53 protein-coding genes (2 of these 53 cut by a window edge) are annotated in these 56,612 nt (G+C 61.3%); 27 read left to right on the top strand and 26 right to left on the bottom strand.

Translation table 11 applies throughout. The features are described from left to right. Positions 1-443 carry the 5' portion of a GFA family protein gene (locus B0D71_RS04565; RefSeq protein ID WP_103393675.1) on the bottom strand. Its footprint begins 46 nt before the window's first position, so the window shows 443 of its 489 coding nt (coding positions 1-443); its start codon is at positions 441-443; the stop codon falls past the left edge of the window. Between the two features lie 51 nt (positions 444-494). Continuing rightward, a complete protein-coding gene (locus B0D71_RS04560; RefSeq protein WP_240635666.1) occupies positions 495-947 on the bottom strand; it encodes a PaaI family thioesterase in 453 nt (150 codons plus the stop codon). A gap of 218 nt (positions 948-1,165) precedes the next feature. On the opposite strand from B0D71_RS04560, the gene B0D71_RS04555 reads away from it, so the two are divergent. The 3 genes from B0D71_RS04555 (at position 1,166) to B0D71_RS04545 (ending at position 4,360) form a co-directional block, all read left to right on the top strand. Then, the gene (locus B0D71_RS04555; protein ID WP_103393673.1) at positions 1,166-2,050 is read left to right on the top strand and encodes a LysR substrate-binding domain-containing protein; all 885 of its coding nucleotides are present in this window, start codon (positions 1,166-1,168) and stop codon (positions 2,048-2,050) included. 100 nt (positions 2,051-2,150) lie between these two features. Next, positions 2,151-3,260, top strand: coding sequence for an agmatine deiminase (gene aguA / locus B0D71_RS04550; protein ID WP_103393672.1), 1,110 nt, complete (start codon positions 2,151-2,153; stop codon positions 3,258-3,260). A gap of 2 nt (positions 3,261-3,262) precedes the next feature. Beyond that, complete coding sequence (locus tag B0D71_RS04545; protein WP_103393671.1) at positions 3,263-4,360, top strand: extracellular solute-binding protein; 1,098 nt, start codon at positions 3,263-3,265, stop codon at positions 4,358-4,360. A gap of 83 nt (positions 4,361-4,443) precedes the next feature. Here B0D71_RS04545 and B0D71_RS04540 read toward each other — a convergent pair whose 3' ends face one another. The 5 genes from B0D71_RS04540 to B0D71_RS04520 form a co-directional block, all read right to left on the bottom strand. Continuing rightward, positions 4,444-5,061 (bottom strand): DNA-3-methyladenine glycosylase family protein, encoded by a 618-nt coding sequence (locus tag B0D71_RS04540; RefSeq protein WP_103393670.1) that lies wholly within the window; start codon positions 5,059-5,061, stop codon positions 4,444-4,446. A 4-nt stretch (positions 5,062-5,065) separates the two neighbouring features. Then, positions 5,066-5,878, bottom strand: a complete 813-nt coding sequence (locus tag B0D71_RS04535) for an isocitrate lyase/PEP mutase family protein (RefSeq protein ID WP_103393669.1) — start codon at positions 5,876-5,878, stop codon at positions 5,066-5,068. 32 nt (positions 5,879-5,910) lie between these two features. Next, positions 5,911-6,993 (bottom strand): bifunctional transcriptional activator/DNA repair enzyme AdaA, encoded by a 1,083-nt coding sequence (locus B0D71_RS04530; protein WP_103394022.1) that lies wholly within the window; start codon positions 6,991-6,993, stop codon positions 5,911-5,913. 189 nt (positions 6,994-7,182) lie between these two features. Continuing rightward, positions 7,183-7,803: a LysE family translocator gene (locus tag B0D71_RS04525; protein WP_103393668.1), complete on the bottom strand. Its 621-nt coding sequence runs from the start codon at positions 7,801-7,803 to the stop codon at positions 7,183-7,185. A gap of 91 nt (positions 7,804-7,894) precedes the next feature. Next, complete coding sequence (locus B0D71_RS04520; RefSeq protein ID WP_103393667.1) at positions 7,895-8,791, bottom strand: DMT family transporter; 897 nt, start codon at positions 8,789-8,791, stop codon at positions 7,895-7,897. 89 nt (positions 8,792-8,880) lie between these two features. Between B0D71_RS04520 and B0D71_RS04515 the strand changes: the two genes are divergently transcribed. After that, complete coding sequence (locus B0D71_RS04515; protein ID WP_103393666.1) at positions 8,881-10,212, top strand: aminotransferase-like domain-containing protein; 1,332 nt, start codon at positions 8,881-8,883, stop codon at positions 10,210-10,212. A 91-nt stretch (positions 10,213-10,303) separates the two neighbouring features. Then, positions 10,304-10,891: a LysE family translocator gene (locus tag B0D71_RS04510; protein ID WP_103393665.1), complete on the top strand. Its 588-nt coding sequence runs from the start codon at positions 10,304-10,306 to the stop codon at positions 10,889-10,891. Between the two features lie 213 nt (positions 10,892-11,104). On the opposite strand, the gene B0D71_RS04500 is transcribed toward B0D71_RS04510, so the two are convergent. The 5 genes from B0D71_RS04500 to B0D71_RS04480 all read right to left on the bottom strand — a co-directional run bounded on the left by B0D71_RS04500 (position 11,105) and on the right by B0D71_RS04480 (position 16,672). Next, the gene (locus B0D71_RS04500) at positions 11,105-11,938 is read right to left on the bottom strand and encodes an AraC family transcriptional regulator (RefSeq protein ID WP_103393664.1); all 834 of its coding nucleotides are present in this window, start codon (positions 11,936-11,938) and stop codon (positions 11,105-11,107) included. A 33-nt stretch (positions 11,939-11,971) separates the two neighbouring features. After that, positions 11,972-12,475 (bottom strand): VOC family protein, encoded by a 504-nt coding sequence (locus B0D71_RS04495; RefSeq protein WP_103393663.1) that lies wholly within the window; start codon positions 12,473-12,475, stop codon positions 11,972-11,974. Positions 12,476-12,578: 103 nt separating this feature from the next. After that, positions 12,579-15,068 (bottom strand): TonB-dependent siderophore receptor, encoded by a 2,490-nt coding sequence (locus tag B0D71_RS04490; RefSeq protein WP_103393662.1) that lies wholly within the window; start codon positions 15,066-15,068, stop codon positions 12,579-12,581. 99 nt (positions 15,069-15,167) lie between these two features. Beyond that, on the bottom strand, positions 15,168-16,151 hold the full coding sequence (locus B0D71_RS04485; RefSeq protein WP_103393661.1) for a FecR domain-containing protein: 984 nt from the start codon (positions 16,149-16,151) through the stop codon (positions 15,168-15,170). Further along, a complete protein-coding gene (locus B0D71_RS04480; protein ID WP_103393660.1) occupies positions 16,148-16,672 on the bottom strand; it encodes a sigma-70 family RNA polymerase sigma factor in 525 nt (174 codons plus the stop codon). Before B0D71_RS04480 ends, B0D71_RS04485 begins: the two co-directional genes overlap by 4 nt. Positions 16,673-16,963: 291 nt before the next feature. On the opposite strand from B0D71_RS04480, the gene B0D71_RS04475 reads away from it, so the two are divergent. From B0D71_RS04475 to B0D71_RS04450, 6 genes are all read left to right on the top strand, one after another. Then, on the top strand, positions 16,964-17,212 hold the full coding sequence (locus tag B0D71_RS04475) for a transmembrane sensor/regulator PpyR (RefSeq protein WP_103393659.1): 249 nt from the start codon (positions 16,964-16,966) through the stop codon (positions 17,210-17,212). Beyond that, positions 17,212-18,366: an NnrS family protein gene (locus tag B0D71_RS04470; RefSeq protein ID WP_103393658.1), complete on the top strand. Its 1,155-nt coding sequence runs from the start codon at positions 17,212-17,214 to the stop codon at positions 18,364-18,366. The genes B0D71_RS04475 and B0D71_RS04470 overlap by 1 nt, the downstream gene beginning before the upstream one ends. A 173-nt stretch (positions 18,367-18,539) precedes the next feature. After that, on the top strand, positions 18,540-18,995 hold the full coding sequence (locus tag B0D71_RS04465) for a (2Fe-2S)-binding protein (protein ID WP_103393657.1): 456 nt from the start codon (positions 18,540-18,542) through the stop codon (positions 18,993-18,995). A gap of 7 nt (positions 18,996-19,002) precedes the next feature. Continuing rightward, positions 19,003-21,171: a xanthine dehydrogenase family protein molybdopterin-binding subunit gene (locus B0D71_RS04460; RefSeq protein WP_103393656.1), complete on the top strand. Its 2,169-nt coding sequence runs from the start codon at positions 19,003-19,005 to the stop codon at positions 21,169-21,171. A gap of 1 nt (position 21,172) precedes the next feature. Beyond that, positions 21,173-21,754, top strand: coding sequence for a hypothetical protein (locus B0D71_RS04455; RefSeq protein WP_103393655.1), 582 nt, complete (start codon positions 21,173-21,175; stop codon positions 21,752-21,754). Positions 21,755-21,828: 74 nt separating this feature from the next. Further along, on the top strand, positions 21,829-22,410 hold the full coding sequence (locus tag B0D71_RS04450; protein ID WP_103393654.1) for a GGDEF domain-containing protein: 582 nt from the start codon (positions 21,829-21,831) through the stop codon (positions 22,408-22,410). Between the two features lie 117 nt (positions 22,411-22,527). Here the strand turns inward: B0D71_RS04450 and B0D71_RS04445 are convergent, their stop codons facing one another. After that, complete coding sequence (locus B0D71_RS04445; protein WP_103393653.1) at positions 22,528-22,953, bottom strand: VOC family protein; 426 nt, start codon at positions 22,951-22,953, stop codon at positions 22,528-22,530. Positions 22,954-23,065: 112 nt separating this feature from the next. Here B0D71_RS04445 and B0D71_RS04440 point away from each other — a divergent pair, with 112 nt between their 5' ends. Next, positions 23,066-23,926: a LysR family transcriptional regulator gene (locus tag B0D71_RS04440; RefSeq protein WP_103393652.1), complete on the top strand. Its 861-nt coding sequence runs from the start codon at positions 23,066-23,068 to the stop codon at positions 23,924-23,926. 186 nt (positions 23,927-24,112) lie between these two features. On the opposite strand, the gene fabI is transcribed toward B0D71_RS04440, so the two are convergent. The 8 genes from fabI to gloB form a co-directional block, all read right to left on the bottom strand. Then, on the bottom strand, positions 24,113-24,907 hold the full coding sequence (gene fabI / locus B0D71_RS04435) for an enoyl-ACP reductase FabI (protein ID WP_057715039.1): 795 nt from the start codon (positions 24,905-24,907) through the stop codon (positions 24,113-24,115). 19 nt (positions 24,908-24,926) lie between these two features. Continuing rightward, positions 24,927-26,537 carry an ABC transporter ATP-binding protein gene (locus tag B0D71_RS04430; protein WP_103393651.1) on the bottom strand — a complete coding sequence of 537 codons (1,611 nt, stop codon included), beginning with the start codon at positions 26,535-26,537 and terminating at the stop codon, positions 24,927-24,929. Position 26,538: 1 nt separating this feature from the next. Next, complete coding sequence (locus tag B0D71_RS04425; RefSeq protein ID WP_103393650.1) at positions 26,539-27,558, bottom strand: ABC transporter permease; 1,020 nt, start codon at positions 27,556-27,558, stop codon at positions 26,539-26,541. Position 27,559: 1 nt separating this feature from the next. Further along, the gene (locus B0D71_RS04420) at positions 27,560-28,633 is read right to left on the bottom strand and encodes a microcin C ABC transporter permease YejB (RefSeq protein WP_007979116.1); all 1,074 of its coding nucleotides are present in this window, start codon (positions 28,631-28,633) and stop codon (positions 27,560-27,562) included. Between the two features lie 4 nt (positions 28,634-28,637). Beyond that, positions 28,638-30,479 carry an extracellular solute-binding protein gene (locus B0D71_RS04415; protein WP_103393649.1) on the bottom strand — a complete coding sequence of 614 codons (1,842 nt, stop codon included), beginning with the start codon at positions 30,477-30,479 and terminating at the stop codon, positions 28,638-28,640. Further along, positions 30,476-32,296: an extracellular solute-binding protein gene (locus tag B0D71_RS04410; RefSeq protein WP_420825128.1), complete on the bottom strand. Its 1,821-nt coding sequence runs from the start codon at positions 32,294-32,296 to the stop codon at positions 30,476-30,478. The genes B0D71_RS04415 and B0D71_RS04410 overlap by 4 nt, the downstream gene beginning before the upstream one ends. Positions 32,297-32,484: 188 nt before the next feature. Further along, positions 32,485-33,915 carry a LysM peptidoglycan-binding domain-containing protein gene (locus B0D71_RS04405; RefSeq protein ID WP_103393648.1) on the bottom strand — a complete coding sequence of 477 codons (1,431 nt, stop codon included), beginning with the start codon at positions 33,913-33,915 and terminating at the stop codon, positions 32,485-32,487. A 99-nt stretch (positions 33,916-34,014) separates the two neighbouring features. Beyond that, a complete protein-coding gene (gene gloB / locus B0D71_RS04400) occupies positions 34,015-34,782 on the bottom strand; it encodes a hydroxyacylglutathione hydrolase (protein ID WP_103393647.1) in 768 nt (255 codons plus the stop codon). A gap of 65 nt (positions 34,783-34,847) precedes the next feature. On the opposite strand from gloB, the gene B0D71_RS04395 reads away from it, so the two are divergent. The 5 genes from B0D71_RS04395 to B0D71_RS04375 all read left to right on the top strand — a co-directional run bounded on the left by B0D71_RS04395 (position 34,848) and on the right by B0D71_RS04375 (position 40,233). Continuing rightward, positions 34,848-35,606 (top strand): class I SAM-dependent methyltransferase, encoded by a 759-nt coding sequence (locus B0D71_RS04395; protein WP_085725153.1) that lies wholly within the window; start codon positions 34,848-34,850, stop codon positions 35,604-35,606. 92 nt (positions 35,607-35,698) lie between these two features. Next, complete coding sequence (rnhA, locus tag B0D71_RS04390; RefSeq protein WP_007979123.1) at positions 35,699-36,151, top strand: ribonuclease HI; 453 nt, start codon at positions 35,699-35,701, stop codon at positions 36,149-36,151. 181 nt (positions 36,152-36,332) lie between these two features. Continuing rightward, the gene (dnaQ, locus tag B0D71_RS04385) at positions 36,333-37,091 is read left to right on the top strand and encodes a DNA polymerase III subunit epsilon (RefSeq protein WP_103393646.1); all 759 of its coding nucleotides are present in this window, start codon (positions 36,333-36,335) and stop codon (positions 37,089-37,091) included. Positions 37,092-37,348: 257 nt separating this feature from the next. Next, positions 37,349-39,604, top strand: a complete 2,256-nt coding sequence (locus B0D71_RS04380) for an Orn/Lys/Arg family decarboxylase (RefSeq protein WP_103393645.1) — start codon at positions 37,349-37,351, stop codon at positions 39,602-39,604. A 14-nt stretch (positions 39,605-39,618) separates the two neighbouring features. Next, complete coding sequence (locus B0D71_RS04375) at positions 39,619-40,233, top strand: GNAT family N-acetyltransferase (RefSeq protein WP_103393644.1); 615 nt, start codon at positions 39,619-39,621, stop codon at positions 40,231-40,233. Here B0D71_RS04375 and B0D71_RS04370 read toward each other — a convergent pair. Both B0D71_RS04370 and B0D71_RS04365 read right to left on the bottom strand, forming a co-directional pair. Then, positions 40,199-41,092 (bottom strand): LysR family transcriptional regulator, encoded by an 894-nt coding sequence (locus B0D71_RS04370; RefSeq protein ID WP_103393643.1) that lies wholly within the window; start codon positions 41,090-41,092, stop codon positions 40,199-40,201. The genes B0D71_RS04375 and B0D71_RS04370 overlap by 35 nt on opposite strands. Before the next feature lie 88 nt (positions 41,093-41,180). Next, on the bottom strand, positions 41,181-41,408 hold the full coding sequence (locus B0D71_RS04365) for a hypothetical protein (protein WP_103393642.1): 228 nt from the start codon (positions 41,406-41,408) through the stop codon (positions 41,181-41,183). A 175-nt stretch (positions 41,409-41,583) separates the two neighbouring features. Between B0D71_RS04365 and B0D71_RS04360 the strand changes: the two genes are divergently transcribed. After that, positions 41,584-42,144 carry an NADPH-dependent FMN reductase gene (locus tag B0D71_RS04360; protein ID WP_103393641.1) on the top strand — a complete coding sequence of 187 codons (561 nt, stop codon included), beginning with the start codon at positions 41,584-41,586 and terminating at the stop codon, positions 42,142-42,144. 227 nt (positions 42,145-42,371) lie between these two features. Continuing rightward, positions 42,372-43,214 (top strand): DUF2855 family protein, encoded by an 843-nt coding sequence (locus B0D71_RS04350; protein WP_240635665.1) that lies wholly within the window; start codon positions 42,372-42,374, stop codon positions 43,212-43,214. Positions 43,215-43,337: 123 nt separating this feature from the next. On the opposite strand, the gene B0D71_RS04345 is transcribed toward B0D71_RS04350, so the two are convergent. Continuing rightward, positions 43,338-44,288 carry a DUF1853 family protein gene (locus B0D71_RS04345; RefSeq protein ID WP_103393640.1) on the bottom strand — a complete coding sequence of 317 codons (951 nt, stop codon included), beginning with the start codon at positions 44,286-44,288 and terminating at the stop codon, positions 43,338-43,340. A gap of 117 nt (positions 44,289-44,405) precedes the next feature. Between B0D71_RS04345 and B0D71_RS04340 the strand changes: the two genes are divergently transcribed. The 8 genes from B0D71_RS04340 (at position 44,406) to B0D71_RS04305 (ending at position 55,502) form a co-directional block, all read left to right on the top strand. Beyond that, positions 44,406-45,296 carry an NAD(+) kinase gene (locus B0D71_RS04340; protein WP_057398469.1) on the top strand — a complete coding sequence of 297 codons (891 nt, stop codon included), beginning with the start codon at positions 44,406-44,408 and terminating at the stop codon, positions 45,294-45,296. After that, positions 45,296-46,267 (top strand): metallophosphoesterase, encoded by a 972-nt coding sequence (locus B0D71_RS04335; RefSeq protein WP_103393639.1) that lies wholly within the window; start codon positions 45,296-45,298, stop codon positions 46,265-46,267. The genes B0D71_RS04340 and B0D71_RS04335 overlap by 1 nt, the downstream gene beginning before the upstream one ends. Continuing rightward, entirely contained in the window at positions 46,264-47,133 is an 870-nt protein-coding gene (locus B0D71_RS04330) for a rhomboid family intramembrane serine protease (RefSeq protein ID WP_103393638.1), read from the top strand. The genes B0D71_RS04335 and B0D71_RS04330 overlap by 4 nt, the downstream gene beginning before the upstream one ends. 32 nt (positions 47,134-47,165) lie before the next feature. Further along, the gene (locus B0D71_RS04325; protein ID WP_053158810.1) at positions 47,166-47,426 is read left to right on the top strand and encodes a YeaC family protein; all 261 of its coding nucleotides are present in this window, start codon (positions 47,166-47,168) and stop codon (positions 47,424-47,426) included. Beyond that, a complete protein-coding gene (locus B0D71_RS04320; RefSeq protein ID WP_103393637.1) occupies positions 47,423-48,253 on the top strand; it encodes a DUF2797 domain-containing protein in 831 nt (276 codons plus the stop codon). The genes B0D71_RS04325 and B0D71_RS04320 overlap by 4 nt, the downstream gene beginning before the upstream one ends. 10 nt (positions 48,254-48,263) lie before the next feature. Next, positions 48,264-50,921, top strand: a complete 2,658-nt coding sequence (pepN, locus tag B0D71_RS04315) for an aminopeptidase N (RefSeq protein WP_103393636.1) — start codon at positions 48,264-48,266, stop codon at positions 50,919-50,921. Positions 50,922-52,036: 1,115 nt separating this feature from the next. After that, a complete protein-coding gene (locus B0D71_RS04310) occupies positions 52,037-53,089 on the top strand; it encodes a WD40/YVTN/BNR-like repeat-containing protein (protein ID WP_103393635.1) in 1,053 nt (350 codons plus the stop codon). A gap of 28 nt (positions 53,090-53,117) precedes the next feature. Further along, on the top strand, positions 53,118-55,502 hold the full coding sequence (locus B0D71_RS04305; protein ID WP_103393634.1) for an efflux RND transporter permease subunit: 2,385 nt from the start codon (positions 53,118-53,120) through the stop codon (positions 55,500-55,502). A gap of 109 nt (positions 55,503-55,611) precedes the next feature. Here the strand turns inward: B0D71_RS04305 and B0D71_RS04300 are convergent, their stop codons facing one another. Beyond that, positions 55,612-56,331 (bottom strand): FadR/GntR family transcriptional regulator, encoded by a 720-nt coding sequence (locus B0D71_RS04300; protein ID WP_057398087.1) that lies wholly within the window; start codon positions 56,329-56,331, stop codon positions 55,612-55,614. A 247-nt stretch (positions 56,332-56,578) separates the two neighbouring features. Beyond that, positions 56,579-56,612: the end of an IlvD/Edd family dehydratase gene (locus B0D71_RS04295; RefSeq protein WP_103393633.1), read on the bottom strand. Its footprint extends 1,703 nt past the window's final position; the window shows 34 of its 1,737 coding nt (coding positions 1,704-1,737); its start codon lies beyond the right edge, outside the window; the stop codon is at positions 56,579-56,581.

Raw genomic sequence — 56,612 nt, 5'->3', positions numbered from 1 at the left:
TCGGGGTACAGATCGAACCGCTGATCCCCGGGCTGCACCTCGACCTCTACCCACGGCGCTTTCGAGCCGAGCATCAGGTGCGTGTGCTCCGGTGGTACCGGCAGCGGCGTGTCGATGGCCGAGGCGAAGGGGTGAACCAACTCCGGCCATTCGGGGCTGAACAGCCACAGGCCCGAGCCACATACCGAGCAGAAATGCCGCTCGGCGGTGCTGCTGTGGGCGCGCTTGTCACCTTCTTCCTTGAGTCGCGCATGATAGATCGCGATGTGCTTGCGCCCGCGTACCTTGAGGCTGGCGGCATCGCCCCCGAGGTTGATCGCATAGCCGCCGCCACCCTGGGTCTTGCGACAGATCGAACAGTAGCAACGCTGGTAAGGGTAGGGGTGGGCGCAGGTCAGGCTGAACGACACCGCGCCACAATGGCAGGAACCTTCGAGTTGCATGAGAGCCTCCGGCTGTCTTGGACGTACCCGGGACAGCCTAGACCGTCGCCGCTATTGGACAGGCACCAGAATCGCGTCGCCGGTAGCCACCAGTTTCAGTTGATCGCCGGTTTGCGCGAACAACTCGGCGCGGGCGAATACCTGCTTCTTGCCGGCCTTCACCACGCGCCCCCGGGCGATGAACACTTCGCCCACCGCAGGCGCAAGGCAATTGACCGCGAAGTGCGAGGCCAACACGTTGCCAGCGACCGTCCCGGCGGCAAAACCGCAGGCGGTATCGAGCATCGCGCCAATCAGGCCGGCATGCAGGAAGCCGGCGTATTGCGCCATGTCGGCTTCGCGAAAAGCCAGGGTGAGTTCGGCTTCGCCGCTGTCGGCGTGGGTCACTTCGAAGCCGGCCCAGCGGTTGAAAGCCGAGGTCGAGTTGATCTGTTTGAGTGTGTTGAGCATGGCGAATCCCTCCGGTTGAGCGTTCAACATGCGCCGGGTTTTGAGGCGTGTCATCGTTGATCAGTCAGCGTGATAGCCCGTTGGATGGGTGGTGAATGGACTGACCCCATCGCGAGCAAGCTCGCTCCCACAGGATTTGTGGTCGAACATAAGACTGTGTTCACCACGGTCCCCTGTGGGAGCTGGCTGCGATGAACGATAACGCGGTCCCACTGGACGCCCGCCAAAGGCCAAGTCAGCATGGCCCTCTAAAAAACCGGGATCAAAACCCAATGCGACGACTACCTTCCCTGGCGGCCCTGCGAACCTTCGAATGCGCCGCCCGCCATGCCCATTTCGGCCGGGCGGCGGCAGAGCTGTGTGTCACCGACAGCGCGGTCAGCCACCAGATTCGCCAACTCGAAGAGCAGCTCGGTGTGTCGCTGTTTGTGCGTGAAGGTCGGCAGATTCGCCCGACCCTGGCGGCCGGGCGCCTGATGCAGAGCTTGCAGCAGGCGTTCGAATTGATCGGCGATGCCTGCGATGAACTGCGCGACCCTTCATCCCTTGCGGTATTGCGTCTGGCGGTCACCGCCGAGCTGGCGCAAAAGTGGCTGATGAGCCGGCTCACGGATTTCTATGCGCGCTATCCGCACATCACCTTGCATCTGTACGAACAACCGATCGACGCCACGGCGCCGGGGGAAGACATCGACCTGGCGATCACCTACGGCACCGGCCCGGTGGACAGCACGGCGTATTTCGTCAGGCCTCTGCCGGCGTTGCAGTTCTTCCCGGTGTGCAGTCCTGGCTTATTCAACCAGGGCACGCTGAAAACCCCGAAGGACCTGGTTCGCCATTGCCTGCTGCACGACGACCAGGACGGCAAGACCTGGACCGCGTGGCTCACCAGCCATGCCGGCGACCAGCGTCCCGACCGGCAGCTGTATTTCGCCCACGCCGGGCTGGCACTGGAGGCCGCTGCCCAAGGGCAGGGCGTGGCCATGGGCGACAACCTCACGGCTCAGGAAGATTTGCTCAGCGGTCGCCTGGTCCGCCCGTTTACCTCGAGCATGACCGCACTGGGCCAATACGCGCTGGTGTGCGAACGGGTGCGGCTGGAGCGTCCGGCGGTGGCGCAGATGCTGGAATGGTTCAACGATCAGCTGCTCGATTGATGAGTTAGATTCAAGTATTCCGAAATAATCATCGTTGGCGGGCCAGTCGCCAACGCCTTTAGCCTGTGGTCATTCCAATCCCTGCTGAAGAGGTTTGACCATGGCCCGTTTGCTCGACACCACTCCCAAACAGGACGGTTTCCGTCTGCCAGGCGAGTTCGAAACCAAATCCGGTTGCTGGCTCGGCTGGCCGGAACGCACTGACGTCTGGCGCAACGGTGCCAAGCCTGCGCAGAAAGTCTGGGTGCAGATCGTAACGGCCATTTCCATGAGCGAACCGGTCACCGTCTGCGCCTCGGCGGCACAGTTCGCCACCGCGCGCCGGCAGTTGCCGCCGCAAGTGCGCGTGGTGGAAATGACCTGCAACGACACCTGGTTCCGCGACAGCGGCCCGTGTTTTGTGGTCAACGATCAGAGCGGCGAAGTGCGCGGCGTCGACTTTGAATTCAATGCCTATGGCGGTCTCGATGGCGGCCTGTACTACCCGTGGGACAAGGACGACCAGATCGCGAGCAAGATTCTCGAAATCGAACGTTTCGACCGCTATCGCGCGCCGTTGATCGCAGAACTGGGCGGCATCCAGAGCGACGGCCAGGGCAGCATCCTCACCACCGAGCAATGCCTGCTCAACCGCAACCGCAACCAGCATTTGGGCAAGGACGAAGTGACCCGCCGCCTGACCGATTACCTCGGCGCCGAGCAGGTGATCTGGCTGCCACGGGGCTGCAAGTTTGACGAAACCGACGGCCACGTCGACGACCTCGCGTGCTTCGTGCGCCCCGGTGAAGTGGTGCTGCAATGGACCGACAACCGCGACGACCCGCAGTGGGAAATCTATCAGGAGGCCTACGACATCCTGCGCAGCACGCGCGACAGCCGTGGCCGCGAGTTGATCGTGCACAAGCTGCCGCAACCGGATGTGCTGGAATGGACCGCCGAAGAAGCCGAAGGCCTGGATCAGCAGGACAGCACCCATACCCGCCAGGCCGGGACGAAAATCTGTGCGTCGTACATCAACTACTACGCCGGCAACAGCTCGATCGTGGTGCCGCTGTTCGGTGATCGCAACGACAAGGTGGCGCTGGCGACCCTGGCCGAGCTGTTCCCGAAACACAGCATCGTCGGCATCGAAAACTCCCGGGAAATCCTTCTCGGCGGCGGCAACGTCGCGTGCATCACCATGCCTCAGTACGCCGGCAAAGGAGTTTAAGTATGGGCCTGCACAAACTGACTCAAGCAATACTGCTGGTGCTTGCACCCCTGTGTGTGCAGGCCGCCGATACCGCCAAGCCGGTGGTCAACCTGTACATCTGGGGCGAATACCTGGCCCCGGATACCCTAAAGAACTTCGAGGAAAAAACCGGCATCCATGTGGTGGCCGACCACTTCGATTCCCTGGAAACCGTCGAGACCAAGCTGCTCACCGGTCGCAGTGGCTACGACCTGGTACTGACGGCAGGGCAGCACCTGTCGCGCGCCATCGAGAGTGGCGCGGTGCAGACGGTGGACAAACAACAGCTGCCGCACTTTGCCGGGGTCGGCGAGGAGTTTCGCCAGCACATGGCGGTGTTCGATCCGGGCAATCGTTATGCCGGGATCTACGCCTGGGGCACTACGGGCGTGGGTTATCAGGAGGAAGCCGTCAAGCAGCGCCTGCCCGACGCGCCGACTGACAGTTGGGCGATGTTGTTCGATCCGGCCGTGGTCTCGAAATTCGCCGATTGCGGGGTCAGCCTGCTCAACGATCCCAACGAAGTGTTCGCAGCGGTCATGAAATACATGGGCCTGGACATCAACCGCCAAAGCCTCGATGACCTGAAACTGGCCGAGCAGCAACTGGCAAAGATCCGGCCGTACATTCGCTACTTTGACAACGACCTGAACATCAGCGACCTGGCCAACGGCAACACCTGCGTGGCGATGTCGTGGAACGGTAACGTGGGCATCGCGGCAGGCCAGGCCGAGGCAGCAGGCAAGCCGTATTCGCTGAAATACCGGATTCCGAAGGAGGGTACGTTGATCTGGTTCGATGCCATGGTCATTCCCAAGGATGCGCCACACCCGAAGGCCGGCCTGGCATTGATGGACTACCTGATGACCCCGGAAGTGATCGCGCCGATCACCGATACCATCCATTACGCCAATGCGATCACGGCGGCGGATGGTTTGATCGACCCGGTGATTCGCAATGATCCGGGGACGTATCCGCCGGCCGCGGTCAAGGCTTCGCTGTACAGCAAGAATGACAATGGCAAGGCGTTCAACCGGGCGTTGGTTCGGGCCTTCAGTCGGTTGAAGTCGGGGTTGTAGCAGGCCTTGGGTTTGTGTTGTTGGTAAGACGCCATCGCTGGCTTGTCGGGTCGCCGCATCGCAGCGATGAACGATAATGCGGTCTATTTGTTGGGCACCCGCCACAAATACCAGGAAGCCACCGTCCGGTAAGGGCTCCACCGCAACCCGATCTCGATCATCTGCTTGCGCGTCGGCTGCACTTCCAGCCCCTTGAGCCGTCGATAACCCTCGCGCACACCAAAGTCATCGGCCGGCAGGATGTCCGGGCGCTCCAGGCTGTAGATCAGCAGCATCTCCACGGTCCAGCGGCCCACGCCGCGTAACGTGATCAGACGCTCGATCAGCGCTTCATCATCCATGGCCAGCGCCGTGGCGTAATCCGGCACCACGCCGTCCAGTGATGCCTGGGCGATACCCTGAATGGTCGCGATCTTGCTCGCGGAAAACCCGCAACTGCGCAACCTGTCGAAATCTGTGGCGACGATCTGTTCAGGCCTGGGAAACGAACCCGAACCGAACAGCGCCAGCAGCCGGCCGACGATCGCATCGCCGGCCTTGGCGTGCAGTTGCTGATAGGCGATCGCCCGCACCAGCGACTCATACGGGTCACGGGCCGCATGCGGCTGGTGCAGGCACGGACCGGTGGCGTCTATGTGGCGGCGCCAGTCGTCATCGATGGCGGCCAGGAATTCAGTGGCCGCCCGATAGCCGTCGGTCATGGGCTCAGGCTTTCCCGGACGGTTTCAACAGGGCGTTCACTTCGCCATAGGTGAAAGCCTTCAAGTTGTGGGTGTCGAGCTTGCCGGTTTGCAGAAAGCTTTTGGCCACGCCGGCCATGGCGCCGTAGAGGAATTCGGCGATGCCCGAACCAGCGGTCAGGCGGCGCACGCCAAGTGCCTCAAGCGCTTCGGGCGAAGGCAGACCCGGGAACCCGAGCACATTCAGCGGCAGCGAGGTGCCGTGGCACAGCGCCTTGATCTCGTACTCGGCGGTAACGCCGGCTGCGAACAGGCCATTGGCCCCGGCCGCCTGATACAGCGCGGCGCGCCTGAGGGTTTCGGCGACGCGATCTTCGGCAGGCACCAGGCCCCGCAGGTAAACATCGGTGCGTGCATTGATAAACAGGTTCACGTTACGGCGGTCGGCCACCTGGCGCGCGGTTTCAATCTTGCGGATCAGCAACTCCGGCGGCGAGGAGCCGTCCTCGATATTGATCCCGACGGCACCGGCGGCGATCACCGCATCAACCACCTGTGCCACCCGGTCCAGGTCATCGGAATAACCGGCCTCGATGTCCACGGTCAGCGGCACCGAAATGACCCGGGCAATCGACTCGACCGTCGAGACCAATCGCTCAAGGGGCAAGGCGTTGCCATCCGGGTAGCCATGCACCCAGGCCACGGCCGCGCTGCTGGTGGCCACGGCCTTGTTGCCCAGTTGCTCCACCAGGCGCGCCCCGGCGGCGTCGGCGACGTTGGTGAGGATCAGCAAACCCTCGCGGTGCAGTTGGTGCAGTTGATTGTCGAGCCTGTCCATCGAGCTTCCGTCCTTCTGAAAAAAAGTGGGGATCAGAACGCCAGCTGCTCCGTGATCTGCACCGCCGCGTTCTCCAGCCTGAGCAGAAACGCTTTGCGCGGCTGGCCTCCAGCGTAGCCGGTCAACGAGCCGTCGGCGCCGATCACCCGGTGGCAGGGCACGACAATCGATAAGCGGTTATGCCCGTTGGCCAGGCCCACCGCGCGGCTGGCACCGGGCTTGCCCAACGTCGCCGCAATCGCGCCGTAGGTGGTGGTCCGGCCGTAAGGGATCTTCGCCAGTTCGGCCCAGACCCGGCGCGAGAACTCGCTACCGGGCATGTGCAGGGCAACGCTGAACTCAGTGAGGGTGCCGGCGAAATACGCGGACAACTGCGCTTCGATCTGTTGCAGATGCAAGTTATGCCCCGGTGCCACGGCATAACCGAAACGGTTTTGCAGCGCTTGAACTTCCGGGTTCAGCGATGCCTGATCGAGAAACTCGAGCAACACCAGCCCACGGCGTTCAGCCATGGCAATCATCGGCCCCAGCGGTGTGGTCAGGCGCGTGAACAGCAAGGGCTCGCTGTTGGCGGCGCGGCCCGGGGTGATGTGAAACGATTTCTGGAAAGCATCGCGGAAACCGCTCAGGGACTCGTAGCCAGAATCGAAAGCAGCGTCGTCGATGGAGTCGCCCTGTTTGATTCCGCCCAACGCCATGCCCAGGCGCCGGGCGCGCAGCCAGGCGTGGAAGGTCATGCCAAAGTGCTGCTTGAACCAGCGGCGCAGTTTCAGCGGCTCGATGCCTTCGGCCAGTAGCTGGGCGTCGGTCCAGCGCTGCTCCGGGTCGGCGTCTACCAACGTGAACAGTGTCTGCACCCAGGCCGGCGCGCTGGCGGCGGTGTCCAGCGGTTTGCAGCGCAGGCAGCTGCGGTAGCCCGCCGCCAGGCATTGTTCGGCGTTGGCAAAGAACTCGACGTTCGCAGGCTTCGGGCTGCGGGCGGTGCAGCCGGGGCGGCAGAAAATGCCTGTGGTCTTGACCGCCGTGAAAAACACCCCCTCGTAGGAGGTGTCTCGCTCGAGCATGGCGCGAACCAGCTCGGCATGGGGCGGAAGCAGCGTTTTATGTAGGTTCATGGGCGCAGCATAGATCGCGTCATGGGTGGCATCCACCGGAAAATCGACAGCGAATTCCGCTCCTTTGAACACTGCGGGTCAATGTGGGAGCGAGCCTGCTCGCGATGGCGGTGTATCAGGCAGCATCAATGTTGAATGTGAGACAGCTATCGCGAGCAAGCTGGCTCCCACAGGGGAAAAATATCTACTTCAGGCTCGACGCGCCATCAGCAACACCGAAGCCGCCGCCGACAACAACCCGGCGCAGCAGCGGTTGAAGATTCGCTTGCCCGACGGCCTGGCGAACCAGCGGCGCATGTGCAGGCCCATGTAGGCGTAAGCGCCGATGGCGATCCATTCAAGCACGAGAAACAGCGCGCCCAACACCACGAATTGCGGTGCAATGGCATGGGTCGAGTCGACGAATTGTGGCAGGAACGCGGTGAAAATCAGGATGGCCTTCGGGTTGCCGGCTGCCACCAGGAACTCCTGTCGGGCCAGTGCCAGCGTCCCGACGGGCGTGCTGCTGACCACGTTTTCGACGCCAGGATCGGCGCGCCACAGTTGCCAGGCGAGGTAGAACAGATACGCCGCGCCGAGGAGCTTGATGGCATAGAACAGCAGCTCGGAGGTTTGCAGTACCACCGCCAACCCCGCCGAGGCCAGGGCAATCATCCCGGCGAACGCCAGCAGCCGGCCGATGCCGGCCACACACGCGGTGCGGTAGCCATAGCGGGTCGAATTACTGACCGACAGCAGGTTGTTGGGGCCGGGTGCCATGTTGAGGGCGAAGCAGGCCGGCAGAAACAGGGTGAGGGTGGCGAGGTCCATGATGGGCTCCGGAAGCAAGAGCGCTATTTTTATCACAGCTCACGGGTGGCCAGACCCATACAGTCATGGGTCTAAACCACCGTACCAGGGATTATTTGGCGAACTTTTTCGCCCCGGCGACGCAGAGGATCACGGCAACGGTGACACCCAGCATGCCGACACTGACGTGCTCATGCAGCAGGGTGGCAGCCAGGGTCAGCCCGAAGAATGGCTGAAGCAGCTGCAATTGCCCAACGGCGGCGATCCCCCCTTGGGCCAACCCGCGATACCAGAACACGAACCCGATCAGCATGCTGAACAGCGAGACGTAAGCCAGGCTGAACCAGGCTGGCGTGCTGATGCCGCTGAACGAAACGGGCATGCGTATCCAGCTGAGCACCGCCACAACCGGTAGCGACAATACCAGCGCCCAGGAAATTACCTGCCAGCCACCGAGGGTGCGCGACAACTTCGCGCCTTCGGCATAACCCAGGCCACAGGCGAGGATGGCCAACAGCATCAGGATGTCGCCTTGCGGGGAGGCGGTCAGCCCTTGGGACAGGGCAAACCCGACCACCAGCAGACTGCCCAGCACCGAGAAAACCCAGAACGCCGCCCGTGGTCGCTCGCCGCCACGCAGGACGCCAAACACCGCCGTCGCCAGGGGCAACAGGCCGACGAAGACAATGGAGTGCGCGGACGTCACGTATTGCAGCGCCAGTGCGGTCAGCAGGGGAAAGCCGATGACCACGCCCAGGGCGACGATGGCCAGCGGTATCAGTTGCTGGCGCGCCGGACGTTTTTCCTTGAACAGCCACAGCAGGCACAGCGCCAGGACCGCAGCGATGGTCGCGCGTGCAACCGTCAGGAACACCGGATCAAACTCCAGCACCGCCACCCGTGTCGCCGGCAGCGAGCCGCTGAAAATCACTACGCCGATCAGGCCGTTGATCCAGCCGCTGCTACTGTTTTCCAGCGTCCGGCGTTGCAGGTTCGAGGTCCGTTCCATTTGGCTCACGCTCATTGTCTGATTGCACGAAACTCATCGTATGAGCGACTATCGATACAATCAAAAAATTGTCATGGATACATCTCGACATGCCTCGATCCCGCTACAAAACCCTGGTGGACGCCTTTGCCGCCGATATCCGTGCCGGGCGGTTGCCGCCCGGCACGCGCCTGCCGACTCATCGGCAACTGGCCACTGAGCATGGTTTGGCACTGGTCACCGCCAGCCGGGTGTATGCCGAGCTGGAAGGCATGGGCCTGGTCAGCGGCGAAACCGGGCGTGGCACCTTTGTCAGGGAGACCTCGCTGCCGCCGGGTCAGGGCATCTCGCAGCACGTGGTGGCGGCAGGGATGCTTGACCTGAATTTCAATTACCCGTCATTGCCCGGTCAGGCTGACCTGTTGCGCAATGCCTTGCGTCAGCTGGCGTTGTCCGGTGACCTGGAGTCCCTCCTGCGTTATCAGCCCCACGCGGGGCGCCAGCATGAGCGAGCAGCGGTCGCGCGCCATCTGCTTGAACGCGGGCTGAAGGTGCCGGCCGAGCAGGTGTTGATCGTCAGCGGTGCCCAACATGGCCTGGCGGTGGCGATGATGACGCTGCTCAAGCCCGGCGATGTGATCGCCGCTGATGCGTTGACCTATCCCGGTTTCAAGACGCTGGCCGAAACCCTGCACCTGGAAGTCCTGCCCATTCCGGTCACGGACACCGGGCCGGATCTGCCTGCCCTGGAGAAACTCTGCCGCAGCCGATCAGTGCGGGCCGTCTACTCCATGCCGACCTTGCACAACCCCTTGGGCTGGGTGATGGACACCGCTCAGCGCGAGCAACTGGTGGCGATAGCGCGCCGTCATGACCTGACGATTATCGAGGACGCCGCCTACGCGTTTCTGGCGGAAAACGTACCGCCACCGCTGGCGGAGATGGCGCCTGAGAGAACGGTGTATGTGTCCGGCCTGTCGAAGAATGTCGCCACCGGGCTGCGCGTCGGCTTCATCGCCGCGCCAGCGCAATGGATCGCCGCCTTCGAGCGCACCATCATGGCGACCACCTGGAACACCCCCGGCGTGATGACCGCCATCGCCACCGCCTGGCTCGACGATGGGACCGTCAGCCAACTGGAGTCGCAAAAACGCGCGGACGCCCAGGCCAGGCAAGCTCTGGCACGCGAGGTGCTAGCGGGGCTCAGGACCATCAGTCACCCCAATTCCTACTTCATCTGGTTGCCGTTGGCGGAAGACGCCCGGGCCGACCAGATTGCCATGGCGTTGATGCGCGAGCAGGTGTCGGTGTCGCCGGCCGAGCCTTTTGCGATTTCTGCCCATGTGCCCCACGCGATACGCCTGGCGTTGGGCTCGGTGGACATGGACTCGTTGCGCATTGCATTGACCAAAGTGAAAAGCGTCGTGGGTTATTTCTCATAGCAATGCAGTGCAGGGCAGTTTTCTTCAATACGCGAGCCGCTCGGCTCATTACCTTGAGGGCCTTGTTCAATTCGATGGAAGAAGGTGTGCAATGAGTCTGATGATATCCATGGCGGCGTTTGCGCTGGTCGCTTCCATCACGCCGGGGCCGGTGAATATCGTGGCGTTGAGCTCCGGGGCGCGCTTTGGTTTCAGGGCCAGCCAGCGTCACGTGGCCGGGGCCACGCTGGGGTTTGTCTTGCTGCTGGTGCTGATGGGATTGGGCCTGCATGAGTTGTTGCAGCGCTGGCCGGCACTGACACAGGTGGTGCAATGGGCGGGTGTCGCCTTTCTGTTGTACATGGCGTTCAAGCTGGCGGCTGACAATGGGCAGGTGCAAGCCAATGATTCGGCGCAAGCCCCGTCGATGCTGTATGGCGCGATCATGCAATGGCTCAACCCTAAGGCCTGGCTGGCCTGCGTGGCCGGCATGGGCGCGTTTGTCGCCGATGGCGAGGCGCGGCTGGTCTGGCAGTTTGCCGCGATTTATCTGGTGATCTGTTATGTGTCGGTCGGGTGCTGGGCGTATGCGGGGACGTTTTTGCGTGGTTTTTTGAACAACCCGGCGGGGATGCGGTTGTTCAACCGCGCCATGGCATTGTTGCTGGTGGTGAGTGCGGTGTATCTGTTGTTGCCGTAACGGCAGTCACTAGAGATTCTGTGGCGAGGGGGCTTGCCCCCGTTCGGCGGCGAAGCCGTCGTAAAACCTGAATGCAAAGTATGCCTGAAAGAGCGCCGGGGGCCGCTTCGCAGCCCAACGGGGGCAAGCCCCCTCGCCACAGACTCAACCAAGCCACAGACTCAACCAAGCCACAGATCTAACCAAGCCACAGATTCAGCCAACATCACAGGCTCACCCCCGATACTGCCCCGGCGTCGCCGCCAAATGCTGTTTAAACGCCCGTTGAAAATGCGCCTGATCGGCGAACCCCGCTTCCAGTGCCACGTCTGCAATCAGCTTACCGCTGCGCAATTGATCCTGGGCGAACTGGATGCGCCGGTTCACCAGGAACGCGTGGGGTGTCATGCCGTAATGCTGTTTGAAAGCGCGGATCAGGTAGGACGGTGACAATTGCGCGGCCTCGCAAATGTCTTCGAGCTTGAGGGTTTGGGTGCAGTGGTCGCGGATGTAATCGGCGGCACGCTCGAGCTTGAAGTTGGGCTCGCGCAGCGGTGGCTCGATCGGGTTCAAGCGCTGCTGCAGATCAGTGAAAAACTCCACGGCCACGCTGTGTTTGCGAAGTACATCCTGCTGCGGATCGACCAACACCTCATACAAGCCCGCCAGGCCGGCAAACAGGCTGGCGTCCCGCGTATGGGTCACCGAGAAACGGCGAAACGCCGCGTCATCGCTGAACCCGAGCTGATGCTGCAAATCGGTCAGCCACGGCGTATCGACGTACAGCATCAGGTACGACCAGGGTTGGTCTTCGATCGGGTTGCAGGCGTGGACGTCGCCGGGGTTCATCAGCACGACCGTGCCGACGCTGACCTCGAATGCTGACTGCTCATGGAGATAGGTGCTGCGTCCGGCGGTGATCGCACCGATGGAAAAGTGCTCGTGGGCGTGCCGGGTGTAGCAGACTTCGCGCCCGTCGGCGATTGCGCGGGCTTCGATGAAGGGCAAGGCGTCATCGCGCCAGAAGCGCGGGGCCTGGTCGGCGTTTTTGGCAACGGCGTGCTTCATGCTCATTCCTCGGCAGGTCAGCGCCCGAGTGTATTAGCTCTCGCCGTCAAAGGCGCGCTGCAACGTCGCGATATCGAGTTTTTTCATCTGCATCATCGCCTGCATCGCCCGTTGGGACTTTTTCGTGTCGGGGTCCTTGATCATGTCCATCATGGCAACGGGGACGATCTGCCACGACAAGCCGAACTTGTCCCTGAGCCAGCCGCATTGCTGAGCCTCGGGCGCGCCACCGGCCGACAGGTTGCCCCAGTAATGGTCGACTTCTTCCTGGCTCAGGCAATTGACCTGAAACGAAACCGCTTCACTGAACGTGAACATCGGCCCGCCGTTGAGACCGGTGAAACTCTGCCCATCGAGTTCGAAGCTGACAGTCATGACCGAGCCTTCCGGCCGGCCATGGAACTCGAAACCGGCGTGGCCGTAATGGGTGATGGCCGTGATTTTCGAATGATCGAAGATCGAGCAATAGAATTTCGCCGCCTCTTCGGCCTGATTGTCGAACCACAGGCAGGGCGTGAGTTTTTGTACGCGTTGCATGGCGGGCACTCCTCGGCAGGTTATGCATGCAGGATTACAGCGTAGCCAGCCTGTGTTCGTTCGGCCGTACCGTAGATCGCCCAAAAGCCGTTTCACCTCGCGATCAGAAATCCCAATGGGTGGTCAGTTGCACGGTGCGCGGTTCGCCGTAAAACCCGGTGCCAAAGTTGCCGAGTCCGGTGTAGTAGGTTTTATCGAACAGGTTCTTCACGTTCAGAGTGGTGCTCAGGTGCTCGTTGAAGCGATAGCGCGCCATCGCGTCCACCAAGGCGTAGCCCGGCTGGGTGATTGTCGAGGACTGGCCGAAGTTCACGCTGTCGGCGGGGTCGGGACGGAATACGTTGCCGAAGAATTCGCTTTGCCAATTCACACCCGCGCCAACGGTGAGCCTGTCCCACGCGCCTGGCAGGCGGTAGGTGCTGAACACCCGCACCAGCTGTTCCGGTGCAGTGGTTTGCAGCACCGAACTGTAGACGTAATCACCCTTGGCATCGCGGGTATGGTTGTAGGTGTAGCCGGCCGACAGGTTCCAGCCGTCGCGCAATTCGCCGGCCAGTTCGATCTCGAAGCCTTTGGTGGTAGCGCCCTGGACGGCGCGGTACACCGACTCGGTATCGACGCCACTGACATACTCGGCGATGTTGTCCTGTTCGATGCGGTACAGGGCGAACCTGGCGTTCAGGCGTCCGCCCAGGTATTCGGCCTTGATGCCCGCTTCATGACTGTTGCCCTGGACCGGGTCGAGCAACTGCCGGTTGGCGTCCTTGCTCATTTGCGGCTGATAGATGCTGGTGTAACTGGCGTACACCGAGTAAGTGTCGTCGAGGTCGTAGACAAGTCCGGCGTAAGGCGTGACGACTCCGCTCTGACGATAGCTGTCACGCAGGTCGGTGGTGTGCGGGTCACTGTAATCCAGGTCGTCGTGGCCGGTGAAGTCGCTGACCCGCGCGCCGAGGATCAGCGTCAGGTCATCGACGGGTTTGAGCCGGGCGGCCAGGTAGGCACCGGTCTGGCGCTGGACGATGTCGTCGGTGCCAACCCGGGGGATCTCGGGTTTGGCAAACTCGCCGCGCCAATCGAAGATGCTGCCGTCCACCGGCGGGTACACAGAGCCGTACACCGGGATGTCCTGGCGCGTGTTCATCGACATGAAACCGACGATCAATTCGTGTTCGCGACCGGCTAGCGTGAACGGACCGCTCAGGTTGACATCGATGTTGTCCTGCACCTGATCGCCCTTGAACTTGCCCATGTACATGAACATGCCGTTACCGCTGACTGGGTCCGGGTGGCCGCCACTGGCGGAGGCGAGGAAGGTATCGTGCTGGCGGTGCTTGCGGTCGTAACTGACCTTGAGTGCCCAGTCGTGGGCCAGTTGCTGTTGCACTGAGGCGAACAGTGTCTGGTTGGTGAAGTCGCGACGGCTCCAGTCGGTGGCCGGGTTGAAGGAACGGGAGAAATCGGTGCGCGAACCGTCGCTGTAGTACATCGGGAAACCTGTCCAGCTGGCGCCTCGGGAGCGGGTGTTCTGCTGGTCGATGCCAACGGTGACGAGGGTGTCCGGGGTCAAGTCGGCTTCGACTATGCCGTAGGCGATGTCCTTGGTGTTGCGGTAGTGATCGATATAGGCGCTGCGGTCCTGATAGACCCCGACCAGACGCCCGCGGACATTTGCGCTGGCGCTCAGCGGCCCGGAAATATCGCCTTCGCTGCGATAGTTGTCCCAGGAGCCGACGGTGCCGCTGACCGAGGCTTTGAATGCCGGGGTCGGACGCTTGCGAATCAGATTGACCGTGGCCGAGGGGTCACCAGCCCCGGTCATCAGGCCGGTCGCGCCTTTGATGATTTCAACACGGTCATAGGGTGCCATGTCGGTGCTGGTGGTGCCGTAGTCGTAGACTCCGTCGTAGTCGGTATTGACGCCGTCGTACTGGAAGTTGGTGATCGGCAAGCCACGACTGGAAAACTCCCAGCGTTCGCTGTCGTAGTTTTGCACGCTGATGCCGGGAGCGCGGCGCAGGGCGTCGACGAGGCTGGTGGCCCCCTGATCGTCCATGAGTTGGCGGGTGATGACCGTGACCGATTGCGGGGTTTCACGCAGGGACAGCGGCAGGCCGGTGGCAGAGGACGTCGAGCCGATGGTGTAGGCGTGGGAGTCCTCGCTGATCGCCCCGGATGCCGGTGCGTAAATGTTGGTCGCCCCCAGTTCCAGTGCACCTTGTTCGGCCGCAGCGGCGTGCAGCACGTACCCACCGTTGCCCTGGCGTTGCGCCAGCAGGCCGCTGCCGTGCAGCAGACGTTGCAAGGCTTGCTCCTGGTTGTAGACGCCGTTCAGGCCAGGGCTGCGCTTGCCGGCAGCGAGATCATTGTGTCCGGCGAGATAAATCCCGGCCTGTTCGGCAAAGCTGTTGAGAACGTTCACCAGCGAACCGGCAGCGATTGCGTAATGGCGCGTCTCGCTGCTGGACCGTTCGCTGTCAGCGAGGGCGGCGGCTTGAGGCCGCGACACTTCCAGGCCCGGCAAGACAACCGCCAGCGCCAGCACCAGCGGGTGCAAGGTGAGGCGGTTGTGGGTAACGGTGGCGCGGGGCATGGAGTTCCAGTGAGTCGGTTCAATCGGCATTCGAAGTGCTTGAAGCGTTAACCGAGTGAAAAAGGCAAAAGGGAACCGACGCGCCGGAAAAAACGTTCATCAGGCTTTCGGGCCGACGTTGACCCACCACTCCAGCGGTTTGTGCACCCGCACCGGCAATGCCGCTTCCAGCAGGCGCAGGGCCTGATCGGTGTCCTTGAGCGGAAACGAACCCATGACCGGTAGCCCGGCGACGGCCGGATCACATCCCAGATGCCCGGCACGGTAACGGCTGAGTTCTTCGAGCAACTGGCCCAGTGGCAGGTTGTCCGCCAACAACAGGCCACGGCGCCAGGCTTCGCGGCTGGCCGAGGCGGCGGTCGGTGTCGATATGTGGTCTTGGCTAAACGACAGCTGCTGTCCAGCCTCGGCCACCTGAACCTGACCCTGTGCGGTCCTGACTTCGACTGCGCCTTCGTAGACGTTCAGCACTGTTCGCCGGTCTTCCTGACGCACGCTGAAACGCGTGCCCAGCGCACGCATCCGGCCCTCGACGGTTTGCACCAGCAGCGGGCGGCTCGTGTCCTTGGCGGTGTCGATCAACACTTCTCCGGCCTGCAACAGCAATAACCGTTGCGCGGTGTCGAAACGCACATTCAGCGCACTGAGGGCGTTGAGCCAGATCTGGCTGCCGTCGCTGAGCCGGGTTTCCCGGGTTTCACCGGTGCCGGTGGAGAGGTCGGCGGTCCATCGGGCCAGGCTCAGGGGCAGGGCGCTTTCCCTCCAGGCGCTCCAGCCGAGCAATCCGCCCGACATCAGGACCAGCAGGCTCTTGACCGTCTGGCGGCGGTTAAGGGAGGAGCGGCCACTGTTGCGCAATACGTGGCCGGCCGCTTGTTGATGATTGTCCTGTAGCGCGGCAAAGCGCTGGCTCACACGTTCGACGTAGTGCCAGGCAGCCTGATGCTCGCTGCTTTGCGCCAGCCAGGCCTGCCAGTGCTCGCGCTCTTGCTGGCCGGACTGTTGATCGTTGAGTTGCACGTACCAGCTGGCCGCCTGTTCCAGGCTGGCGTGGCTGATGGCGTTGGTGGTGGCGTGGGTCATTGGATCAGCAGGCCGTCGAGCTCGGCTTCGAGCATTGCGCAGTGCATCAACGCCTGGGCCAGGTACTTTTTCACCATGCGCTCGCTCACGCCGATTTCTTCGGCAATGGCCCGGTAGGGCAACCCATGCACCTGCGCCAGAATGAACGCATCGCGCACGCGCTCAGGCAAGCGCTGCAGCATGGCATCCACTTCGTACAGGGTTTCGACGATGATCGCCCGCTGCTCCGGCGAGGGCTGAACGGCCTGGGGTTGCGCGGCCAAGGTCTCGAGCCACGCCTGTTCCAGCTGTCGACGACGCCAGTGGTCAATGCACAGGCCCCGGGCGATGGTGGCCAGGTAAGAGCGTTCGTGGGTTTCCCCGTCAAATACCTGAGGACGTTTGAGCACCCGGATGAAGGTGTCATGGGCCAGGTCGGCGGCATCGAACGCATTGTTCAAGCGTCGACGCAGCAACTCGTGCAGCCAGTGGTGGTGGCTGGCGTAGAGGTTCTGGACGCAGGAGGAGTCGGCAACCGTCATCGTGAGCGCATGTCCATGGGCGGTTTGCGCCCTCGTGCAAATAAGAATGGATCGCGATTAAAGCAAAAGGCCTATGACTGTGCAAATGATATTGGTTTGCTTTTAGCTCCTGCGGATCGGTTTTCAGTAAGGTCGTTGTCGTTATGACTCGTTTGTTTGTCATTAGGACTATATGGCCGATGAGTCAAATTGACTGCGATGCCCTGAGGCTATTGATTTATAAGGGGGAATAAACTGGCACGGAACATGAAACAGGCCACGTACAACTGAACGCCTTCAGGAGTACGCAATATGTTCAACTTCTTCAGCAACCCCCAGAACGTTCTTCGCTTGTCGCACCATGTGCTCGGTGCTGGCCTGGCGATGCTGCTGGTCGGCATCTACGGTGCCTATCTTTACGACGGTCATCTGTCCATTGTCGTGCTGGTGTCCATGCACGCCTTGACCATTCTCGGCCCAACCCTGTTGAAAATCGGCTATGTCATGCGCCTGCTTTCCCAGTACCGGCTGAGCCGAGGCTCGATCCGGGTGGCGGCTTGATGCGCCGGCTGGCGGAAGCGCCGGTCTTCAGTCTGGGCTTTCGCCCGTTCTTTCTCGCCGGTGCCGGTTTCGCCGCCATCGCCGTGGCGGTCTGGGCCTTGTGGTTGTACGGCCGCTTGCCCGGTGCGCAACCGCTGGGCGGCATGCTCGCCTGGCATCGACATGAAATGCCCTTCGGATTCGCCTCGGCCATCATTGCCGGGTTCCTCCTGACAGCAGTGCCCAACTGGACCGGTCGGCCGGGGCTCAAGGGCTGGCCGCTGATCGGCCTGGTGCTGGTGTGGCTGCTGGCGCGACTGGCCTGGTACCTGCCGCTGCCGGCACCCTTGTTGTTGGCCTTGCAAGTTCCGTTTCTGCCGCTGCTGGCGTGGGCGTTGGGGCGCGATTTGGTGGCTGCAGGCAAGCGCGAGAATTATCCGATCCTGTTGATGGTGTCGCTGCTGGCAGGGTGTCAGGCGTTGACCTTGCTGGGGTTTGTCGCGGATGACGCCAACCTGCAACGACAGGGTGTGCTGGCCGCCTTGTGGCTGGTGGGCGCGCTGATGAGCGTGATCGGCGGGCGGGTGATTCCCTTCTTTATCCAGCGTGGCCTGAACCGTCCGGCAACGCCTGCGGCCCCTCCATTGCCGGGCAAGGTGTTGCTGATCAGCGCGATGCTGGCAGCGGTGTCCTTTGCCGCCGGATTGAACGACGTCCCGCGTAAGTGGCTGGCGCTGTTGTTTGCGCTGATGAGTGGATTACACCTGCTGCGCTTGTGGCGCTGGCATGACCGCGGCCTGTGGCGCGTGCCGCTGCTGTGGTCGCTGTACCTGGCTTACGCGTGGCTGGCGGTGGCGACGCTGGCCATGGCGTTGTGGCACCTGGGCTGGATATCGCAACAAAGCCTGGCTACCCATTCGCTGGCCGTCGGCGGGATCGGCGGGTTGATTCTGGCGATGATTGCGCGGGTCAGTCTGGGGCATACCGGGCGTTTGTTGCAGCCGTCCAGGGCGATCGTTGCGGGGTTTGTCCTTGTGTTGCTGGCGGGTGCGTGCCGGGTATGGCTGGTGCCTTTTTCCGGTCTCGGATTGGCGCTGTCGGCGCTGCTGTGGTGTAGCGCTTTTGTGGTTTTTGTCTGGCGCTACACCGGCATTTTATTGGGGCCAAGGCTCTAGCGAAGGGCTCCATGGCCGCCCATCGAGGCGGCCTTTGCATGACCGGTGGTCGATGCGCCAAGGCCTGCCGGGAAATTTGCGCTTAGCTGAAGGGATAGCCCGAGGCGCGCGCAGGTTGTACAAGGCTGCAGCGACGCCCCTTCAGATCACCGTGAGTCTGAGGAATAAGCGCCATGCTGACCCTGAACATCAATGGCCAGGATCAGGAGCTGGATGTCCCCGCAGACATGCCGCTGCTCTGGGTCTTGCGCGATGTCGCCCACCTCACCGGCACCAAATTCGGTTGTGGCATAGCCCAATGCGGGGCCTGCACCGTACACGTCGATGGCGCACCGCTGCGCTCGTGCATCACGCCGGCCACGGCCGTGGCCCATGGGCAAAAGATTCTCACCATCGAAGGGCTGTCCGCGCACGGTTCGCATCCGGTGCAACAGGCCTGGGCAGAACTTGACGTGGTCCAGTGTGGCTACTGCCAGTCCGGGCAGATCATGTCGGCGGCGGCGTTGCTGGCAAAGATTCCGAAACCGACCGACAGCGACATCGATCAGGCACTGTCCGGCAACATCTGCCGTTGCGGCACTTACCCGCGGATCCGCGCGGCGGTCAAGCGCGCCGCCGAGCTGGGTTGAGGTGTCCATGAACAGCATCAACGCGTTATCGCGCCGTGGTTTTCTCAAGGGCAGTGCCGTACTGGGCGGTGGGCTGGTGGTGGCATTTGCCATGCATGGTGTTCACCGGTTCGCCATGGGCGCGGAGAATCAGGGCAACGTGTTTGCGCCCAACGCTTTCCTGCGCATTGGCAATGACAACAGCGTCACCGTGCTGCTGGGGCACTCGGAAATGGGCCAGGGCATCTGGACCGGCCTGACCATGCTGATCGCCGAAGAGCTGGACGCCGACTGGTCAAAGATCCGCGTCGAGCATTCCCCGGCATCGGCCGCCGATTACGGCCTGCCTGGCTTTGGCGGGATGCAAATCACCGGCGGCTCGACCTCGACCTGGATGGAGTTCGATCGCTATCGTCAGGCCGGCGCGGCGGCGCGCATGATGCTGATCGACGCGGCGGCCAAGCGTTTCAACGTCGCGCCGTCCGAGATTCATACCGAGTCAGGCGTCGTCATTGCGGGTGAACACCGTGCCACCTACGGCGAGTTGGCCGATGACGCCGGGCAGCTGCCACGGCCGGACCCGGCCTCGATTAAACTCAAGGACGCCAAGGGCTGGCGGCTGATCGGCAAACCCACCCAGCGTCTGGACACCCCGGAGAAAATCACCGGCCGGGCGAAATTCGGCATGGACGTGCAGTTTGACGGGCTGATGACTGCGATGGTCGCCCGTTCACCCACCTTCGGCGGCAGCGTCAAATCCTTTGAAGGCGCCGAGGCGCTGGCGATTCCGGGTGTGCGCAAGGTGGTGCAAGTGCCGACAGGCATCGCAGTGATTGCCGATCATTACTGGGCGGCGAAGCTGGGGCGCGATGCGCTGAAAATCGAGTGGAACCCGGGGCCGAACGCCGGGCTGGACAGCCGGGCGCTGCTGGAGAGTTTCCGCAAACTCGCCAAAACCCCCGGCCTGAGCGCCGGCCAGGCGGGGGATACCCAGGCTGCACTGGCGAAAGCGGCCAAGACCATCGACGTTGAATACAGTGTGCCTTATCTGGCCCACGCGCCGATGGAGCCGCTCAACTGTACGGTGCGCATCACCCAGGACAAATGTGAAATCTGGACCGGCACCCAGTTCCAGACCCTGGACCAGATGGTCGCCGGGAAAATCACCGGGCTCAAACCCGAACAGGTCGAAATCCATACCGAGTTTCTCGGCGGTGGCTTCGGGCGGCGGGCCAATCCGACTTCGGATTTCGTCAGCGAAGCGGTGTATGTCGCCAAGGCCGCCGGTGCACCGGTGAAAACCGTGTGGGCGCGGGAGGATGACATCCGCGGTGGCTATTACCGCTCGGCGTTCCTGCACCATGCGCGCATCGGCTTGGGCACCGACGGCCAACCGCTGGCGTGGAAGCATGTGATGGTCGGGCAGTCGATCATGGCCGGGACCTCGCTTGAAGCAAGCATGGTCAAGGACGGGATCGACAAGACCTCGGTCGAAGGCGTGGCCGACAGCCCCTACATTGGAGAGCTGGCCAATCACCAGATCGAACTGCACTCACCGCAAACCGGCATCAGCGTGTTGTGGTTGCGCTCGGTGGGGCACAGCCACACCGCGTTTGTCATGGAATCGCTGATCGATGAACTGGCCACGGCGACCGGCAAGGATCCGGTGGAATACCGGCGCGCCTTGCTCAAGGACCATCCGCGCCACCTCGGTGTGTTGAACCTCGCGGTGGAGAAAGCCGACTGGAGCGCGCCGCTACCCGATGGCCATGCACTGGGTGTGGCAGTGCATGAGTCGTTCGGCAGTTATGTGGCGCAGGTGGCCGAGGTGTCCCAGGACAACCTCGCGATCCGCGTGCACCGGGTGGTGTGTGCGGTGGACTGTGGCATTGCGGTCAACCCGCAGAGCATTGCCGCGCAGATGGAGTCGTGTATCACCTTTGGCCTCAGCTTCGCCTTGCACAGCAAGTTGACGCTCAAGAGTGGGCAAGTGGTGCAGTCCAACTACCACGACTATCAGGTGCTGCGGCTCAATGAAATGCCGATGGTCGAAGTGCATATCGTGCCCAGCAGCGACAAGCCAGGCGGTATCGGCGAAGCCGGTGTGCCGCCCACGGCGCCGGCGGTGGCCAACGCGGTGTTCGCCCTGACCGGGCAGCGCCTGCGGGAGCTGCCCTTGCAGCTGTCGGGGGTGTGAGATGAAACGACATCATTGGTTGCTTGGGACGGTGATTCTGGTCTGTCTCATCGCCTACGCATCCCACGTATTCGCTGATGACCGCGAGGCCTTGCAGGCGTTCGACACCGTGCAGAAAGTCTTCCAGAGCCCCCGTTGCCAGAACTGCCACATTCCCGGGGATTCGCCGCTGCAATTCGATGCCGGGGTGCCCCACGCCATGAATGTCCTGCGCGGCATGGACGGCAAGGGCTCGGCGGGGTTGCCCTGTGCAACCTGCCATGGGCAAAGCAATCCGCCGGCCAGTTACGGCCCCCATGCGCCACCCGGCGCACCGCACTGGAGCCTGCCGCCGGCAGCGCAGCGGATGGCCTGGATAGGCCTGCCGGCCGACCGGCTGTGCGCGATGATCAAGGATCGCTCCAGCAACGGTGACCGGGATTTCGCCGCGCTGATCAAGCACGTCAGCGACGACAAGCTGGTGCTGTGGGGCTGGAATCCGGGCGGCAATCGCGCACCGGTGCCGGTACCCCACGCTATCTTCGTCACCCAGTTCAAACTCTGGGCCGATGCAGGAGGGCCGTGCCCGGTGACGGGTAGCTGACCAACGGCACGCTTGCAGGGAGTCAATGCGGGTATGGGCGACTCTAAAGTGCATACCTGCCAAGGGAGTTAACAATGTTGATCTCAGGCAAAACGGGCAAATCGGGCCGATCCGCAAGCCCGTTGCTCACGCCACAGCAAGAACGGGAGCGGCTGCGTGAAATGGCGCGTCAGGCCGGGCGAGAGCTGGCCGGCGTGCAAATGGCAAGCATGGATGAGCTGACGCTGCTGTCCAATCGCCATGGCTTCACCGCGCTGGCCCGGCTCGGGCTGGACGCCTGCCGGGAGCTGGAGACGCCGGCGACGTTGCTGTACTTCACCCTCGATGAATTCAAGCGCATCAGCTACCTGTATGGCCGGGCCAAAGGTGACGATGCGCTCAAGACCTTTGCCGATGTCCTGCGTATCGGCTTTCGTGAAAACGACGTGGTCGGCCGGCTCGAAGGCGACCGGTTCGTGGCGTTGTTGACCGGTTCCAGCACCGTGGAGATTGCGGCGATCAAGGCTCGGCTCAACGAGATACTCGATGAGCGCAACGCCACGGCGCATTGCAGTTGTGACATTCGGTTCAGTGTCACCCAGGTTGAATATGTCCCCACTGTTCATGACTCAATCGAGGAACTGCTGGGTGAGGCCGAGCGTGTGATGAGCCGTTAGGGCAGTGGTGAAATGGCGGGCCTCATCGCGAACAAGCTCGCTCCCACAGGATTTATGAACGCCACAAATCCACTGTGGGAGCGAGCCTGCTCGCGAAAGCGTCCTGACAGGCAACGCCTACTTGGCAAACAACTGCCCAATATCCTTGAACGCCTTGAACTCCAGCGCATTCCCGCAAGGATCAAACAGAAACATCGTCGCCTGTTCACCCACCAGCCCCTGAAAACGAATTCCCGGCTCTATCACGAAGCGAGTCCCCAGCGACTTCAGCCGCTCGGCCAGCGCCTCCCACTCGGCCATCCCGAGCACCACGCCAAAATGCGGCACCGGCACATCGTGACCATCCACGGCATTGGTGTGCGCGGCTTCTTGCACGGCGTTTTTTGGTGCCAGGTGAATCACCAGTTGATGACCGAAAAAATTGAAATCCACCCAGTGATCGCTTGATCGACCTTCCTCCAGGTTAAATACCTCACCGTAAAAGTGTCGGGCGGCCGGCAAGTCGTAGACAGGAATGGCCAGGTGAAAAGGGGACAGTTGCATCGAGTGAGCCTCGGTGGTGGGTGGAATGTGTCGAGTTTATCCCTGTGCTTTTTGATTGAAAGACGATAATTTTTGCATCGAGCTCAAATAATTTCGATCAATCGAGGTCGCCATGCTGCGAGAACTGAAAACCTTTGTCGCCGTGGCGCGTCACGGCACCTTTGCCGCGGCCGGCATGCACATTGGCCTGACACAATCGGCGGTCAGTGCGCAGATTCGCAATCTGGAACACGCCTTGGGCATCCGTCTGTTCGACCGCACCGGTCGCCAGGCGCTGCTCAATGCAGCGGGGCAGCGTGCGTTGCCGATGGCCAGGGAAATGCTCGAGACCTTCAGTCGCATGGCGGTCAGTGACGATGTCGGCGAGTACCGTGGCGAGCTGAAGATCGGCGCGGTGGCGACCGCCCAGACCGGGCTGCTGCCCCAGGCGTTGCTGCGATTACGCCAACAGGCGCCCTTGCTGGAGGCCAAGTTGGTGCCCGGTGTGTCGCTGAACCTGCTGAGCCAGGTGGACACCGGCGAAGTGGACCTGGCAATCCTGATCAAGCCGCCGTTCGAGTTGCCCAAGGAGTTGTCCGCGCAGGTGATTCGCCGGGAACCGTTCGTGCTGATCGTACCAGCGGACGTGGACGGCGATGATCCGCTGCAATTGCTCGCCGGGCACCCGCATGTGCGTTATGACCGCAATTCGTTTGGTGGGCGACTGGTCACGCGGTTTCTGCGCGAACAGAGGATTGAGGTACAGGTGGCGCTGGAGCTGGATGAACTGGAGGCGATTGTCAAAATGGTTGAGTGTGGCCTAGGGATTTCCCTGCTGCCGCAGGCCGGACTATGGCTGGAGCATGGGGCGAAGGTCAGGGTGATCCACTTGGGCGAGTTGACGTTTTACCGGGAGATTGTCCTGTTGCAGCGCTACAGCCAGCGTAATCAGCCGATTCAGCAGTTGTTTGCCAAATGCCTGGCACAACATTGACCCTGTAGGAGCGAGCCTGTTCGCGAAGGTCGTCAACGATAACGCGCCCAGTCTGGATGAACGCGGCGTGCCCAGGTTTTTCGCGAGCAGGCTCGCTCCTACAGGAGCTCTGCATCGGCCGGGGGAAATCGCAGGCATAAAAAAACCCGCCTGAGCAGGCGGGTTCTCTATCTGGCCGACCGAAGATTACTCTTCGATGCTGCCCATGGCCGTGGTGTTGAAGCCACCGTCCACGTACATGATTTCACCGCTGATGCCGGACGCCAGGTCCGAGCACAGGAAGGCGCCAGCGTTGCCGACTTCTTCGATGGTGACGTTGCGGCGCAGCGGAGTTTGCGCTTCGTTGGCGGCCAGCATCTTGCGGAAGTTCTTGATGCCGGAAGCGGCGAGGGTGCGGATCGGGCCGGCCGATACGCAGTTGACGCGAGTACCGTCCGGGCCCAGGGAGCCGGCCAGGTAACGTACGCCGGCTTCCAGGGAGGCCTTGGCCATGCCCATCACGTTGTAGTTCGGCATGGTGCGCTCGGCGCCCAGGTACGACAGGGTCAGCAGGCTGCCGTTGCGGCCTTTCATCATTTCGCGGCCGGCCTTGGCCAGGGCCACGAAGCTGTAGGCGCTGATGTCGTGGGAGATGCGGAAACCTTCACGGGTGGTGGCTTCGGTGAAGTCGCCGTCCAGTTGGTCGCCCGGGGCGAAGCCGACGGAGTGCACGATGCAGTCCAGGCCGTCCCACTTCTTGCTCAGTTCTTCGAAGACCTTGGCGATCTCTTCATCGCTGGCCACGTCGCACGGGAAGCACAGCTCAGGGCTCGAACCCCAGCCTTGTGCGAACTCTTCGACACGACCCTTGAGTTTGTCGTTCTGATAAGTGAAGGCAAGCTCAGCGCCCTCGCGATGCATGGCGGCAGCGATGCCGGATGCGATGGACAGCTTGCTGGCGACACCGACGATCAGTACGCGCTTACCGGCGAGAAAACCCATGTGTTGCTCCTCTTTCAGGTTATTGCGCAGTGGCCGGAGCCAGAAAAGCGGCTTCCAGCAACTGCTGTGTATACGGATGTTGGGGGGCGGCAAAAATGCTTTGCGCGTCTCCCTGTTCGACCACTTGGCCATGCTTGACCACCATCAGCTGGTGGCTCAGCGCTTTCACCACAGCCAGGTCATGGCTGATAAACAGATACGTCAGGTTGTACTTGCTTTGCAGTGAACGCAAAAGCTCCACTACCTGGCGTTGTACCGTGCGGTCGAGGGCCGAAGTCGGCTCGTCCAGCAAAATCAACGCCGGTTTTAACACCAATGCCCGGGCAATGGCGATTCTCTGCCGCTGCCCGCCGGAAAATTCGTGGGGGTAGCGGTGCCGGGTTTCCGGATCCAGGCCTACCTCCTTGAGTGCTGCAATGATCGCTTGTTCCTGTTCCGCCTCGGTGCCCATCTTGTGGATCCGCAGGCCTTCGCCAACGATCTGGCTCACGCACATCCGCGGGCTCAGGCTGCCGAACGGGTCCTGAAACACCACTTGCATCTCCCGCCGCAGCGGCCTGACTTGTTGCTGCGTCAGGCAGTCTAGCTGCTGGCCTTCAAAGCGGATGGTGCCTTTGCTACCGATCAACCGCAAAATCGCCAGACCCAGTGTCGACTTGCCGGAACCGCTTTCACCCACAATCCCCAGGGTCTGGCCCTGGGGCAGGCTGAAGTTGATGCCATCGACCGCCTTGACGTAATCCACCGTGCGCTTGAGCAGGCCTTTCTTGATCGGAAACCAGACTTTCAGGTCCTCGACCGCCAGCAACGGCGGGCCGATCGCGTTGCTTGCAGGCTTGCCACCGGGCTCCGCAGCCAGCAGTTCCCGAGTGTACGGATGCTGCGGCGCGCGGAACAATTCTTCGCACGATGCCTGTTCGACGATGCAACCTCGCTGCATGACACATACGCGATGCGCAATTCTTCTCACAAGGTTCAAATCGTGGCTGATCAGCAGCAACGCCATGCCCAGGCGAGCCTGCAATTCCTTGAGCAATTCGAGGATTTTCAGCTGAACGGTTACGTCCAGCGCGGTGGTCGGCTCGTCGGCGATCAGCAGTTCCGGCTCGTTGGCCAGGGCCATGGCGATCATCACCCGCTGGCGCTGGCCGCCAGACAGCTCGTGGGGCAGGGCCTTGAGGCGCTTGTGCGGCTCGGGGATTCCGACCATCTCTAGCAGTTCCAGCGTGCGCTTGGTCGCGATCTTGCCGGTCAGCCCCTTGTGGATGCCCAGCACTTCGTTGATCTGTTTTTCGATCGAGTGCAGGGGATTGAGCGAGGTCATCGGCTCCTGGAAGATCATCGCAATCCGGTTGCCGCGAATGTGGCGAATGGTTTTTTCTTTCAGGTTGAGCAGGTTTTGCCCGGAATACTCGATGGTTCCGGACGGGTGCCGGGCGAGTGGGTAGGGCAGCAAGCGCAGGATCGAATGTGCGGTGACCGATTTTCCGGAGCCGCTCTCGCCGACCAAGGCCAGGGTTTCACCGCGCTTGATATCGAAGCTGACGCCTTCGACTGCCCGCTGGCAGCGATTGCCGACGACAAACTCGACGGACAGGTCGCGCACTTCGATCAGATTGTCCTGATTCATTTCACTTCCTCGGGTCGAAGGCATCGCGAGCGGACTCGCCGATGAACACCAGCAGACTCAACATCAAGGCCAGCACGGCAAAGGCGCTGATGCCCAGCCACGGCGCCTGCAGGTTGGATTTGCCCTGGGCCACCAGTTCACCCAGGGACGGGCTACCCGCTGGCAGGCCGAAACCGAGGAAGTCCAGGGCGGTCAGGGTGCCGATGGCGCCCGTGAGGATGAACGGCATGAAGGTCATGGTCGAGACCATCGCGTTGGGCAGGATGTGGCGGAACATGATCGCGCCGTTCTGCATGCCCAGGGCGCGGGCGGCGCGCACGTATTCCAGGTTGCGCCCGCGCAGGAACTCGGCGCGCACCACGTCCACCAGGCTCATCCACGAGAACAGCAGCATGATCCCCAGCAACCACCAGAAGTTGGGCTGCACGAAACTGGCGAGGATGATCAGCAGGTACAACACCGGCAGCCCGGACCAGATCTCCAGGAAACGTTGCCCGGCCAGGTCCACCCAGCCGCCGTAGAAACCCTGCAAGGCCCCGGCGATCACGCCGATGATTGAGCTGAGTACGGTCAGGGTCAGGGCGAACAGCACCGAAATGCGGAAGCCGTAGATCACCCGGGCCAGCACGTCACGGCCCTGATCGTCGGTGCCCAGCAGATTGTCCGTCGAAGGTGGGCCCGGGGCCGGGACCTTCAGGTCGTAGTTGATGCTCTGGTAGCTGTAGGGAATCGGCGCCCACAGCACCCAGGCGTCCTTGGCCTTGAGCAGTTCGCGGATGTAGGGACTCTTGTAGTTCGCCTCCAGCGGAAATTCGCCACCGAAGGTGGTTTCCGGGTAGCGCTTGAGCGCCGGGAAGTACCAGTTGTTGTCGTAATGCACCGCCAGCGGCTTGTCGTTGGCGATCAGTTCGGCGCCCAGGCTTGCGCCGAACAGGATCAGGAACAGCCACAGCGACCACCAGCCACGCTTGTTGGCCTTGAACAGTTCGAAGCGCCGGCGATTGAGAGGGGACAGGTTCATCTCAATGCTCCCGGCTTTCGAAGTCAATGCGCGGATCGACAAAGGTGTAGGTGAGGTCGCCGATCAGTTTCACCACCAGTCCGAGCAGGGTGAAGATGAACAGCGTGCCGAATACCACCGGGTAATCGCGGTTGATCGCCGCCTCGAAACTCATCAGGCCAAGGCCGTCGAGGGAGAAGATCACCTCCACCAGCAAAGAACCTGTGAAGAAGATGCCGATGAAGGCCGAGGGGAAGCCGGCGATCACCAGCAGCATCGCATTGCGGAACACGTGGCCGTACAGCACGCGGTGGTTGGTCAGGCCCTTGGCCCTGGCGGTGATCACGTATTGCTTGTTGATTTCGTCGAGGAAGCTGTTTTTGGTCAGCAGGGTCATGGTCGCGAAGTTGCCGATCACCAGCGCGGTCACCGGTAGCGCCAGGTGCCAGAAGTAGTCGAGGATCTTGCCGCCCATGCTCAGTTCATCGAAGTTGTTCGAGGTCAGCCCGCGCAAGGGGAACCAGTCCAGGTAGCTGCCGCCGGCGAACACCACGATCAGCAGGATGGCGAACAGGAACGCCGGGATCGCATAGCCGACGATGATCGCCGAACTGGTCCAGACGTCGAAGTGACTGCCGTGCCGCGTGGCCTTGGCGATCCCCAGCGGGATCGACACCAGATACATGATCAGCGTGCTCCACAGCCCGAGGGAGATCGACACGGGCATCTTTTCCTTGATCAGGTCGATGACCTTGGCGTCGCGGAAGAAGCTGTCGCCGAAATCCAGCGATGCATAGTTCTTGACCATGATCCACAAGCGTTCCGGCGCCGACTTGTCGAAGCCGTACATGTGCTCGATTTCCTTGATCAGCGCCGGGTCCAGGCCCTGGGCGCCGCGGTAGGCCGAGCCTGCCACCGAGACTTCGGCGCCGCCGCCGGCGATGCGGCTGGTGGCGCCTTCGAAGCCTTCGAGCTTGGCGATCATCTGTTCCACCGGCCCGCCCGGGGCGGCCTGGATGATCACGAAGTTGATCAGCAAAATGCCGAACAGGGTTGGAATGATCAGCAACAGTCGCCGAAAAATGTACGCCAGCATCTGATTACTCCGTGCCCGCAGGATCGGCCTGCAGTGTGGTTTCGACTTCTATTGCCGGCTTGATGTCAGGCTTGACCCACCAGGTGGCCGTGCCGATGTCGTATTTAGGCGAGACCTTTGGATGGCCGATGTGGTTCCAGTACGCCACGCGCCAGGTCTTGATGTGCCAGTTGGGTATTACGTAATAGCCCCATTGCAGAACGCGGTCCAGCGCGCGGGCGTGGGCCACCAGGCTTTTGCGCGAATCGGCATTGATCAGTTGCTCGACCAGTTGATCGACCACCGGATCCTTCAGGCCCATGGAGTTGCGGCTGCCGGGTTTGTCGGCGGCGGCCGACATCCAGAATTCGCGTTGTTCGTTACCCGGCGAGTTGGACTGCGGGAAGCTGCCGACGATCATGTCGAAGTCCCGGGACCGCACACGGTTGATGTATTGCGAGACGTCGACCCGGCGGATCACCAGATCGATGCCCAAGTCGCTCAGGTTGCGCTTGAAGGGCAACAGCACCCGTTCGAATTCGGTCTGGGCCAGCAGGAATTCGATGACCACCGGTTTGCCGGTGGCGTCGACCATTTTGTCATCGACGATGCGCCAGCCGGCCTCCTGCAACAGTTGATAGGCTTGCCGTTGCTGGGCGCGGATCATGCCGCTGCCGTCGGTGGTCGGGTTCTGGAAGGCTTCGCTGAACACCTGCGGCGGCAGCTTGCTGCGGAACGGCTCGAGGATCGCCACCTGATCAGCATCTGGCAGGCCGGTGGCGGCCATTTCCGAGTTCTCGAAGTAACTGCGGGTGCGTGCATAGGCGCTGTTGAACAGTTGCTTGTTGGTCCATTCGAAGTCCAGCAACAACGACAAGGCCTGGCGTACACGCACATCCTGGAACACCGGGCGGCGCATGTTGAACACGAACCCTTGCATGCCGGTCGGATTGCCGTTGGGAATCTGCTCCTTGACCAGTCGGCCTTCGGTGACCGCCGGAATGTTGTAGGCGTTTGCCCAGTTCTTCGCGGTCATCTCCAGCCAGTAGTCGAACTGCCCGGCCTTGAGCGCTTCCAGGGCCACGGTGTTGTCGCGGTAGTAATCGGTGGTCATCACGTCGAAGTTGTAGAAACCCCGATTTACCGGCAGGTCCTTGCCCCAGTAATCCTTGACCCGCTCGTAACGCACCGAGCGTCCGGCCTTCACTTCGCTGACCTTGTACGGACCGCTGCCCAGCGGAATTTCCAGGTTGCCCTTGTTGAAATCACGGTCGGCCCACCAATGCTTGGGCAGCACAGGCAGTTGGCCGAGAATCAGCGGCAGCTCGCGGTTGTTGGTGTGCTTGAACTTGAACAGCACGGTGAGCGGGTCTTCGGCGACCACTTCCTCCACGTCGCTGTAGTAACCGCGGTACATCGGGGCGCCGTCCTTGGTCAGCATCTGGAAGCTGAACACCACGTCTTCGGCGCGGATCGGGTGGCTGTCGTGGAAACGCGCTTCCGGGCGCAGGTAGAAACGCACCCAGCCGTTGTCCGGGGCTTTCTCGATCAGGCGGGCGATCAGGCCGTATTCGGTGAACGGTTCATCCAGGCCCTGTTTGGCCAGGGTGTCGTAGATCATGCCGATATCGTCCGCCGGCACCCCCTTGCTGATGAACGGGTTGAGGCTGTCGAAACCGCCGAAGCCGGCCTGGCGGAAGATCCCGCCCTTGGGCGCATCGGGATTGACGTAATCGAAGTGTTTGAAATCGGCCGGGTATTTCGGCGGCTCGTTGTACAGGGTCACGGCGTGTTGCGGAGCGGCGCAGGCCAGCCCGGCGAACAACAGGCCGCTGGCCTGCAGGAGCAGGTTGCGGATGGGTTTCATCGATCTTTCTCCGAAGATTTCAGCCACCACGCGTTCAGGCCCAGGGTGTAGGGCGGCGTGGTGACGAAGGCGAGCCGGTTGCGGTACGCCAGGCGGTGATAATTGAGGTACCAGTTGGGGACGATGTAGTGCTGCCACAGCAGCACGCGGTCGAGGGCCTTGCCGGCGGCGACTTGCTCATCGCGGTTCTGGGCGGCCAGTAACTGTTCGAGCAGATGGTCGACCACCGGATTGGCGATGCCGGCGTAGTTCTTGCTGCCCTTGACCCCGGCCTGACTGGAGTGAAAGTACTGCCACTGTTCCAGTCCCGGGCTGAGCGTCTGGTTGAGGGTCATCAGAATCATGTCGAAATCGAACTGGTCGAGGCGTTGCTTGTATTGCGCGCGATCGACTGTGCGCAGCCGCGCATCGATGCCGATGCTGGTCAGGGTCTCGACGTAAGGCTGGAGGATGCGTTCAAGGTTCGGGTTGACCAGCAGCAACTCCAGTCGTAACGGTTGCCCGGCGGCGTTTTGCAGACGCTGGCCGTTGAGCTTCCAGCCGGCTTCGGCGAGCAGGCCGAGCGCTTTGCGCAAGGTCTCCCGGGGGATGCCCCGGCCGTCGGTCTGCGGCAGGCTGAACGGTTCGGTAAAGAGCCTGGGCGGCAACTGCTCGCGATAGGGTTTGAGCAACAGCCATTCGTGCCCGACCGGCAAACCGCCGGCCGAGAACTCGCTGTTGGGGTAGTAGCTCATGGCGCGTTGGTAGGCGCCGCCGAACAGCGTACGGTTGGTCCACTCGAAGTTGAACATCAGCCCCAGTGCTTCACGGACCCTGGCGTCCGAGAATGCCGGGCGACGGCTGTTCATGAACAGACCCTGGGTCTGGGTCGGGATCTGATGGGGAATCTGCGCCTTGATCACGTCACCGCGGCGTATGGCCGGGAAGTTGTAGCCGCTGTCCCAATTCTTCGCCTGATGCTCGATATAGATATCGAATTCACCGGCCTTGAACGCCTCGAACGCCACGTCGCTGTCGCGGTAGAACTCGACTTCCATGCGGTCGAAGTTGTACTTGCCGCGATTGACCGCCAGGTCCTTGCCCCAGTATTCCTTGACCCGTTCGAAGATGATCTGTCGCCCCGGCGTGACCGACGCGATGCGATACGGTCCGCTGCCCAGCGGAGGTTCGAAGGTGGTGGCCTTGAAGTCGCGACCTTTCCAGTAATGTTGCGCCAGCACCGGCATTTCGCCCAGGCGCAGGATCAGTAGCGGATTGCCGGCGCGCTTGAGCACGAAGCGGATCCGCTGTGGGTTGAGGATGTCCACGCGCGACACTTCCTGAAGGCTGGTGCGGTACAGCGGATGGCCTTCCTTGAGTAGCGTGCGGTAGGAGAACGCGACGTCGTAGGCGGTGATCGGCGTGCCGTCATGGAAGCGCGCTTCGGGACGCAGGTTGAACACCACCCAGCTGCGGTCCTCGCTGTATTCCACTGACCGGGCGATCAGGCCATAACTGGATGCGGGCTCGTCACCCGAGGGCGCGTACTGCCCGGTGCCGACCATCAGCGGCTCGTTGAGCTCGTTGATACCGTATTGGAGGAAACTGGGTGTGGTGACCGGGCTGGTGCCCTTGAAGGTGTAGGGATTGAGCGTATCGAAGGTGCCAAACGCCATGACACGCAACGTTCCACCCTTGGGCGCTTGCGGGTTGACCCAGTCGAAGTGGGTAAATCGGGCCGGGTACTTGAGCGTGCCGAACTGCGCATAACCGTGGCTTTCGCTGATCGTCGCGCTTGCGGCTGAGCTCAAGGCGAGGCTTATCAGGAACAGGGGCAGGGGACGCTTCAAATGGGGGATCCGATCCGGGCGGCTTGGACTTTGTGGATCGTACAGTAACAGCTTGTATGGACAGGAAAAAGACGGAGCCAGGATGGGGCAGGTTTTTGTAGGAGCTGGCTTGCCGGCGATCAAAACGATGCGATCCATCAGTTTGATCGCATCGCCGGCAAGCCGGCTCCTACAGGTTAGTGCGGATTAGCTACCGTCAACATCTGACCAGGCTTCAGCGCCTGACCGACACGCGGGTTCCAGCGCTTGAGGTGCTGCATCTCTACGTTGAATCGTTTGGCCACGATGTACAGCGAGTCGCCTTGCTGGACCTTGTACGTGGTCTGCTGCTTTTTGGTGTTCGCTGCAATCACGGTGTTGACGCGTCCGGAACTGCGTTTGCTGTTGTCCTGCATGACCAGGGTCTGGCCGGGCTTGAGGTTCTTGCCGGACAGTTTGTTCCAGCGTTGCAGGTCCTTCACGTCAACGTTGTTGGCCTTGGCGATGGAACCGAGGTTGTCACCCCGTTTGACCCGGTAGGCACGCTTGACGCTGGCGACTTGGGTGTCGCTGGCACCTTCGAAGACCGGCTTGAGCGATTTTTTGCTGATCAACTCTTCAGGGCGCATGGTCTGAAGGCTGCTGGTCAGCAATTGCGCCTTGGAGGTTGGCACCAGCAGGTGTTGCGGACCGTCGATGGTCGTGCGCTGCTTGAAGGCCGGGTTCAACTGGAACAGTTCGTCTTCGTCGATGTTGGCCACTTCAGCGACCTTGGACAGGTCCATGCGCTGGTTGATTTCGACGACCTGGAAATAGGGTTCGTTGGCGATCGGGTTGAGGTTCACGCCGTAGGCTTCCGGCGCCATCACCACTTGCGACAGTGCCAGCAACTTCGGCACATAGGCCTGGGTTTCGGAGGGCAGTGGCAGGTTCCAGTAGTCGGTCGGCAGGCCGAGGCGCTCGTTGCGCTCGATGGCCCGGCTGACGGTGCCTTCGCCGGCGTTGTAGGCCGCCAGGGCCAGCATCCAGTCGCCGTTGAACATGTCGTGCAGGCGGGTCAGATAATCCAGCGCGGCGGTGGTCGACGCAGTGATGTCGCGACGGCCATCATAGAAACGGGTTTGACGCAGGTTGAAGTAACGCCCGGTGGACGGGATGAATTGCCAAAGACCCACCGCGTCGGCCCGGGAGTAGGCCATCGGGTTGTAGGCACTTTCAATCACTGGCAGCAGGGCCAGTTCCAGCGGCATGTTGCGCTCTTCAAGGCGCTCGACGATGTAGTGAATGTAGAGGCTGCCACGTTCGCCGGCGTTCTCCAGGAAGGATGGATTGCTGGCGAACCACAGGCGCTGTTGCTCGATGCGCGGGTTGACACCCAGTCCGTCCTGCAACTGGAAGCCCTGGCGCATGCGCTCCCAGACGTCCTGCGGAATTTGCGGGCTGGGTTTTTCGCTGAGCCAGATCGGCTTCTGCTTGGCGCGCGCGGCAACGTTCGGCGTGTGCGCCGCATCGGTCTGTGGCGCATGGCTGGAACAGCCCGCCAGGGTGGCGGACACAGCCACCGCGATGGCTTGAGCCAAGCGGGTCAATGCGTCTGAACTGATGGCTTTGCGAATAGGTGACGACATTGGCTGGAAGTAAGTTCCGGGCAAAAATGTCGGGCGATTCTAGAAAGCACACCCTGTGCGGTCAACCTTTCAGAATTATTGCAGCCTTGGGAGACCCCTTTAGAACGTGTCTTTCCAAGCGCGAAGCGCAGCAAAAACCATATCGGGCGCCGAGTTATCGGTGCCGGTCCGTTCGTCCGCTTTTTCTTTAACGGATGTTTCACCGGAGCGCAAAAACGGGTTTGTGAGCTTTTCCAGCGCCAATGTCGACGGCAGCGTCATGATCCCGGATTCCCGTTGGCGGGTGACTTTGGCCAGGCGCTCGGCGGTGTCCGGATTGTTCGGTTCGACGGCTGCCGCGAACTTCAGATTGCTCAGGGTGTATTCGTGGGTGCAGTAGACCAGCGTGTCTTCCGGCAGCGCCGCGAGGCGAGTCAGCGAGCCGTGCATTTGCTGTGGCGTGCCTTCGAACAACCGCCCGCAGCCGGCGGCGAACAAGGTGTCGCCGCAGAACAGCAAGCCGTGATGGTAATAGGCGATATGCCCCAGGGTGTGGCCAGGGACTGCGAGCACATCGAAGTCCCAGCCGAGCACGCTGACCTTGTCGTTGTCCTTGAGCGCGACGTCCCGCGCCGGGATCTTTTCGCTGGCCGGACCATAGACTTTCGCGTTTGTCGCTTTCTTCAGCAATTCGACGCCGCCGACGTGGTCATGATGGTGGTGAGTGATCAAAATATCACTCAGTACCCAGCCCGGATTGGCCGCGAGCCAGGCTTGTACCGGGGCGGCATCACCCGGATCCACCACTGCGCAGCATTTGCTGCCGTGGTCTTGTAACAACCAGATGTAGTTGTCGGTGAAGGCGGGCAGGGCAGTGATCTGTATCATCGTCGGATTCGCCAAGCGGAAAACAATGGCGCATCTTAGAACTTCCTGGCGCGTTGGAGAATGCAATGACTGATAAAGCGTTCGCACAGGCTGATCCTGACTGGCTGGCGTTGATCAGCGCGGCCCGCGAGTGGCTGGCGGGCCCGATCGGGCAATTTCTGCTGGACGAAGAGCGGCGCATGCTCGAAGACGAACTCGGGCGGTTCTTTGGTGGCTATCTGGTGCATTACGGCCCCTCGGCCCAGACTCCGCCGTCAGCGCCACAGGTACAGCGCAATGTGCGTCTGGGCGCGCCGTTGCCGGGGGTCGAGATCGTTTGTGAAGAACAAGCCTGGCCGCTGAGCGAGCATGCCGCCGATGTGGTGGTATTGCAGCATGGCCTGGATTTCTGCCTGTCGCCCCACGGTTTGCTTCGCGAGGCGGCCAGCAGCGTGCGGCCCGGTGGGCATTTGCTGATCATCGGCATCAATCCCTGGAGCAGTTGGGGCCTGCGGCATGTGTTTGCCCAGGATGCGCTGCGCAAGGCACGCTGCATTTCGCCGTCTCGGGTCGCGGACTGGCTGAACCTGCTGGGCTTCGCGCTGGAGAAACGCCGCTTCGGGTGCTATCGTCCGCCGCTTGCGTCACCGGCATGGCAGACCCGCCTGGCCGGTTGGGAGCGTAAGGCCGGTGACTGGCAACTGTCAGGCGGCGGCTTCTATTTACTCGTGGCGCGCAAGATCGTGGTGGGCCTGCGACCGGTCCGTCAGGAGCGGCGCGAGCCGATGGGCAAGTTGATCCCTTTGCCGATGGCCAAGGTCAACCGTCGCAACATCGAACCGTAATACACACTTTTCATTTGCGGCCGGGCCTGTCCCGGCTTCGGGCGTCGTCGATCAGCGATCGGCGGGCCAGCGCATTTTCTGGATAGATTGGCATGAGCGATAGCGTAGAACTGTTCACCGACGGCGCCTGCAAAGGCAACCCTGGCCCTGGCGGCTGGGGCGCACTGCTGGTGTGCAAGGGCGTCGAAAAGGAACTCTGGGGCGGAGAAGCCAATACCACCAACAACCGCATGGAGCTCATGGGTGCGATCCGTGGCCTGGAAGAGCTCAAGCGTCCCTGCGAGGTGCTGCTGGTGACCGACTCTCAATACGTGATGAAAGGCATCAACGAGTGGATGGACAACTGGAAGAAGCGCGGCTGGAAAACCGCGGCGAAGGAGCCGGTGAAAAACGCTGACCTGTGGAAGTTGCTCGACGAGCAGGTCAACCGCCACAAAGTTACCTGGAAATGGGTGCGCGGGCACATTGGCCATCACGGCAATGAACGGGCCGACCAGTTGGCCAACCGTGGCGTGGATGAAGTGCGTGGGTACAAGCAGGGCTGAGTTGACTTCGGTCCTTGTAGGAGCCGGCTTGCCGGCGATGCTCGTCTGGTTTTCGTCGATCTCGAGACCGCTATCGCTGGCAAGCCAGCTCCTACAGATGGCTCGGTCTACCTGAAAGCCCCGGGCAAGCGTGTTAACATCGCCGCTTTTGCACGATTGACCGATTGAGAACTGAGCACTAATGGCCACCAGATCCGTTGTACTCGACACCGAAACCACCGGTATGCCGGTGACCGACGGCCACCGGATTATCGAAATCGGTTGTGTCGAGTTGATCGGCCGACGCCTGACCGGCCGGCACTTTCACGTCTACCTGCAACCCGATCGCGAAAGTGACGAGGGCGCCATCGGCGTCCACGGGATCACCAACGAATTCCTTGTGGGCAAGCCGCGTTTTGCCGAGGTGGCCGAAGAGTTCTTCGAGTTCATCAAGGGCGCGCAGCTGATCATCCATAACGCGGCGTTCGACGTTGGCTTCATCAACAACGAATTCGCCCTGATGGGGCAGCAGGATCGCGCGGACATCACGCAGCACTGCACGATCCTCGATACCCTGATGATGGCCCGGGAACGTCACCCGGGGCAGCGCAACAGCCTCGACGCCCTGTGCAAGCGCTATGGCGTCGACAACTCCGGCCGTGAACTGCACGGCGCCTTGCTCGACTCCGAGATTCTCGCCGACGTCTACCTGACCATGACTGGCGGGCAGACCAGTCTCTCCCTCGCCGGTAATGCCTCCGATGGCAATGGCTCCGGTGAAGGGGCGGACAATTCGGCCACCGAGATCCGTCGCCTGCCGGCGGGCCGACAGCCGACGCGCATCATCCGTGCCAGCGAAGACGACCTGGCCCGTCACGCGGCGCGCCTGGAAATCATCGGTAAATCCGCTGGCGCTCCGGCGTTGTGGGTGCAACTGGCCGAGGCTGAAGCGCAGGCCTGAGGTCTGTCTTTTGGTGAATGGCTTTTGTGGCGAGGGGGCTTGCCCCCGTTCGGCGGCGAAGCCGTCGTAAACCTGTATGCAAAATATGTCTGAAGAAATGCCGGGGACCGCTTCGCGCTCCAACGGGGGCAAGCCCCCTCGCCACACAAGCCACAGGGAAATTCCCTCTGGTGCATCCCGCTCGCTACATCCGCTGCAACACTCTACCCTGAGGTGATTGGCAGGCTCTGCTCTGCCGCCTCGGGACACTGAGCCTCATGTATAAAGATTTGAAATTCCCGGTCCTGATTGTCCATCGCGACATCAAGGCCGACAGCGTTGCCGGTGACCGCGTGCGGGGGATTGCCCGGGAGCTGGAGCAGGAAGGGTTCAGCGTCGTTTCGGCGGTGGACTACACCGAAGGGCGACTGGTGGCGTCAACTTACCATGGCCTGTCTTGCATGTTGATTGCGTCCGAAGACGCCAGCACCCATTCCCATTTATTGCAAAACATGGCCGAACTGATCGGTCTGGCGCGAGTGCGTGCGCCGGATCTGCCGATCTTTGCCCTGGGCGAAAAAGTGACCCTGGAAAATGCGCCGGCCGATGCCATGGCCGAGCTCAACCAGTTACGCGGCATTCTTTATCTGTTTGAAGACACGGTGCCCTTTCTCGCCCGACAGGTGGCCCGCGCGGCGCGTAAATACCTTGACGGCCTGTTGCCGCCATTTTTCAAGGCCCTGGTGCAACACACGGCGGATTCCAATTACTCGTGGCACACCCCCGGTCACGGCGGTGGCGTGGCGTATCACAAAAGTCCTGTGGGGCAGGCTTTTCACCAGTTTTTCGGGGAAAACACCCTGCGCTCGGATCTTTCGGTGTCGGTGCCGGAGCTCGGCTCGTTACTCGATCACACCGGCCCCCTGGCTGAAGCCGAGGCCCGTGCAGCACGTAATTTCGGCGCCGATCACACCTTTTTCGTGATCAATGGCACGTCCACGGCCAACAAGATTGTCTGGCACTCGGTGGTCGCTCGCGACGACCTGGTGCTGGTGGATCGCAATTGCCACAAATCGGTGCTGCACTCGATCATCATGACCGGCGCCATCCCGCTGTACTTGTGTCCGGAACGTAATGAGCTGGGGATCATCGGCCCGATTCCCCTGAGCGAGTTCAGCCGCGAATCGATCCAGGCCAAGATCGACGCCAGTCCGCTGACCAAGGGGCGTTCGCCGAAGGTCAAGCTCGCTGTAGTGACCAATTCGACGTATGACGGCCTTTGCTATAACGCCGAGCTGATCAGGCAGCAACTGGGCAATAGCGTTGAGGTACTGCACTTCGACGAGGCCTGGTATGCCTATGCGGCGTTTCATGAGTTTTTTGCCGGGCGCTACGGCATGGGCACGTCCCGTGATGAAGGCAGCCCGCTGGTGTTTACTACCCATTCCACCCACAAGTTACTGGCGGCTTTCAGTCAGGCGTCGATGATTCATGTGCGCGATGGCGGCGCAAGGCAACTGGACCGGGATCGCTTCAACGAAGCATTCATGATGCACATCTCGACCTCACCGCAGTACGGCATCATCGCCTCGCTGGATGTGGCTTCGGCGATGATGGAAGGGCCGGCCGGGCGTTCACTGTTACAGGAAATGTTCGACGAAGCCCTGAGTTTTCGTCGGGCGCTGGCCAACTTGCGCCAGCACATTGCTGCAGATGACTGGTGGTTTTCGATCTGGCAACCGCCCTCGGCGGAAGGCATCGAGCGGGTCGTCACCGAGGACTGGTTGCTGCAGCCCGATGCCGACTGGCATGGCTTTGGCGGCGTGACCGACGATTATGTGCTGCTCGACCCGATCAAGGTCACGCTGGTGATGCCGGGGCTGACGGCCGGTGGCGCCCTCAGCGAGCGCGGGATTCCAGCGGCAGTGGTCAGCAAATTCCTTTGGGAGCGAGGCCTGGTGGTCGAGAAGACCGGGCTGTATTCGTTCCTGGTGTTGTTCTCCATGGGCATCACCAAGGGCAAATGGAGCACGCTGCTCACCGAATTGCTGGAGTTCAAGCGCAGCTATGACGCCAACGTCAGTCTGGCCAGTTGCCTACCCTGCGTGGCGCAGGAAAATGTCGCGCGCTATCAGGGCATGGGCCTGCGGGATCTGTGCGATCAGTTGCATGCCTGCTATCGCAGCAATGCCACGGCCAGGCATCTCAAGCGCATGTACACCGTACTGCCGGAAGTCGCGATGAAGCCGGCGGACGCCTATGATCAATTGGTGCGAGGCGAGGTCGAGGCGGTGTCGATCGATGCGCTGGACGGGCGGATCGCCGCGGTGATGCTGGTGCCGTACCCGCCGGGCATCCCGTTGATCATGCCGGGCGAACGCTTTACCGAGACGACCCGCTCGATCATCGATTACCTGGCATTTGCCCGTACGTTCGATAGAAGTTTCCCGGGGTTCGTTGCTGATGTGCACGGATTGCAACACGAAGATCAGGGCAATGGGCGGTGCTACACCGTCGATTGCATCAAGGAGTGAGGACCTTTCCCAGTATGCAGCCGGTTATAAATCCGAATTACCCAGGGTTGTCGGTGCGGGTTGCCGATGAAGGTTTTGCCGCCTACATCTGGGGCAGTGATTTCAGTTTTGAAGTCGCGGCATACGGTGCGGCCGAGATCGGAAAACCGGTCGCACAGTGGCCCGTGACGCCGATCACGCCCTATCGCAAGTGCTACGGTATCGACCCGGAGGAGTTCAGCAGCTTTCTCCATGCCGCCGACAGCGCGATTTTCATGGCCTATCTGGATGACCAGCCCGTGGGACACCTGGTGGTCAGTACCAACTGGAATGGTTTTGCCCATATCGACGAATTGGCGGTGCATGCCCCGGCCCGGCGGCACGGCGTGGCCAAGGCCTTGCTGGATGTGGCGCAATTCTGGAGCCGCAAGAAAAAACTTCCGGGCATCATGCTCGAAACCCAGAACAACAACCTGGGGGCCTGCCGGCTCTATGAGCGCTGCGGTTACGTGATTGGCGGGATCGACCATCTGCGCTATCGCGGCATCGACCCGAACACCGCCGAAGTGGCGCTGTTCTGGTATCGAATATTCGAGAGTCCGCTGGAGAACCCGCTCAGTTCGTCAGCATCGCCGCGGCTTGTTCCGTGACGATCGCCAGCAGGGCCTGGACCGCCGGAGACGGTTCGGCGTTTTTCAGGGACAAGGCGTAGAGACTGATCGGGACAGCTGGCGCCAGCGGGCAGGTGTCCAGTCCCGAGGCCTTGGCGCCGAGGGCGGTGAAGGGGTCGACGATGGCCAGGCCTTCTCCGGCCTCGACCATGCTGCGCATCATCTGATGCGTCTGGACCCGGGTCTGAATCACTGGAGCAGGGCGCAAGCCGTGCAGTTTGTTTTCCAGCGCCGGGCTCAGCGGGTCGTGCCCCTCCAGGCCGATCATCGATTGACCGGCCAGATCCTGCAGTGAAATGTATTTCTGTTTCGGTTGCAGCCAGCCATGGGGTGCGAGCAACTGAAGTTTGCCCTGGGCAATCACCTGGCAATCGAGGTCGGCGTGGTCGGGGTCGTGCAAGCTCAGACCCAGATCGCTTTCACGCAGCAACAGGCTTCTGACGATGTCGCGGGTCGGCTGGCTCAGCAGAGTGCAAGGCGCGTCGGGCAAGCGGCGGCGCAGGGCCGCGATGCTGTGTGGCAACAATTGATTGGCCAGAGGCGGGGTGCAGATGATGCGCAACGGCGGCGCCAGGTATTGACGGAGGCTGTTGGCCAAGCGCTGTACCGGTTCGAGTGCATCGTAGACCCGGGCAATTTCCACCTGCAGTTCCCGCGCTTCGCGGGTGGCCTGCAATCGTCCGCGCACGCTGGCGAACAGCATGAAACCCAACTGATCCTCGGCGTCGCGCAGCAAATGCTCGACTTCGGTCACCGGCAACTGCAGCCATTCGGCGGCGGTGCCCAGGTGACCGGTCTGCAAGAGCGCCTGGATCACTTCGATATGGCGTAAGCGCATGCGTGAAGTCCATGTTCAGCCGGTGGAGGAGTCAGTGGCTGAATCCTACCCCAAGTCCGCGCATATGACTTCTGCTCATAACGACGGGTTATGAAACGCTGGCGGTTTGCGGTTCGCGCGTAAGGGTTACGCCGGTTTGCACCAACTGAAACTCATTGTCGTCGACCTTGTTGACACGGTCGCCAATGGCCAGCTTGTAAGTGGTGACAGGCCCTGAACCGTCTACCGCCGGGGTGGATTCCTGGAACTCGTGCACCGAATAAATACGGCCTTCCGCATCTCTTGCATGGAACTGACCGACGAGTACTGCTGCCATCTGCTTAGAACCTCTGGAGATAAATCACTCAATTTGCGGCTCTGTAGACCGTGGTTGGGTGAGGTAAGTTTTCCTACAGGAAAAAAATAGTCAGGGACGGCGTTTTCAGTCGCCCGCTGCTTGAATCGTCATCTATAACTACAAGCTCTTCATATCGGACAGTCGAGACATTCCCATGAGCAACGTCTATACGGTCGCCGTCGTGGTCGGCAGCTTGAGAAAGGAATCGATCAACCGCAAGGTCGCACGGGCCTTGGCAGAACTGGCGCCGGCCAATCTCAAGCTCAACATCGTCGAGATTGGCGATCTGCCGCTCTATAACGAAGACATCGATGGTGCTTCACCGCCGGCAGCCTACAGCACTTTCCGACAACAGGTGAGCTCATCCGACGCGGTGCTGTTCGTGACCCCGGAATACAACCGATCGGTGCCGGCGCCATTGAAAAATGCGATTGACGTGGGTTCGCGTCCCTACGGCAAAAGTGCCTGGAATGGTAAGCCGGGCGCCATTATCAGTGTTTCGCCGGGGGCCGTCGGCGGGTTCGGTGCCAACCACAACCTGCGCCAATCCATGGTGTTTCTCAATGTGCCGCTGATGCAGCAACCGGAAGCCTATCTGGGGAACGCCGGTTCGGCGTTCGACGAGGCGGGCAAGCTGTCCGACTCGGTCAAGCCGTTCCTGCAAAATTTCATCAATGCCTATGGGCAATGGGTCGAGCAGCACAAGAAAGTTTGACGTTCGTCATCCGGCGCTTTGTCCTACGAAGCGCCGGATAGCCGGCTACAAATCATCGTTTCCATTTCCAACAGCCAGGCGGCGGTTAGCTCCGCCGTCGGTTGTGCCGTGATGCAATAGCGACGACCGCCCCAGGCCATGATGACCCAGGCTTCGATCGTTGGTGCGGATGGCTGCATTGGGGCCATGTTCCGACCTGGGGATTTGCCGACGTCATTGCGTCCAAGGTGAAAGGCATCAAGGTGGGCGAGCGTTTCTACGGTTACTTTCCGCTGGCCAGTCACCTGTGGATGCGCCCGGAACGGGTTACCGAACGTGGCTTTTACGATGGGGTCGAGCACCGGTCGGGGTTGACCTCGGCGTATAACCAGTACACGCGCTGCAGTTGGGATGCGTACTACAGTCCTGAAACCGAAAACCTGCAGATTCTGCTCAAACCGTTGTTTCTGACCTCGTCGATGCTGGCGGATTTCCTCCAGGACAATCAGTTCTTTGGCGCAACCCGGTTGGTGTTTTCCAGTGCGTCGAGTAAAACCGCCTACGGCACGGCCGTCTGCCTGGAGAGTCATCCGCAACTGGAACGGATTGCCCTAACCTCGGCCGCCAACAAAGCCTTTGTCGAAACCCTCGGTTGTTACGAGCGGGCAGTGGCATACGAGGAGCTGACGAGTCTTGGGAATGATCGTCCTACGTTGTATGTGGATTTTTCTGGTGACCTCAAGTTGCGGGATCAGGTGCATCAGCACTTTGCCCGACAGCTGGTCTACAGTTGCTTCGCCGGTTCAGCGCAAAGCACGAACGAGGCGCAACTGACGGCCATTGAAGGGCCTCAACCGGTGTTTTTCTTTGCGCCCGTCCAGATCCGCAAGCGTAACGCCGAGTGGGGGCCGGAAGGGGTCAGCCAGCATATCGGCAAAGGGTTGCTGCGGTTTTTTCAGCAAGTGACGGCTGAGAAGAAGCCGTTGTTGGAAGTGGTGGAGAGCCAGGGGTATGAGGCGGCGCAAGATGTCATTTTCCGGTTGTTTCATGGGCAGGTGGCGCCCGTTGAAGGGCATGTGATTCACTTGTGAAGTGACTCGGCGAGGTTAGACCGGGGTGGCCCCTTCGCTGGCAAGCCAGCTCCTACAGGGTTATGCGCACACTTTGTAGGAGCTGGCTTGCCAGCGAAGAGGCCCGGCCAAACAACACAACTCTCAACCCTGTCCCGGCACATTCGGCCAAAGATCCGCCACCAGAAACAATCGTTCGGCCTCTTCCCAGTCGCTATTGGCATTTTCCGTCAGGCGCACCAGCAGTTGTGCCGGCGCCAGCGGGTCCAGGTCATTGAGCCATGCCCGCATCTGCTCAGGGTTCCAGGTGTGCTCCTCCGAATAATGCGCCGGCGCCAGCCAGGCATGGCGGGGCAGGGGTTGCCAGCGACCGGGCGCGCTCTGGGCAACCAACGCCGGCCAATCCTTTTGATGTAGCCAGCGCCCGCGCAAATGCTGCGGATGGGCTCCCGACGGCGGGGCGGCCTGGCCGGGCCACGGATACAGCAAGTACCCGCCCAGCCACAAATGCGCGCTGAACACCTGGATATCCAGCGCCGCCAGCACTTCACGGCTCTCGGGGCGCGCGGAAATCGGCAACTGATGCTGGCTCAGGTGCGCCAGTTTGCGGTCGAGCCGGTCGTGGCACCCCGGACCCAGCCACTGGGCCGTGTCATGCCCGTCGCCGGATTGCGGGCCGAGGTAGAGCTTGATCGCCAGCTCCAGGTGATGCACGCCATCGCGATCGCGCAGCAGCATGTCCAGTTCACCCAGGGTGTGGCCTTCGCGGCGAATCGGCATGTTGGCGGCAATCAGTTCAATGCCCGGCGCATGCTGCACGGCGAATTGCCAGAGGCGTTCGTAGTACAAACCCAGGCGCCGGGTCCGGGCCTGGGCCAGCCAGTGCAACAAGCCATAACTGTCCCGGTCCAGCTGGCGCAGCCAATGCTCCAGCCGTTGTGGTTCCTGCACCCAGTCGCTGCCGGCCAGCGGGTGGCGCTGCGGCCACGGGGTATCGCCCAACATCGGCGGGGCGAGGATGACCCACGCCAGGTCACGCACTTCGGGATGGCGTAACTGGTGGGGCAGGTGGAGCAAATCCGGAAATAGCATCATCTTGCGAGCATAGCCCGAAACCCGGGCACACCCTTGAAGCTGAAAGGATTTTGTCTACGGACGGCTTTCGCCCATAATCGTGGTTTTCGCCGCCACACAGATCCCCGCAGGAGCCCCATGGAGCAATTTCGCAATATCGGCATCATCGGTCGCCTGGGCAGTTCCCAGGTGCTGGATACCGTCCGCCGACTGAAACGGTTTCTGCTCGATCGTCACCTGCACGTGATCCTCGAAGACACCATCGCCGAAGTGCTGCCAGGGCACGGTCTGCAAACCTCGTCGCGCAAGATGCTCGGCGAAGTCTGTGACATGGTCATCGTGGTCGGTGGTGACGGCAGCCTGCTCGGTGCCGCCCGGGCGCTGGCCAGGCACAACATTCCGGTGCTCGGCATCAACCGTGGCAGCCTGGGTTTCCTCACCGACATCCGTCCCGACGAGCTGGAAACCAAGGTCGCCGAAGTGCTGGATGGTCACTATCTGGTGGAAAACCGCTTCCTCTTGCAAGCCGAGGTCCGCCGCCACGGCGAGGCCATCGGCCAGGGCGATGCCTTGAACGATGTGGTGCTGCACCCCGGCAAATCCACGCGAATGATCGAGTTCGAGCTGTACATCGACGGCCAGTTCGTCTGCAGCCAGAAGGCCGACGGCCTGATCGTCGCGACGCCGACCGGCTCCACCGCCTACGCGCTGTCTGCCGGCGGGCCGATCATGCATCCCAAGCTCGACGCTATTGTGATTGTGCCGATGTACCCCCATACCTTGTCGGGTAGGCCGATTGTGGTCGATGGCAACAGCGAGCTGAAAATCGTCGTGTCCAAGGATATGCAGATTTACCCGCAAGTCTCGTGTGACGGGCAGAACCACTTCACCTGCGCGCCCGGCGACACCATTACCGTGAGCAAGAAAGCCCAGAAACTGCGGCTGATTCACCCGCTCGACCACAACTACTATGAAGTCTGCCGGACCAAGCTCGGCTGGGGCAGCAAGTTGGGGGGTGGAGGCGACTGATGCTCGATCCCGCGCGTAGCTACGACCTGATCGGTGACGTGCACGGTTGCGCTCTGACCCTGGAGCACTTGCTCGACCGACTTGGTTATCACAAACAGAGTGGCGTCTGGCGCCATGCTTCGCGCATGGCGGTGTTCGTCGGCGATATCATCGACCGCGGCCCGCGGATTCGCGAGGCGCTGCACATCGTCCACGACATGGTGGAGGCCGGTCAGGCGCTGTGCATCATGGGCAATCACGAGTTCAATGCACTGGGCTGGAGCACGCCGGCGCTGCCCGGCAGCGGCAAGCAGTTCGTGCGCGAGCACACGCCGCGCCATGCCCGCCTGCTGCACGAAACCCTGACTCAGTTCGAACATCATCCGGGCGACTGGCACGACTTCCAGCAATGGTTCTATGAGCTGCCGTTGTTCGTCGATGCCGGGCGTTTTCGCGTGGTCCACGCCTGTTGGGATGCCGGGCTGATCGAGCCGCTGCGGGCGTTGTTCCCCGACGGTTGCATTGATGAGCCTTTTCTTCAGGCATCGGCGGAGTCGGGTTCCTTTGCCTGCACTGTGTTCGACCGGCTGCTGCGCGGCACGGATATGCGCTTGCCCCATGGCCTGACCATGACCAGCGGCGATGGTCTGGTGCGTTCGTTCTTCCGCACCAAGTTCTGGGAAGACGATCCGAAAACCTACGGCGACATCGTGTTCCAGCCCGATGCACTACCGGAACCCGTGGCTCTGACGCCGCTGTCGTCCACCGAAAAGAACAGTTTGCTGCGCTATGGCGTCGAAGAACCTCTGTTGTTCGTCGGCCATTACTGGCGCAGCGGCAAGCCGGCACCGATTCGGCCGAACCTGGCCTGCCTGGATTACAGCGCGGTGCTGTACGGCAAACTGGTCGCCTATCGCCTGGACCAGGAAACCCGCCTGGATCCGAATAAATTCGTCTGGGTCGATGTCGAGCGGCCGGAGGTGCTGCAATGAGTGCTGTAGCGGTATTGCGTCTGCCATTGGCGGTGGACTTGAGCGGGTTCGTCACGCTACTCAAACGCATGCAGGTGCCTCATCGCGTCAGTGAAGAGGCCGGTGAGCAGGTGCTGTGGGTGCCGCAGAACATCAGTGAAGACGTGCGTGCGCTGTACGAACGTTTTCCGGCGGGCGACCCCGATCAACAACTGGACATTCCGGTGGCGCAAACCGTCAAGCGTCCGGGATTCGTCGAGCAGTTGAAATACGCCAGGGCCACCGCGCTGGTATTGCTGCTGAGCATCATCGTCGGTGCGGTCACGATGCTGGGCGACAACCTTGAAACGATGCGCTGGCTGACCTTCCTCGAATTCCGCGTAGTCGGCGAATACATCCACTTCACGCCGCTGGCCGACAGCCTGGCGGCGGGGCAGTGGTGGCGCCTGTTTACGCCGATGCTGATCCACTTCGGTATCCTGCACCTGGCGATGAATGGCATGTGGTACTGGGAACTGGGGCGGCGCATCGAGTCACGCCAGGGCAGTATCAACCTGATCGGCCTGACCTTGCTGTTCAGCCTGGTGTCCAACTACGCCCAGTACTATTTCAGCGGCCCGACCCTGTTCGGCGGGTTGTCCGGCGTGCTGTATGGGCTGCTCGGACATTGCTGGATCTTCCAGTTGCTGGCACCGAACCCGGCTTATCGCCTGCCCCGTGGCGTACTGGTGATGATGCTGGTGTGGTTGCTGCTGTGCCTGTCCGGGCTGGTCTCGATGATCGGCTTCGGCGAGATCGCCAACGCAGCCCACGTCAGCGGGTTACTCATCGGATGCTTCACCGGTTTGTTGGGCGGTTTGTATAACCGCCGTAAACTGGCCGCCTAATTCAGAACATGCAATAAAGAGACGGAGACCCAATGTCCTCTTTTAACGAAATGATCAAGAACATCACCCCCGATATCTACGAGAGTCTGAAACTGGCCGTGGAAATCGGCAAATGGTCCGACGGTGGCAAGCTCACCGCCGAACAACGCGAACTGTCGTTGCAGGCGATGATCGCCTGGGAAATCCAGAACCTGCCCGAGGACCAGCGTACTGGCTACATGGGCCCGCAGGAATGCAGCTCCAAGTCGATTCAAGTGCCCAATATCCTGTTCAAGTCGGATGCCATCCATTGATCGAGATTGGCCGCGGTGCAATCAGCAAAATGTCGGCGCGCCTTGACGGGCCGAACGTGCAATACGCCTTCCGTCTGGGCGAAACCGAAGTCCCGGTCAATCCGTTGATCGGCACCACGGTTCGCCTGGAATACTTGGGTGCGATCCACTGCATCCATTGCGGACGCAAGACCAAGACCAGTTTCAGCCAGGGTTACTGCTACCCGTGCATGACCAAACTGGCCCAGTGCGACGTGTGCATCATGAGCCCGGAGCGCTGCCACTTCGACGCTGGCACCTGCCGCGAGCCCGAGTGGGGCGAGAAGTTCTGCATGACCGATCATGTGGTGTACCTGGCCAACTCGTCGGGGGTGAAAGTCGGGATTACCCGTGCCACCCAGTTGCCGACCCGCTGGCTCGACCAGGGTGCGAGCCAGGCCTTGCCGATCATGCGCGTATCGACCCGGCAGCAGTCCGGCTTCGTCGAGGATCTGTTTCGCAGCCAGGTGGCCGACAAGACCAACTGGCGCGCTTTACTCAAGGGCGATGCGGCGGCAGTGAACCTGGCCGAGGTTCGCGATCAACTGTTCGACAGCTGCGCCGAAGGCTTGCAAGGGTTGCAGGAACGCTTTGGTTTGCAGGCGATCCAGGCGGTTACCGATATCGAACCGCTGGAAATCCGCTACCCGGTCGAGCAGTACCCGGCGAAGATTGTCAGCTTCAACCTGGACAAGAACCCGATTGCCGAAGGCACGCTGATGGGGGTCAAGGGGCAATACCTGATCTTCGACACCGGCGTGATCAACATTCGTAAATACACGGCTTACCAGCTCGCCGTGCATCAGTAAGGACTCCAGCATGCGCACCGAACAACCGAAGATGATTTACCTGAAGGACTATCAGGCGCCCGAGTACCTGATCGACGAAACACACCTGACCTTCGAGTTGTACGAGGACCACAGCCTGGTCCATGCGCAACTGGTGATGCGCCGTAATCCCGAGCGAGGCCCGGGCCTGCCGCCGCTGGTGCTGGATGGCCAGCAGCTGGAACTGCTGTCGGTGACGCTGGCCGATCAGGCGCTTTCTGATGCGCAATACCAGCTGACCGAGAATCACCTGACCCTGCACCCGACCAGCACCACCTTCACGGTCGACACCAGCGTCAGGATCCACCCGGAAACGAACACCGCACTGGAAGGCCTGTACAAGTCCGGCACGATGTTCTGCACCCAGTGCGAAGCCGAAGGCTTTCGCAAGATCACGTATTACCTTGACCGTCCGGACGTGATGAGCACCTTCACCACCACCGTGGTCGCCGAGCAGCACAGTTATCCGGTGCTGCTGTCCAACGGCAACCCGATCGCTTCCGGTCCCGGCGAAGACGGCCGGCACTGGGCGACCTGGGAAGACCCATTCAAGAAACCGGCGTACCTGTTTGCGCTGGTGGCCGGTGACCTGTGGGCCGTCGAAGACAGCTTCACCACCATGAGCGAGCGTAACGTGGCGCTGCGCATTTATGTCGAGCCGGAAAACATCGACAAGTGCCAGCACGCCATGAACAGCCTGAAGAAGTCCATGCGCTGGGACGAAGAGGTCTACGGTCGCGAGTACGACCTGGACATCTTCATGATCGTCGCCGTGAATGACTTCAACATGGGCGCCATGGAAAACAAGGGCCTCAACATCTTCAACTCCAGCGCCGTGCTGGCCAAGGCGGAAACCGCCACCGATGCCGCGCACCAGCGGGTCGAAGCGATCGTCGCCCACGAATACTTCCACAACTGGTCGGGCAACCGCGTGACCTGCCGCGACTGGTTCCAGCTGTCGCTCAAGGAAGGCTTCACCGTATTCCGCGATGCCGGCTTCTCCTCGGACATGAACTCGGCCACGGTCAAGCGCATCCAGGACGTTGCGTACCTGCGTACCCACCAGTTCGCCGAAGATGCAGGTCCCATGGCCCACGCCGTGCGCCCGGACAACTTCATCGAGATTTCCAACTTCTACACCCTGACCGTGTATGAAAAGGGCTCGGAAGTGGTCGGCATGATTCACACCTTGCTCGGTGCCGAAGGCTTCCGCAAAGGCAGCGACCTGTACTTCGAACGCCACGACGGCCAGGCCGTGACCTGCGATGACTTCATCAAGGCCATGGAAGACGCCAATGGGGTTGACCTGACCCAGTTCAAACGCTGGTACAGCCAGGCTGGTACACCGCGCCTGGCGGTGAGCGAGTCGTACGACGCAGCGGCGAAAACCTACAGCCTGACCTTCCGCCAGAGCTGCCCGGAAACCCCGGACAAGGTGCAAAAACTGCCGTTCGTGATCCCGGTCGAACTGGGCCTGCTGGATTCCAAAGGGGCGGCGATTACCCTGCGTCTGTCCGGTGAAGCCTCGACCCAAGGCACCTCGCGAGTCATTTCCGTGACCGAAGCCGAGCAGACCTTCACCTTCGTCGACATCGCCGAACAACCGTTGCCGTCGTTGCTGCGTGGCTTCTCGGCACCGGTGAAACTGAGCTTCCCGTACAACCGCGACCAGTTGATGTTCCTGATGCAGCACGATAGCGACGGTTTCAACCGCTGGGATGCCGGCCAGCAACTGTCGGTGCAGGTGCTGCAAGAGCTGATTGCCCAGCAGCAGAAGGGCGAAGCGCTGGTGCTCGATCAGCGTCTGGTGTCGGCGTTGCGCACGGTGCTCTCGGATGAGTCGCTGGACCAGGCGATGGTTGCCGAAATGCTGTCGTTGCCAAGCGAGGCGTACCTGACCGAGATCAGCGAAGTGGCGGATGTCGACGCCATTCACACCGCTCGCGAGTTTACCCGCAAGCAACTGGCTGACGCGTTGTTCGAAGGCCTGTGGCTGCGTTATCAGGCCAATCGCGACCTGTCCAAGCAAACGCCGTATGTGGCCGAAGCCGAACACTTTGCCCGCCGTGCGTTGCAGAACATCGCGCTGTCGTACCTGATGCTCAGCGGCAAGCCGGAAGTTTTGGCGGCAACCCTGGAGCAGTTCGATGCGTGCGACAACATGACCGAGCGCCTGACCGCGCTCGCCGTGTTGGTCAATTCGCCGTTCGAAGCCGAGAAGGCCAAGGCACTGGCCAGCTTCGCCGAGCACTTCAAGGACAACCCGCTGGTCATGGATCAGTGGTTCAGCGTCCAGGCCGGCAGTGTGTTGCCGGGTGGTCTGGCGCGGGTAAAGGCGTTGATGCAGCACCCGGCGTTCAACATCAAGAACCCGAACAAGGTGCGGGCACTGGTCGGTGCGTTCGCCGGGCAGAACCTGATCAACTTCCATGCCGCCGATGGTTCCGGGTATCGCTTCCTGGCGGATCTGGTGATCGAGTTGAATGGCTTTAATCCGCAGATTGCTTCTCGCCAGTTGGCGCCTTTGACTCGCTGGCGTAAGTACGACAGTGCTCGTCAGGCTTTGATGAAGGGGGAGCTGGAGCGGATTCGGGCTTCGGGGCAGTTGTCCAGTGATGTGTTTGAAGTGGTCAGCAAGAGTTTGGCTTGATCTTGGCTTTTTTGGACTTGGCGGCCTCTGGGCCGACCAAGGCCTTTGCTGATTGAGTACATATCCGTTTCTTCGGTAACGGCGGCTGGCGGTTTCGCCCTTACGGCGACTCACTTTTTTACAAGCGCGCCTAAAAAAGTAAGCAAAAAACGCTCGCCCCTTGCGTCCGGCCCCTCGCTAAGGCTCGGGGTTCCTTCGCTCCGGTATTCATCCGGGGGCATTGCCCTCCGGTCGGCTTCGCTTCGACCTACATGCAATGAGTTCGACTGCGTCGGACGGCGCTACGCGCCAATCCCCGGATAAACACCTCCGCTCAGCCTCCCGAGGGGGCGGGTGGATCAAGATCAAGAGCTGCAGGCGAGCTAACGCTCGGCCTGTTGAGTGGTGAAGAGCGAAGGTGTACGCCGACCCTCTGTAGGAGCTGACTTACTAGCGATGGCGGCCTGGAAGCTAACCATTCCCTCGCAGATGCACGCAAATCAAGCTGTAGGAGCTGGCTTGCCAGCTCCTACAGGAGGGAGGCGTGTATAGCCTCGCGATCAGGCCGCCTCGCTTTGGCTTTTGATGTGGCTTTTGATCTTCTTGCCCCCTCGAGAGGCCGAGCGCAGGTTCTGTGCAGTGGGCAACCCGGCATGGATGCCGGGTTAGCCGCCCCCGGCCATGGATGGCCGATGGCGGCGGGCCCACGGAGCAGGACCGGAGCGAGGGAATGCCGAGCCTAGGCGAGGCACCGAACGAAAGGGGCAAGAGCCCTTGGTTACTTGGGGCTCTTCCAAGTGACCCGCTGTAAGAGCGGAACCATAAGCCGCCGTTACCGCAGAAACGGATATGTACCCCAAACCCCAAACCCCAAACCCCAAACCCCAAACCCCAAACCCAAATCACCCCACCTGATACCCAACCATTCAGAACAAGCCCCCATCCCCCTCGGTTAACAAAACATAACGTGGCGTCGATTGTCAGGCATTAAAAAACACCGATAGGATAGGCCAGCTTCCGAAGGGGCTCTGGATTGCGGGTTTCAGGACTATGCTCTGAAACAGCCGGTCCAGACACGCACCCTTGCGGCGCCCAGAAAGGTTGAACGACCTAACAATAATAATGGGGGAAGGTCTATGAGTGAGCCTGTCATGGGTGTGGGTATCTGCCGCCCGCCGGCATTACGCAAATTCGCGTTGCTGGCCACAGCGCTCTCGCTGTTGGGCTCTGCCATGCTGTCGGCACCTGCGCTGGCCGCGGCGGCGCCAGCATCCGACGTTGTTTATTCCATTGAATCTGCCAAGGCTTCCAAAAGCCTGATGCTCGATGTCGTCCAAGCGGGCAAGCGCCTGGTGGCCGTCGGGGATCGTGGGCACATCCTGTATTCCGATGACCAGGGCGCTACCTGGACCCAGGCCAAGGTGCCAACCCGGGCCTTGCTGACCTCGGTGTTTTTCGTCGACGACAAGCACGGCTGGGCAGTCGGTCATGACGCGCAGATCCTCGCCAGCGAGGACGGCGGCAGCACCTGGACCAAACAGTTCGAAGACCTGAAGCGCGAATCGCCGCTGCTCGATGTCTGGTTCAAGGACGTCGACAGCGGCTTTGCCGTGGGCGCCTATGGCTCGCTGATGGAAACCACCGACGGTGGCAAGCATTGGGAAGACGCCAGCGACCGCCTGGACAACGAAGACCAGTACCACCTGAACGCGATTGCCGCGGTCAAGGACGCTGGGCTGTTCATCGTCGGCGAGCAGGGCAGCATGTTCCGCTCCGCCGATTGGGGCCAGACTTGGGAAAAACTCGAAGGTCCGTACGAGGGCTCGCTGTTTGGCGTGATCGGCACGGCGCAGCCCAATACCCTGTTGGCCTACGGCCTGCGCGGCAACCTCTATCGTTCCACCGACTTCGGCAGCACCTGGGAGCAAGTCCAGCTCAAGGCTGAACGTGGCGACCTGGAGTTCGGGCTGTCCGGCGGCACACTGCTCGATGATGGTTCCATCGTGATCGTCGGCAACGGCGGTTCGGTGATCCGCAGCAGCGACAATGGCGAAACCTTCAAGGTGGTCAACCGTCCGGACCGTATTTCGGTCTCGGCAGTGACTGCGGCAGGCAATGGCAATCTGGTTCTGGCCGGGCAGGGCGGCGTTCGCGTCACCTCGCCAAGCGGCACCGAGTCGGGCAAATGAGCCGGGTTAATAATAAGAAGGCGGAGCTATGACTTCCTTGAGTACTCATCACCAGGACAAGGCGACGTTCCTCGAGCGCCTGATCTTCAACAACCGCCCGGCAGTGATCACGATCTGCCTGCTGGTCAGTATTTTCCTGTTCTGGCAGGCGACGCTGATTCGTCCGTCCACCAGTTTCGAAAAAATGATCCCGCTGGAGCACCCGTTCATCCAGAAGATGATGGAGCACCGCAACGATCTGGCGAACCTGGGTAACACCGTGCGGATCTCGGTGGAAGCCACCGATGGCGACATCTTCTCCAAGGAGTACATGGAGACCCTGCGCCAGATCAACGACGAAGTGTTCTACATCTCCGGTGTCGACCGTTCTGGTCTCAAGTCGCTGTGGAGCCCGAGCGTTCGCTGGACCGAAGTGACGGAAGAGGGCTTCGCCGGCGGTGAAGTGATCCCGCAAAGCTACAACGGCTCCCAGGCCAGCCTCGACTTGCTGCGCAACAACGTGCTCAAGTCCGGTCAGGTCGGGCGCCTGGTGTCCAACGACTTCAAGTCGAGCATCGTCGATATTCCATTGCTGGAGTCCTATCCGGACCCGCAGGACCAGGGCAAGCTGCTGGCGCTGGACTATCGCAAGTTCTCTCACGAACTTGAAGACAAGATCCGCACCAAGTTCGAAGCACAGAACCCGAATGTGAAGATCCACATCGTCGGATTCGCCAAGAAAGTCGGTGACCTGATCGACGGCCTGGTGATGGTGGTGATGTTCTTCGGCATTGCCTTCGTCATTACCCTGGTCCTCCTGCTGTGGTTCACCAACTGCCTGCGCAGTACCGTCGCCGTGTTGAGCACGACGCTGGTGGCGGTGGTCTGGCAACTGGGGTTGATGCACTTCTTCGGTTTCGGGCTCGATCCTTACTCGATGCTGGTACCGTTCCTGATCTTCGCCATCGGTATTTCCCACGGCGTGCAGAAGATCAACGGGATCGCCCTGCAATCGAGCGAGGCGGACAACGCCCTGACGGCGGCTCGTCGCACTTTCCGTCAATTGTTCTTGCCAGGGATGATCGCGATCCTCGCCGATGCCGTGGGTTTCATCACGCTGCTGATCATCGATATCGGCGTGATTCGTGAGCTGGCCATCGGCGCGTCCATCGGCGTGGCGGTGATCGTGTTCACCAACCTGATCCTGCTGCCGGTGGCGATTTCCTATGTCGGTATCAGCAAGCGTGCCGTCGAACGCAGCAAAAAGGATGCGACTCGCGAGCATCCGTTCTGGCGTCTGCTGGCGAATTTTGCCAGCGCCAAAGTTGCCCCGGTTTCCATTCTGCTGGCGCTGATCGCCTTCGGTGGCGGCCTGTGGTACAGCCAGAACCTGAAAATCGGCGACCTCGACCAGGGTGCCCCGGAGCTGCGTCCGGACTCGCGCTACAACAAGGACAACAACTTCATCATCAACAACTACTCGACCAGTTCCGATGTGCTGGTGGTGATGGTCAAGACCAAGTCTGAAGGGTGCTCGCGCTACGAAGCCATGGCGCCGATCGACGAGTTGATGTGGAAGATGCAGAACACCGAGGGCGTGCAGTCGGCGATTTCCCTGGTGACTGTGTCCAAGCAAATGATCAAGGGCATGAATGAGGGCAACCTGAAATGGGAAACCCTGTCGCGTAACCCTGATGTGCTGAACAACTCCATCGCCCGCGCTGACGGCCTGTACAACAACAGCTGTTCCCTGGCGCCGGTGCTGGTGTTCCTCAACGATCACAAGGCCGAGACACTGGATCGTGCAGTGCATGCGGTGCAGGAGTTCGCCAAGGAAAACAACAAGGAAGGCCTGGAGTTCATCCTCGCTGCCGGTAACGCCGGGATCGAAGCCGCCACCAACGAAGTGATCAAGAAGTCCGAGCTGACCATCCTGATCTTGGTGTACATCTGCGTCGCGGTGATGTGCATGATCACCTTCCGCTCGTGGGCGGCGACCTTGTGCATCGTGCTGCCGCTGGTGCTGACCTCGGTGCTCGGCAACGCCCTGATGGCCTTCATGGGCATCGGCGTGAAAGTGGCGACCCTGCCGGTCGTGGCACTTGGTGTGGGGATTGGTGTGGACTACGGCATCTACATCTACAGCCGTCTGGAAAGCTTCCTGCGTGCCGGCCTGCCGCTGCAAGAGGCGTACTACCAGACGCTGAAGTCCACCGGAAAGGCGGTGCTGTTTACCGGTCTGTGCCTGGCCATCGGCGTGTGCACCTGGATCTTCTCGGCCATCAAGTTCCAGGCCGACATGGGTCTGATGCTGACCTTCATGCTGTTGTGGAACATGTTCGGTGCGCTGTGGCTGTTGCCGGCACTGGCACGGTTCCTGATCAAGCCTGAAAAACTGGCGGGACAGAAGGGCAATTCGCTGTTCGCCCATTGATTGATCGCTGAAATGAAAAAGCCGCAACCTCGGGTTGCGGCTTTTTTACATCTGAAGATAAACACCCCTTTGTGGGAGCCGGCTTGCTGGCTCCTACAGGGGGGGGCGTTTAGGCAGGATCGGTGCCCAACACCACATTCAACGCACTGCGCGCATCATCGAGCTGCACCAGCGTCGCATGTCGTGCACCCAGGGCGTCGCGGTTTTCGATGGCGGTCAGGATCGCCTTGTGCCGGGGCAGCGCCAGTTCATGCAGGTTCGGCCGCTGGTTCGAGTGCTTCAAGGCTTCGGCGATGGCCACCGAAAGCATGTTGCACAGGTTGGCCAGCAAGTCGTTGTGCGTGGCATCGGCGATGCGACTGTGGAAATCCAGGTCCGGCTGCAATAGCGCCTCCGGCGTCGGGGCGGCTTCCATGCGCTGGTAGGCCTCACCGATGGAGGCAATGTCCGCCTCCGTGGCGAATTGCGCGGCGAGGGCGGCAGCGGCCGGTTCGATGATGCTGCGCACGCTGGTCAGCAGGTCGAAAAACTGATTCTGCGGACTGCTCTGCATCAACCAGTGCAGCACGTCCGGGTCAAGCATGTGCCAGTCCTTGCGCGGCTTGACCACGGTGCCGACCCTCGGACGGGAGTACACCAGGCCCTTGGCAACCAGTACTCGGGTGGCTTCACGCAGCACCGGCCGGCTGACCGCATATTCTTCGCACAACAGCGCTTCGGCGGGCAGTTTGTCGTCCGGCAGGAAACGTCCCGAGACGATCTGCATGCCCAGTTCCTGGACGATGCGCGAGTGCATGCTTTTGCGGTCGGAGGGTTTGCGGTAATCCATGGGAAACGACGCGATCCTGTGCGAATAGGTGTCGCGCATGATAGCAGGCGCGGCGGGATGCATCAGTCGAAAGCTATGAGCACTCTGTGGCGAGGGGGCTTGCCCCCGCTCGGCTGCGCAGCAGCCGCAATCGTGCCAACGCGTTCTGCCTGGCAAAACACGTGGGTCGTATTGGGAGCGCTTCGCGCTCCAACGGGGGCAAGCCCCCTCTCCACAGGTGTTGGTATGACAGGAGGGACCTGTTATGTCAGTGAGAGTGGCGCGGTACTTCGGCGCCGCGG

Origin of the sequence: Pseudomonas laurylsulfativorans (genome assembly GCF_002906155.1) — a bacterium.
Classification (GTDB): Bacteria; Pseudomonadota; Gammaproteobacteria; order Pseudomonadales; family Pseudomonadaceae; genus Aquipseudomonas; species Aquipseudomonas laurylsulfativorans.
This window is presented reverse-complemented; position numbering and strand designations above follow the sequence as displayed.

Excerpts from the sequence above, each read along its gene's own strand:
- B0D71_RS04560 (WP_240635666.1), bottom strand. The coding sequence starts at position 947 with ATGACACGCCTCAAAACCCGGCGCATGTTGAACGCTCAACCGGAGGGA.
- B0D71_RS04485 (WP_103393661.1), bottom strand. The coding sequence starts at position 16,151 with ATGACCCACGCCACCACCAACGCCATCAGCCACGCCAGCCTGGAACAG.
- B0D71_RS04525 (WP_103393668.1), bottom strand. The coding sequence starts at position 7,803 with ATGGACCTCGCCACCCTCACCCTGTTTCTGCCGGCCTGCTTCGCCCTC.
- B0D71_RS04515 (WP_103393666.1), top strand. The coding sequence starts at position 8,881 with ATGCCTCGATCCCGCTACAAAACCCTGGTGGACGCCTTTGCCGCCGAT.
- B0D71_RS04460 (WP_103393656.1), top strand. The coding sequence starts at position 19,003 with ATGAACAGCATCAACGCGTTATCGCGCCGTGGTTTTCTCAAGGGCAGT.
- B0D71_RS04415 (WP_103393649.1), bottom strand. The coding sequence starts at position 30,479 with ATGAAACCCATCCGCAACCTGCTCCTGCAGGCCAGCGGCCTGTTGTTC.
- B0D71_RS04380 (WP_103393645.1), top strand. The coding sequence starts at position 37,349 with ATGTATAAAGATTTGAAATTCCCGGTCCTGATTGTCCATCGCGACATC.
- B0D71_RS04360 (WP_103393641.1), top strand. The coding sequence starts at position 41,584 with ATGAGCAACGTCTATACGGTCGCCGTCGTGGTCGGCAGCTTGAGAAAG.
- fabI (WP_057715039.1), bottom strand. The coding sequence starts at position 24,907 with ATGGGTTTTCTCGCCGGTAAGCGCGTACTGATCGTCGGTGTCGCCAGC.
- B0D71_RS04405 (WP_103393648.1), bottom strand. The coding sequence starts at position 33,915 with ATGTCGTCACCTATTCGCAAAGCCATCAGTTCAGACGCATTGACCCGC.
- B0D71_RS04345 (WP_103393640.1), bottom strand. The coding sequence starts at position 44,288 with ATGATGCTATTTCCGGATTTGCTCCACCTGCCCCACCAGTTACGCCAT.
- B0D71_RS04330 (WP_103393638.1), top strand. The coding sequence starts at position 46,264 with ATGAGTGCTGTAGCGGTATTGCGTCTGCCATTGGCGGTGGACTTGAGC.
- B0D71_RS04495 (WP_103393663.1), bottom strand. The coding sequence starts at position 12,475 with ATGCAACGCGTACAAAAACTCACGCCCTGCCTGTGGTTCGACAATCAG.
- B0D71_RS04325 (WP_053158810.1), top strand. The coding sequence starts at position 47,166 with ATGTCCTCTTTTAACGAAATGATCAAGAACATCACCCCCGATATCTAC.
- gloB (WP_103393647.1), bottom strand. The coding sequence starts at position 34,782 with ATGATACAGATCACTGCCCTGCCCGCCTTCACCGACAACTACATCTGG.
- pepN (WP_103393636.1), top strand. The coding sequence starts at position 48,264 with ATGCGCACCGAACAACCGAAGATGATTTACCTGAAGGACTATCAGGCG.
- B0D71_RS04480 (WP_103393660.1), bottom strand. The coding sequence starts at position 16,672 with ATGACGGTTGCCGACTCCTCCTGCGTCCAGAACCTCTACGCCAGCCAC.
- B0D71_RS04545 (WP_103393671.1), top strand. The coding sequence starts at position 3,263 with ATGGGCCTGCACAAACTGACTCAAGCAATACTGCTGGTGCTTGCACCC.
- B0D71_RS04440 (WP_103393652.1), top strand. The coding sequence starts at position 23,066 with ATGCTGCGAGAACTGAAAACCTTTGTCGCCGTGGCGCGTCACGGCACC.
- dnaQ (WP_103393646.1), top strand. The coding sequence starts at position 36,333 with ATGGCCACCAGATCCGTTGTACTCGACACCGAAACCACCGGTATGCCG.
- B0D71_RS04375 (WP_103393644.1), top strand. The coding sequence starts at position 39,619 with ATGCAGCCGGTTATAAATCCGAATTACCCAGGGTTGTCGGTGCGGGTT.
- B0D71_RS04535 (WP_103393669.1), bottom strand. The coding sequence starts at position 5,878 with ATGGACAGGCTCGACAATCAACTGCACCAACTGCACCGCGAGGGTTTG.
- B0D71_RS04310 (WP_103393635.1), top strand. The coding sequence starts at position 52,037 with ATGAGTGAGCCTGTCATGGGTGTGGGTATCTGCCGCCCGCCGGCATTA.
- B0D71_RS04445 (WP_103393653.1), bottom strand. The coding sequence starts at position 22,953 with ATGCAACTGTCCCCTTTTCACCTGGCCATTCCTGTCTACGACTTGCCG.
- B0D71_RS04395 (WP_085725153.1), top strand. The coding sequence starts at position 34,848 with ATGACTGATAAAGCGTTCGCACAGGCTGATCCTGACTGGCTGGCGTTG.
- B0D71_RS04370 (WP_103393643.1), bottom strand. The coding sequence starts at position 41,092 with ATGCGCTTACGCCATATCGAAGTGATCCAGGCGCTCTTGCAGACCGGT.
- B0D71_RS04530 (WP_103394022.1), bottom strand. The coding sequence starts at position 6,993 with ATGAACCTACATAAAACGCTGCTTCCGCCCCATGCCGAGCTGGTTCGC.
- B0D71_RS04340 (WP_057398469.1), top strand. The coding sequence starts at position 44,406 with ATGGAGCAATTTCGCAATATCGGCATCATCGGTCGCCTGGGCAGTTCC.
- B0D71_RS04305 (WP_103393634.1), top strand. The coding sequence starts at position 53,118 with ATGACTTCCTTGAGTACTCATCACCAGGACAAGGCGACGTTCCTCGAG.
- B0D71_RS04425 (WP_103393650.1), bottom strand. The coding sequence starts at position 27,558 with ATGAACCTGTCCCCTCTCAATCGCCGGCGCTTCGAACTGTTCAAGGCC.
- B0D71_RS04335 (WP_103393639.1), top strand. The coding sequence starts at position 45,296 with ATGCTCGATCCCGCGCGTAGCTACGACCTGATCGGTGACGTGCACGGT.
- B0D71_RS04490 (WP_103393662.1), bottom strand. The coding sequence starts at position 15,068 with ATGCCCCGCGCCACCGTTACCCACAACCGCCTCACCTTGCACCCGCTG.
- B0D71_RS04500 (WP_103393664.1), bottom strand. The coding sequence starts at position 11,938 with ATGAAGCACGCCGTTGCCAAAAACGCCGACCAGGCCCCGCGCTTCTGG.
- B0D71_RS04450 (WP_103393654.1), top strand. The coding sequence starts at position 21,829 with ATGTTGATCTCAGGCAAAACGGGCAAATCGGGCCGATCCGCAAGCCCG.
- B0D71_RS04365 (WP_103393642.1), bottom strand. The coding sequence starts at position 41,408 with ATGGCAGCAGTACTCGTCGGTCAGTTCCATGCAAGAGATGCGGAAGGC.
- B0D71_RS04420 (WP_007979116.1), bottom strand. The coding sequence starts at position 28,633 with ATGCTGGCGTACATTTTTCGGCGACTGTTGCTGATCATTCCAACCCTG.
- B0D71_RS04510 (WP_103393665.1), top strand. The coding sequence starts at position 10,304 with ATGAGTCTGATGATATCCATGGCGGCGTTTGCGCTGGTCGCTTCCATC.
- B0D71_RS04300 (WP_057398087.1), bottom strand. The coding sequence starts at position 56,331 with ATGGATTACCGCAAACCCTCCGACCGCAAAAGCATGCACTCGCGCATC.
- B0D71_RS04555 (WP_103393673.1), top strand. The coding sequence starts at position 1,166 with ATGCGACGACTACCTTCCCTGGCGGCCCTGCGAACCTTCGAATGCGCC.
- B0D71_RS04475 (WP_103393659.1), top strand. The coding sequence starts at position 16,964 with ATGTTCAACTTCTTCAGCAACCCCCAGAACGTTCTTCGCTTGTCGCAC.
- B0D71_RS04470 (WP_103393658.1), top strand. The coding sequence starts at position 17,212 with ATGCGCCGGCTGGCGGAAGCGCCGGTCTTCAGTCTGGGCTTTCGCCCG.
- aguA (WP_103393672.1), top strand. The coding sequence starts at position 2,151 with ATGGCCCGTTTGCTCGACACCACTCCCAAACAGGACGGTTTCCGTCTG.
- rnhA (WP_007979123.1), top strand. The coding sequence starts at position 35,699 with ATGAGCGATAGCGTAGAACTGTTCACCGACGGCGCCTGCAAAGGCAAC.
- B0D71_RS04465 (WP_103393657.1), top strand. The coding sequence starts at position 18,540 with ATGCTGACCCTGAACATCAATGGCCAGGATCAGGAGCTGGATGTCCCC.
- B0D71_RS04540 (WP_103393670.1), bottom strand. The coding sequence starts at position 5,061 with ATGACCGACGGCTATCGGGCGGCCACTGAATTCCTGGCCGCCATCGAT.
- B0D71_RS04455 (WP_103393655.1), top strand. The coding sequence starts at position 21,173 with ATGAAACGACATCATTGGTTGCTTGGGACGGTGATTCTGGTCTGTCTC.
- B0D71_RS04520 (WP_103393667.1), bottom strand. The coding sequence starts at position 8,791 with ATGGAACGGACCTCGAACCTGCAACGCCGGACGCTGGAAAACAGTAGC.
- B0D71_RS04430 (WP_103393651.1), bottom strand. The coding sequence starts at position 26,537 with ATGAATCAGGACAATCTGATCGAAGTGCGCGACCTGTCCGTCGAGTTT.